Origin of the sequence: Cysteiniphilum litorale (assembly GCF_003428165.1) — a bacterium.
Taxonomy (GTDB): Bacteria; Pseudomonadota; Gammaproteobacteria; order Francisellales; family Francisellaceae; genus Caedibacter; species Caedibacter litoralis.
Genome location: NZ_QLIQ01000003.1, coordinates 57,672 through 115,342, shown reverse-complemented (window position 1 = coordinate 115,342; position 57,671 = coordinate 57,672). Strand labels below are relative to the sequence as shown.

Here is a 57,671-nt window from a genome sequence, read left to right as displayed (position 1 = left end):
GATTGCACGCCTAATCCTTGAAAATACATTAATCCAAGCTTAAATTGCGCTTCAGCATATCCTGTGGCAGCTGAGTACTGAATATAATCAACTGCTTTATCGATATTGTTACCACCTGATTTACTGATTTGTTTGCTGTACTCAACCCCTTTATCATAGGCAGCCTTTGGACTTAGTCGCGTGTAATTGATAGGCTCATTATCTGAGGTGTCTTTAGCTTTTGCGGGCTTATCATTACTAACGTTAGCTGTATTTTCTAATTTGCTGCTGATAATAGCATGTGCGTTATTATGATAAAGTGCTGTCGTCCCTAGAGTAATAGCCAATAGGGCAATGATGGCACCAACCCAAATTGAAAGATGATTTTTAATAAGCTTCATGTATGTTCGCTCCAAACTTCTCGCGAAACATTATGCCTTGCTATGTAAATACTCACAAGCGAATAACGTATTTTCTAGTAAAGTGGCAATGGTCATAGGTCCAACACCACCCGGGACTGGGGTGATAAAAGCGGCATTTTCCAAGGCACTGTCAAAATCAACGTCCCCAACAATACTGCCATCATCCAATCGATTGATACCAACATCAATGACCACAGCACCTTTTTTTAGCCAAGACCCGTTGATAAAGTGCGGTTTGCCAACGGCGGCAACTACAATATCAGCGCGTGATAAGTGCTCAGCTAGATCGTTGGTAAAACGGTGACATGTAGTGACCGTCGAACCCGCTAATAAAAGCTCCATTAACATCGGGCGCCCAACGATATTTGAAGCGCCAACGATAACTGCGTGTTTGCCTTTAAAGTTATCAATCACCGATTCAAGTAATGTCATCACCCCTTTGGGCGTGCAGGGGCGCAATAGTGGATTGCGTTGCATCAATTTACCAATATTATAAGGATGAAAACCATCGACATCCTTATCAGGGCGAATGGCTTCAAGTACTTTCTCAGCATTGATGTGCTGAGGCAGTGGCAATTGCACCAATATGCCATCAATCGTTGGATCGTTATTGAGTTTATTAATGAGGTTGAGTAGCTCATCATTGCTAACGTCTTCATTAAGATCATAGTTTAAAGATAAGAAGCCAACTTCTTCGCAGGCTTTACGTTTGTTGTTGACATAAATTTGCGAGGCAGGGTTATTGCCAACAATAATTACCGCAAGCCCTGGGATACGTTTGTTTTGCTCTTTTAGTTGATCAACTTGTGATTTGATTTTTAATCTGATTTCTTGCGCTTTTTTTTTGCCGTCAATAATTTGTGCCATAGCATAGGTTCCTGTTTTCTACTTTTTCTATTTTTCTATAGGCTTAAGTTGGTAGTACATGATAGACAATTCACGTGTTATTTTAAACAACATTTGTTAATGTTCTTGAATCGTACCAAAAGATCGTCTAGTTTAAGCAATAGTGCTTTATATCATTGGTTTTGATGGATGAAAAAACATATTATTTTTGGAATTATTACGGCAATCTTGTTATTGATGGTTATTTATTTTTTGTTTTTAGCAACTACTAAGAAAGAACTGAGCTTTCACGTTGAGCCAACAGGGGTAATGATGGCAATGGTTAATGAGCGCAATATTCCGCTATCTGCCAAAGGCACAGGTCTACTGGTTGCGCCAAATACGGTGACACTTAAAGCGCAGATTGCAGGGATTGTTAGCAGTATTGATTTTGTCAGTGGTCAATATGTCAAAGAAGGGCAGTTATTGATGACTTTGGATGACACCAAGCAAATGGCGGATGTAAGCTCTGCATTGGCTGATTTTACAAAGTCAGAAGCGCAATATAAACGTACAGACACCTTGTATAAGGAAAATAATGCTGTGTCACAAAGTGAACTAGATAATGCCAAGGCAAGCTATATGCAAACAAAAGCGCAATATGATGCGGCATTATACCAGCTATCAAACACCAAAATTGTCGCACCTTTTAGTGGGCATTTGACATTAACGACTTTAGCCAAAGGCAGTTATGTCTCAGCAGGAGACACCTTGGTATCCTTGGTGGATAAAGAGAATCTACAACTACAATATGCATTACCGGAATCCTATGCCAGTAGTATTAAGCTTGGGCAAACGGTTGATTTTAAAGTTGATGCATTTCCAGGGCAGGTTTTTCATGCCAAGGTGGATTATATCTCACCAGATGTTTCAGATGATAACTTAACCTTTACTGTGCGCGCTATATTTAAAAATACAGATAATCTGTTAAACCCTGGTATGAGTGTTTATGTCTCACAAATTATCAAAGAAAATAACATGGTATTGGCGGTGCCTGAGAGTGCGTTAAGTGCGCAAAGTGGTGGTTTTATCGTCTATGTGATTGTTGAGGGTAAAGCCAAAATGGTGCCTGTGCAAATTGGGCAAATCGATAAAGGTTATGTCAGTATTTTAGAGGGTTTAAGCAAAGGTCAAGAGGTGATCGTATCTGCCGAGGGTAATATTTCCGATGGTGTTGCCGTTAAGGTGGAGAAATAAATGAAGCTGCCTGAGATTTGTATTAAACGCCCCGTACTATCGTTTGTACTTAATGCAATATTGGTATTATGTGGTTTGTTAAGTTTTAGTTATGTTAAGTTGCAATTTGAACCTACGGTGTTTAAACCGGTATTAATGATTCAAACCAATTATCCAGGGGCAAGTGCCGATGTGGTGCAAAAAGATGTCACGCAACAGCTTGTTGCCGCAATTTCAGGGACGGAGAATCTAAGCTATATCGAAGCGACATCGATGCAAGATCAAAGTCAGATTAAGTTGAACTTTGGCAATATTGATCAAGAGAAATTCATTACCGCGCAATCTGAAGTCATGCGTGATATTGCAGGCGTTAATTTGCCGCAAAACGCGCAAACACCGCAGATTAAACAACGTGGTGATGGCTCGCAAGTGATGCTTATTGGTTTTCAAGATAGTAATCGCTCAACGGAAAGCTTAACATCCTATATCAATGATACGATTACCAAGCAGTTAGCACAGATTCCAGGCGTTGGTGATGTGCAAGTGTATTCTGAAGGCTCAGCACTACGTATCGAGCTTGATCCCAAGGCAATGGCGATTTTGAAAATCTCAGCGATTGATGTTGTTAATAAACTCGAGCAGCTTAATCGCAATGTCTCCGCCGGACAGCTTATTACCAATAACAATACCTATACGATTAATGTCGATAGCGCATTAGATAGTATTAGTAAGTTTGAAAATCTAATCATTGCGAAACATAATGGCAAGCTGATTTATTTGAAACAAATTGCCAAGGTATACTTGGGTAATTTATCACTTGCCAACGGCTCAATTAGTATTATTGACGGTAAGCCTGGTGTTGTGGTTAATGTCTCGCAAACCAGTGATGCTAACCCGATTGATGTTGCCAATGCTGTTGCAAAGGCCGTTCAACAAATGCAAGGTTCATTGCCGCCAGGTATGAAAGCCAGTGTACTCTTTAATGTAGCGACATCACTTAAAGCCTCTTTGTATGAAGTTATTAAGACGATTATTGAAGCCATTATCTTGGTATCATTGATCTCTTTATTGTTTTTAGGGCGCTTTAGGGCAGCTCTGGTGCCTATTGTTACCTTGCCAGTATGTTTAATTGGCGTGTTTGTGATTATCTGGCCACTAGGCTTTAGTATCAATATGATGACATTACTTGCCATTGTGCTAGCTGTGGGACTGGTGGTGGATGATGCGATTGTTGTGCTTGAGAACTGCTATCGCTATATGCAAAAGGGCTATAATGCGTTTGATGCCGCGATTTTAGGCAGTAAAGAAATTGGCTTTGCGATTATTGGCATGACCATTACATTGGTTGCCGTTTACATCCCCATTGCATTTATGAATGATAAATCAGCCGTTTTCTTTCGTGAATTTGCCTTTACCTTGGCTGCGAGTGTTTTAATATCAGGTTTTGTCGCGTTGACCTTATCACCGACCATGTGCGCACATACTTTGGGTAATGCAAAAGAAAATCGCTATGAGAAGTTTGTCACCAGAGTGTTTGCAAGCTGTGAAAAAGCATATAAAAAATCACTCTACTTCGTGTTGCAAGTCCGCTTTTGGATCATTGCTATCTTTGTGATTTTGATTATTGCAGGGATTGGTTTGTTTCGCTCGATGCCTACAGCACTGCAGCCTAATGATACCATTGGCGTGGTTGGTGTGAATATTGTCGGGCAAAGCAATGCAAGCTCAGATTTTATTATGCAAAAACTTGATGAGATTCAAAGCAAATTACCTAGCAAGGTATTTGATCATTCATTTGGCTTTGTTGATACACAAAGTGGGCAAACATCAGGTTTCTCAATGAATATTTTAAAAGAGGATCAAGTCACCAATGCCTACAAGGTGGCGCGTGAGTTAAATGGAATAATTAAAAACACCCAAGGCATACAAGGTAGCAGTTGGGTGTTTCCATTATCAGGACGCAATCAATCGGGTGATGGCGATATTCAAATGTATCTATTGAGTATGGATGATTATCAAACGCTGTATAAAAAAGCAGAGAGTCTAATTAATATACTGGAGAAGCTACCGAGCATTTCCTATGCAAGTATAGGTAGTGCTGCAGATAGCGGGCAGTTTGATATGAATATTAACTATATCAATGCTGCATTGCTAGATGTCGATCCGGCTAATATCCAAACGATCTTAAACATTATGTTTGGTGGGTGGCAGTTATCACGTGATTATGAAACCGGTGGTGAGAGTTTCCCTATTTATGTGCAGCTGCCGAAAAAAGATCTTAAAAGCTTTGGTGTGCTAAATCGTTTATATATCAAAACTGATTCAGGTGGCTGGGTGCAGCTAGGACGCTTAGTAAGCATCTCACCAGTGGTAAAAATTCCTTATTTGACGACGTATAATCAAATGCATGCAATGTCAATTAGTGTTAATTTACAGCCAAATGCTTCGATGGGACAAGTGGTCGAGCAAATCAAGGCAATTACCGAGCAGCTATTGCCTGGTACAAGTTTGGCATTTAAAGGGGATGCTAAAGATATGCTTGAAGGCAATAACAGCATGATTATTATTTTTATTGCTGGGCTTTTGTTTATTTATTTGGTGCTTGCTGCATTGTTTGAGAGTTTTATTGATCCATTTATTATTTTATTGACAGTTCCTTTATGTGTGATTGGTGCTTTGCTTGGGCTCAAACTTATCGGAGGGACACTAAATATCTATACAGATATTGGGTTAATCACCTTGATTGGGTTGGTATCAAAACATGGTGTGTTGATTGTACAGTTCTCTAATGAGCTGTTAGCTAAAGGTGCTTCCTTAAATGAAGCGGTGATCAAAGGAGCCGCAACACGTTTGCGCCCAATTTTGATGACATCAGCAACGATGATTTTAGGTGCTATTCCATTATTATTAAGCACAGGGGTCGGTGAGCATGCCCGCCAGCAAATCGGTATGGTTATTGTTGCAGGATTGTTATTAGGATCACTGTTCTCATTGTTTATTGTGCCGGTGGCATATCAATTATTAAAATCCATTAGGACAAATAAATCATCAAAAATCTCCTCAATAGCAAACACTGTACAATGATTTGAGATGGGTATATACCTCTCACAAACCATTTTACAATATTTCTGCCGTCGAATTTCCTGCACTTTTGAGTGATTGCATTTTGCCAATAGTCCTAGCTATTACCTGCAATACAATCACTCAAAACCATCAAAAACTTCTTTGACATTGAACACCGCAAAATGATTTACGAGCGGTATAAATGTGATTGAATTCATTTGTCTGCAACTTGCGCGCTTTTTCATTGTTTTTTAATGATTGATTGGGTACACTCCACTGCGTGTTAATTAATAGAAACCAATATGGAGAACAATATGAAACAAGCGTCAGCACGCCACATCCTCGTTCAAACAGAGGCAGAATGCGAAGCTTTAAAAAAAGAGATTGAAGCAGGTACAGACTTTGCAAAAGCAGCAGCAGAAAAATCACTATGTCCTTCAGGTAGAAATGGCGGTGATCTAGGTTCTTTTGGTCCAGGTCAAATGGTTCCTGAGTTTGATAAAGTGGTTTTTTCTGAAGAAGTTGGCAAAGTTCACGGACCAGTTAAAACACAATTTGGTTATCATTTAGTTGAAATCACATCACGTTCATAATCTTTATTTTTTATAATATTTATTCATTTCGCGCTCATATTTACTATTTTCGTCATACCCATCAAGAGAGCCCTTAAGACCGTAGTAGCGCATTTTTCTGATTTTATCAAATACAGTACGAAGTTCGTCTAGTTGCCTATTTTTTGGATCACGCAGTAGCTCTAAACATTTGTTTGCTAGTTGGCTAACGTTTGCTGTCTTAGTGCTAAGTTTGGGTGAGAAAAGACAACGTAGAAACTCTCTAATACTATTGGCATTCTCTAGTTTATCAATGGCTTCAACATCTTCATCTGTAATTCTCTGGTATCCTAAGGGTCCTTTATTATCAGAGTCAACAGATAATAACTTAGACTTTAGAAAATCTAGCGCAGTAGGAGGAAAAATGGCAACAATATTGTATTCAATTGAAGTTAGCCTCTCTGACCAATCATTATAATCTTTATTGCATGCATAAAAGACGATAGAAACGTCATAGGAGTAATACCTCTTAGCCAATTGGATCTTCTTCTGAATTTCTTTGATATTCATATTTTCATGATTTTTTATCTGAATAAAATGTAGATTTGCAACTCCCGAAAATGGGGCTGCTCGACAACCTGAGAAATACTCAAACTCATTGTTCGATTGTTGAATAGAAAATGAAAGCGTACCGTTTTTTATTGATATTTCTAGAGAGTTAGACATGGTGCTTAAAGGCTCATTTAAATTATATTTTTTGTAATTGCATTTAAGCATATCCCCCCCCACTTTTAAGCAGTTGTGTGTGAAGCTTATTATCAGTCTCTGCATACGTTATATTAACGAGTTGCTTTCCCTTATTTGTACCTAAAGGTAGGTAGTAATGTTTTATATACTCAATGATTGTCATTTCAATACGTTGTTTATTCCTTTGATTAAGAGAGTACATTTGTCGTGACTTCATTGAGTCAAATACATCATTATTATTACTACCACTATAATTGTTACGCTCTTTGCTAAGCAATTGAACGAAAATATCTACAGGGTTGTGAAAATAAGTGAAGCATTGTTTAAATTGTGCCTCTGAATTTCCAATCCATGTATTTCTATCAAAATGTAAGTGTTGATAATACTCCATATTTAAGAATATATGTCCGTAATAGAATTTATAATGTGGTAACTTGTCTTGTTCTTCACATTCCTTTTCAAGGATAGCTATGTGATCGTCAGTTATTTTTTTAAATTTTTTTGATACTTGCCTCATTCGAATATAATCACTTGTAAAATATAAATAGCTAATAACACGCTCTCTTATATTGTCATTCGGGAGTAGATCTTTACTGGATCCTATATCATGCGGGTTTAAATTAAGTTGACTTTGTTTGTTTTTTGATGAGATTTCGAATAAAAACATAAAAAATATCTTATTTCCTTCTATTGCTTTCCTTATTATATTTTGCCTATAGTCTCACTTGAATTTCTATTGCAAAAATGTAAATTAAATGATTGGGGATGTTTGTTATATAACCATATTGTTGTTGAATTGTAACTTGTAATGTTGGGCTATTGCATTGACTTGGAAATACATTCATTATGCGCTCCATCGATTTGAAGAGTTTGTTATGAGTCAATAAAAGACTTTAATTTGATCTTTATCGGTTATCTTTTGGAATAATAGGTAATGGAGAATAAATGTGAGTCAGGTTTTAACGCAATTAGTTGGATTAGTAAATGATAGTAATGCTGAGCAAATCAATGCATTAATGGCGCAATCTGGTGTCAATGAAATTGCGATAACGCGTAATATGGATTCCGCAGAGCAAGAGCTAAAAGAATTTTTGGTTTCGATGACAGCAGTGATGGCAGAAATGCAAGAGCCTGAGAATTTCTCCAAAGAAATTACAGCTCGTATTAAAGCTAAAATTGATGATGTAATTGATAAGCAGCTAAATGAAGTTATCAGTAATGAGGATTTTAAATATCTTGAGTCAATGTGGTTGTCTCTGAATGATGTTTTTGAGGAAGCAGGTGATCATGATGAGGTTGAGGTTGTACTGCACGAAGTATCAAAAGATGAGTTGATTGATGACTTTGAACTTAACAGTGCTGACTACACTGGATCAGATTTATTTAAGCGAGTGTATACCAGCGAATATGACCAATATGGTGGCGAGCCTTATTCCTTAGTTGTTGGGATGTTTGATATTGGGCGTCAGCATGAAGATTTATTGTTGCTTTCAAATATTGGTAAAGTCTGTGCGGCAGCTCATGCGCCGTTTATCACTAACATTGGTCCGCAGTTTTTTGGTTATGATAGCTTTGAATCATTTGATGAGGTGCGCGATCTTAATGGGCTGTTGAATAGCTCTAAATATGCTGCATGGAATCGCTTTAGGCAAACGGAAGAGGCTGCCTACGTTGGCTTAACATTCCCGCGCTATTTGTTGCGTCGACCTTATGCGGAAGATTCGCCTGAGCTTTATGCGAGCAATGCAAGACAAAACTATTCGGTGACTTTTTTTAAAGAGCGCCTACATAATTTGTTTGATAATAAATCCTACCTCTGGGGGGGTGCTTCAGTCCTGTTTGCAAAAAATGTGATTAAATCATTTAAGAAAACAGGCTGGAGCCAATATATTCGTGGACCATTGGGTGGTGGTTTGATAGATGACCTATCCAGTTATGAATTTAATATTTCAGGGTATACGCAAAAAACAGGTAGTGTTGAGTATTTTGTCTCAGATTCTCAAGAGTATGAGTTTTCAAGAGCAGGTTTTATTCCTTTTGTTGGTGATAAGCGTGCTGAAGGCGGGTGCTTTTTTAGTGCGCAATCAGCGCGTACAGTGCTTGAGGATGAAGATAATCCTGATTTGAGTGAAACTGCACAAGCTAACGCAAATTTAGCTTATACTTTATCGGTCTGTCGGATCGCGCATTATGTCAAGTCAATTGTTCGTGATCGTGTTGGATCAAACTATGATCATAACCATGTGCAAAAATTCTTAAGTGATTGGATTGGTAACTTCGTCACTATTGCGGCTAATCCAAGTGATGTCACCTTGGCTTATTATCCATTCAAAGAGGCCAATGTTGCTGTATTGCCACAAACAGGGCGTCTTGGATGGTATAAGTGTCAGATTGATTTAGTGCCGCACGTTCAGTTAGAGGGTATCGATGTCTCAATGCGCCTTGCCACAAAGTTACCAATTACCTTGGATGGCTCAGCTAATGAGGCGGAAAGTGATTCAGCAGAGGCTGAAAATGAGGGTGTTGCGGAATAAGGAGTTCTGCGGGGGAGTGTAAATAAAAAAAGAAAGATCAATTATAACTAAGGAGTTAATTTATGGGTACCAGTGCAAATAGTGTGTCAATAGAGAATAGTCATGTGGTAGTAGCAGTGGATAGCAGAGTATTTTTTGATGGACATTCTGGCAGTAATCATAATGCCCATGCCGCTAGAGCGTATATCAAAAGCATGAGCTTTGATGGTGAGTCAGTCTCAGAAAAATTAAAAGGCTATAACGGTGGAAGTGAATTAGGTAATACTGAAGAAGCTGCTATGGTCATTGATGATTTAGTGTTGCCGTTATATAAAATCCTTGCTTACGGTCAGGTTACGTTAAACGGTGTGATGACTTATGCTGAAGGTCAAAAACTGAGTAAAAAGAAAGGGAGTAGTACTAATAAGCCAATGATGTCATTTGAATTGTCTGAGTTTAATGATAAGCAGATTATCTTAGATGCTCAGGAGTTTGATTTTACCAATGGTTTAAGTTGCGATGGTGGAAGTATCAAGGTTACTGCTAAAAAAGAAGATATTAACATTGAACTGGATAACGAAGGTAAAAAAGCCTATGTGAGTATCAGAGGGTTCTATTCAACTGATTGTGCAACTACTTTGCATGTGCAGTATATGCAAAAAGATAATAAAGAGTCTTATGACATTAAAGATAAGTAGACTTGCTATCTGGAGTAGGTGATGAGTTATAAACAAAAAATACCCAGCTCTCGCGTCAATATCTCTTATGATATGGTTGGTGTGGATAAGAAAAAGGTCAAAAAAAATTTGCCACTTAAGGTATTAATGTTGGGTGATTTTTCTAATGGCTGTTCTAACGAATCGCAGAAGAATTACTATGACAGAAATATTATCAGTGGTAAGTCGGGTATTAACGCAGTGATGTCAAAACTTAATATGAGTAAAACGATTACAGTTGCAAATCATGTTAATCCATCACATGCAGCGACTTTGGATATTGACCTTAAAATGAATAAAATTGATTGTTTTTCACCAGTGGTTTTAGCGAATAAAATTCCTGAGTTAAGGCGCTTATTGCGCCTTAAGGAAATGATTAGTAATTTTGAATCACTGTTTGATAACAATCGTCATTTTCAGGAAAAGATTCGCGCCATCTTGGGGAGTTCTTCAACTAAAGAGGAGCTTAAAAGTCAATTGACTTGTCTTGGTGACTATCAGGAGCTGTTTAAAGTAAAATCCAAATAGCTTGGGTTAAAACTTAATCATCTTTTCTGCAATTAATATCGTAAGTACCTAAACAATAGTTTTTTGGTAACAATGGATATTCGGGTCAAGCCCGAATCTGACGATGCGTTGTCATTCTCGAACTTTATCCGAAGATCCAAAAAACACCCGATAATATTTGCATAAGCACTTAGCATTTAAAGGAGTATTAAATGAATCATCTAAACTATTGGAGTTTATGGCTTGACGTTATGCGTAAGTTAGATGAACTTCAACAGGAGTTTAAAAATCAACTGCAACCAGAGTTGATTATTACTAAACTTTCACAAGTGCGCGATGAAATGGTTGAAGCGATATCGCATCTAAGGAGATTGGTGGCGGAAACTTATCAGGATGACGTTGAGTTTTATGTCATATTTCCTTTGGCGTGTTATTGTGATGAACAAATTAATGTGAATCTAGAAAAATTACTGGATTCACATAAATGGCATAGTCTTCAAAATCACTATTATCAGCGTGTTGATGGTGGGGTTTATTTCTTTAGCATGATTGATGATGTTTTAAGTGGTGCAAAGAAAGTACCAGAATTTATTGTATTATCGATGATACTCTTATTAAAAGCAGGGTTTAAAGGAAAATATTATCTCACTAATCAGCATGGCACTAAATTTTATATCGATAAATTAAGTAAATATCTGAATGATAGTTGTATTTCGCGTAAGACCAATAGTTATCTTAAGTTACAAGACAAACTGCAAGATAATCCTTTGCGTGAGCAAGGTATATCGGGAAGGCTAAGGTATATGCACATTCTCAAGCATTTGAACTATCGCTTTGCATATGGCTTTTTAGGTGCGTCGTTGTTGACTTTGCTCACTACCTATGGATATCTCTGGTGGTGTTGATATGGCAGATAAAACGCGCAATAACATCGATGAGACATCGCCGCAGTTCAATGAAGTCTACTTATCGATTGCACCTCTGACAAAAAAAGGTCAAAAGGACATTGATAATCAGATTAAAATTAATGTCAACTACATTGACTGGATTGACTTAAGTTTGCATGCACATGGCTATAAAGGCAGTTTAAAACTGTCGTTATCTGCCTTAAACATATTCAATGATAAACTCAAGTTTCTACACGATGGTGCAGGTTTTATTATTGACTTAAAGCTTATTGCTAAGGATTTAAGGCACTGTGAAAATGATGATGATCTTAGCTATGAACAAACACAGATTGATTTGACTGCGTATAATTTTGGCGGTGCTGAGCAAGGTGCAATAAAACATACATTGACAGATCTATCTTTTCATGAGGTTAATCAAGAAATTGAACTTAACACATCGCGACAAACTTTAGAGCTTAGCTTTTATGATCCATTAACTGCTTATGCGCAATGTATTGCACCCATCTGCCTGTATCAACGTATGAGCTATGTTGATGTGTTAAAGCGTATATTATCGCCGATGGCATCAACAATAAACATTGAGTTTTCAGATCAGTGGAAGGCATTAAACGTTATAAAAGATGTGATTAATGTTAACTGTTATCAGCGCTATTTTTATGATTATCTTTTGGAAGTTATTGATCTGTATGGCGGCGTCATATTATTTGACTACCAAACAAAAAAATATTATGTGGAATCAGGTTTTGCTGAATATAGTCAAAATCATACACAGAAAGCTTTTCAGTTAGAAAAATATGATCTCGTACGAATGCAAAATGTCGTGATAGATAATATAAGACAGTTGCAAGGAGAAATGACAATGCTTAACACGCATTTTGTATTACCTCTTAAGCAAACAGCGCAAGCAAGTAATCGCTTGCAAATAAAAGAAGCTGTGCGTGTTAATTTATATCACTCAAGTATTGAGCAAGCCTCAACGGCAACGCAGCAGTTTATCGAGTCACAAGACTATAAGGCTCAGGCTGTCACTCAGCAGATGAAAATAAGCTTACATGGTTTGCCGACGAGATTATCAGCATTACCCAATACCGAGCTTGATTTATCAGGTAAAGTATTTGACAAAGTGAAGCCAAGTTCATTTAAAAGAGCCGTGGTTTCTACAACTAAAATCAGCCTAAAGTTACAAACTCCCGAGCAAAGAGTACCTAGATATGATGATCATGATCCATTGCAGTGGGAAATTGATAAAAAGCATATGCCACGCTTTGATAGTATAACGGAAATGATGCTTACAGATGCTGATGCACCTGTGAGCTATTGTTATGACTATAACTATAAGCCTCAGCAATATTATCGTGTTGACGCGAGGGTTGTTGCACAAAGTGATTCGTCAAAAAACACACATGCTTTAGCGTTATATCAAGGAGTTGACGAAAAAGGAGCATCCTATTTAGACGCAGCAAGCTCTAAAGACGATTATTATCAGTTGTCTCCAGTTACACAAGATACCCCCTCCTATCACGTCGAAATTTGTAATAAATCATTGGTTGCAGAGGGCTGTAAAAATCTTTTCCCTGTGTCAATACATTTGCATAGTCATTTTGATCAAGCTTATTTACCGCATCGCAATGGTGCTTATGTACAATTATGCTGTTATTCAGAACATCTTGAAATTGAGCATGTCAAGCGTTCACAAGTCAATCCCCGTGTGTTTGATGATTCTGTGTCAGGTCTTAACCTTGGTCAAAAAAATAACTACCATGTCTTATGTCATGATGCAAAAGAGAATGACTATCTGGAAATTAGTCATCGTGATGAGCAAACAGAAAGTATTATCAGTGTTTATCAGTCAAATTTAAGTTTTATCGTTCAGTCATAGTGAGAGAAAACATGCACTATATCCTTCAATTTATCAAAGCATATGCAGTTCATTTTATAATCTTAGCGATTGTGCTTGCTGTATTTATTTATCTAATCAAAAAGAAGCCATTTATATTTAAGTATATCTGGCGCTATATTAGTAACGCATGGCGTGCCCGTCTTAGTAGTATTTTAGTCAATAATGCATATTACCGTTTTTATAAATCATTTTCGGCGAATGCATCAGGAATAAATGCAATTAAACATATTAGTCAACAGCCTTATGTAGTGATTAATCTATGTCAAGATGATTTTGTCGAAGCAGAGACAGGCTTAGGTACGCTAATTTCAGGTGTTCAAGAGTTATCAGCGGATGGTGCTTATCGCTATAGCATAGCTGAGCAATTTTTTGTGCATGAATTATTGGATATTGATCGTTGTAATATCAATGAGCTTGGTCAGTTCTGGCGTTATATGCATAGGAAATATCAAAAGCCACCAGTAGTAGTCATTCACTTTGCTAAAGAGAATATCAGTCAAAAAATGGCGTCGTTGCTATCCTCTATCTTGACGGTAATAGGGAGTCATGCAGTAACTTATTCTTTAAGCACCAAGTCAGTAAGTCATTTTTCAGATTATATGGAGCTATCTTTAAAATCAGGCGCTCACCCATTAGACACACTACTGATAGATTCTGCTGAGCTTGTCCATAGTAGTCTTAAAAAACAAATACTTGAGCCACTGGCTAAAGATAGCAATATTTTATCGCGTGCCACGGATAATAGTTATCAAAAACTCAATGATATTATCATTTACTTGTCACAAGTAGAGATGAGTCTAGCAGATGTTGCAGGTTTTTGTTCACAGATTACTAATAACGTACGCCAACGAGATGATATTGTATCAATTTTTTATCTGGCACATTATAGAGCATCTCTGGATCAACATATTTTTATATTGAATTTAGAAAAATCACAGCTAAATAGTGAATATTCAAAAAAGGTATTGGCTGGATTATCCTTAGGTCTTGTTGGCTTTGCTATATCTGGGGCTGCTATTGCCGTAGCTGTTTCATATCAGACAAACCTTAAACAATTTTCTGCTGAAATAAGTTCTGATCCTGATTTAACAATAGCGCAAATAGGGGCGCGCTATCAAGCGTACATGGCGCAAAATACAGAGGCATTGGAGTTCTTGTTGCCAGAGCGTTATGAGATGGTTGGCTTAAGTGAAGTTAGTTCCAGATATTATCTTGACCAAGTGCTAGAGAGTATTAAGGCGCAAACTTCATTTAAAAATATTGTGCTGTTGTACTACTTCTTTAATAGCGATGATGGCGTGTCACGTAAGCTTATTGTTGATAATCTTGATCTTTTCTCATCTATGATAAAAGTAGATAAAAGCGTCTTAAAAACGTTGGCGTTATACCCCGTCAAGCTCAATGCATCAGAGCGTGGAATTTTAGCCAATTTATTGACACAAAACACAGAGCATGATGAAGCCACATCTACAAATACGGTATATTTTAATTATCTAATACATGCACATGCAGTGAGTTTAAATGATTGGAAGTCTTACATTGCCAAAGAGTTTTTGCCGATAGAAAAAGAAAATCTAATTGCCAAATTAGTACACTCAGATGGCAAAACAGCTCAAGCGATTGAAGAAATTACAGGTATTAGTTTTGATCATAAAAAGCAGCTGGCATTTTCTGAGTATCAAAGTTCATTGGAGAAGCTCTTTAAATCAGGTGATTTTAGTGATGTGTTTGCAACGCCAGACGAGATCTCTTTAGAGAGTATTACTCAAAGCCTATTGTCAACCGAAAAAGTTGCTGAAGTTTTGTTGAATACAGGGGATCAAAGCGACCATACAATCGGGATGAGTATTATTAAAGCAAAGCTAAATACACTCTCGAGCATGCTAGCACAGGCAAATAGTTATGCAGTAGTAGCTAAAGATGATCACCTTGGAGATATTACATTTGAAGGGATAAAAATTCCTGTGATTTATACTAAGGTCGGTGTTGATAATTATGTAACAAATTTAAACTCAGAGTATACGGCAGCGGTGACTAAGCTTAAAGATATTGCGAATATGAGTGTGTTTACCTCATGGCAAAATGAGGTGATGGCACACTATATTACTGCGTATCAGAACGTCTATAACCATACATTACAGACACTACTATCACCTGATTCCGCATTAGCAACGCTTGGGGGGTTGAAAATATATCTTAATCAAGTAGATAACATGCAGTATTGGCAGTTGATTAGTGAGTTCTTTAGCGAAAATACTAATGCTATTGATACAAAGAATTTGCCGCAATTACAGTTAATTAAATCAAACTTTAGTGGTCTTAATCAATTTATTGGCAATGTGGGGCAGTTACAGGCATATCTAGGTGTGATTAATGCGATGCGTCAGGATATTAGTAGTAATGATCAAAGTATCGTTAAGATTGCAGAGGATATTGTTCATAGTCGACCTGGATCATATAGAGTTTTGCTTGAGAATACACTTGTTAAGGCGAATCTTGATGAGAGCACGCGCCAGAAATTATCGTTACCCGTTAATGTTACATTAAATACCGGCTTACTTACATTAAAGCAAATGTTGGCAGATCAATGGCAGGACTTTGTTAGTAATGATCTCTTAAGCTTACAAAACAGTTTTCCGTTTGCAATACATGCAAGCTCAGTCATTAGCACTGCACAGCTATATAACCTTTTGATTAATCCATCAAGTAATTATCAGCAGTATATTAAAGCCTTAAGTGAGATTATGGCAGCAAAAGATGGGCAATTTAATTGTGATAACAGTAATGATTCAGTATGTGTTTTAAGTAAACAGCAGTTGTCAGCCACCAATCAACTGCAGAGCGTCATTGCATTATTATGGCAAAAAGGCAATTATCAGCCACTTCACCTTAATCTAAAGCTTGGCGATCACCCTGATGATATTGCTTCAGGAGGCAAGGTGAAGTTCTCATTTGTAGCATTAAATGATGTGTATAACTATGGTGTTAATGCTGATATTGGTTGGATTGATACGGTAGTACAGTGGTGGAAACCTGTTCGTTTTCAAATTGGTGTGATTCTAACAGATGGGCAGACGGTTAAATATGAGCATACCTATGATAATCTGTTTGCCTTATTATTGGATTATGTCCAAAACGCACAAAGCGGGGTTTGGCAAGTCAATATTCCTCATGCACATGTGCAAGTGGGGTTAAGTGTGGAAGTTAATAGCTTGCTTTCACAGTATCATGTCTAGGAGTAATGATGAAATTGATAAAAAAAGTCAAAAAAATAAAATATTTCCATGTGTTGGCAGTTGTTGTTTCACTGATGGCAATAAATTTATCAGGATGTGCATTTTTTCAAAATGCTGCACTGGTCAAGCCGCTTAAAATAAATGCTGATCAAGGAGCAAATAACGCTCAGAGCTTTTATATGGTCGTGAACCCAAATGAAACACTTGAGAATTATATGGCACAGACCAAGGAGAGCGTTTATCAGAAAATGATTGCGCAAACTTATAAGAGTTATCAGCTTTATCCTAATACAGCGGATAGCGTAGATATCGAGTATCCTGCAACAGCAAAATATATTGGCGTTTATTTTTTAGTCGATCAAGATGGTGATGCGTCAGCAACATGGTCTTTTTTACTGCCTGCTGATACAAAGAAAGCAATGCTTGACGTTGAAAATAATGCCGTGGAGCTGCAAAAGTGATTGAGGCTATCCCAGGTATTCACATGGTTGACTTGGCAAAATTTAAACAATTGTGCGCGCAAAGCAGTACTTTTGATGAGTTGCCATTTGCTAAGTCAACAACTGCATTTGATATGCCACTATATCAATATCTATTTCATGGTCAGAAATTAACTGAGGCGCTTGATAGTGGCAAACTTTATCATTGTCCAGATAGTCAGGTATTTTCAGCTGAGTATAAACATAAGCTATTGCAGATGCCTCCTAAAGAACGTCAAAATTCTGTGCAAGAGTCTATTAAGCAATCAAGTAAATTGCACGCATTGGCGCAGCGAATGCCTGTGGCATTTCATGCTCAAAAAATGCAGCAAGGGTTGAGTCAGTATATTTTATTAATTGGTGGGTTTGCAAAGGCGCCCGAAGTTGCGCCATCGATACAAAAAATGATGCAAAATAGCACATCACTCCATGGGCTTTGTCAGCAGTTTTTGCAAGAAAGAGGGCAAGTGAACCCAAAAGATGCCAACAAGTTTGAGAGCGATTATCTTGCTAAAATTCGTGCTATTCATAGTGATTCTGATCAGTCAGTCAGTAGCTTGCTTCAAGCTGAACATAAGGGGCAGTATACACAACAAGTTGCTAGCTTAAGACAGAATATGCGCTCATTAGATCGTATACATAACACGGGTGAAAAATCTGATTTACCATTACAAAAAAGTGAAAATACAGATGCACACACTAAGACAAACACACAGGGCGTAAATAATCAGCAAGAGATGGCTAATGGGCATGATCAGAAAGCCAATCAAAGTCATCAAGAGATATCAAATGAGCAGCAAGTATTATATTGTAAAACGATTGTAGGGTTACGTAATATAGCGAGTTTTAGTGGTAACTCAGCACTTATATCAGCACTTGATAAAGCAAAGCAAAATTCGCTAAACATGGCAAGTAAACCTTCAAAAACAACGCTACCTTGTCATATTTACAGCAATAGTAACCTTAGCTTACCACTGGCAAACAGTGCTGATTTTAGTGGGGTAGCAACATCTATTACTAAAGCATCAGCAGCAATGAGTAAGGTATGTGCCCAGATCAATTGCTGTCAGGATTTAAATAAATACAAGGTGCAGATGAATTTAGATCAGACTCAAGAGGCATTAAATCAGGCAACGACACAGTTGCAAGCCAGTGGAGTTAATAGAAGCAGTCAACTAGATACGCTTAATGCACAGGCTCAAGGCTTGCCTAATATGTTGTCAACACATTTAGATGATTCAAGTGCAGTATTGGGCTCTGGTTTAAATAATGTAACAACAATATCGAGTTTGAATACGCCACAAATGCCACAAATGACAACATTGCAGAGTCCCAGTACATCTGCGATGACTGGCAGCTTATCTAATGATGATATCATGAATTTGGCACAATCAATTGATAGTGCGGTTTGTGGTATTACGCTACCGCCAGTAATGTTTGCATTTACTGATTTACCGATGATTAATTACAATCTGGATTTATTTGATTTAAATTATCAATATGACTTAGATATCCCTCAGCTACCAACAGTTGGTTTGAATTCTCCAGATATGTTAGGAGCGTTAAAATCGCTTTACCAAAATATGCTTGATTTTTGGAATAAAGTGAAAGATTGTCAGCAAGTGGGCTTAGGTTATATGCAAGACTGCATGCAGTCTTTTAATGCGTTTAGCAATCAGCTGCCCTTAGGCGTTACCACTGAATTACCATCATTGACACCGATGTCATCCAGCATTCCTAGCTGGCAGATGCCAACGACACCAGATATGCCGCAAATGCAACTACAAAGCTTACATGGACTTTTATCTCAAGCATTAAATAGCAGTTTAACTAACTTAAATGTTAGTAATATAGACATGAGTATGGCGCTTGCCGGAAGCCTTGCTTGCCTAGATCAATCAACATTGTTGCAAGAGGCAGCGGGTGAGGAGGCAGCGCATGGTGTAGCAAATGGCGCCATACTGAAATGTCCTTATTCATTGCAGCCAATTACATTAATCAAATTGCCTAATGGTGTAGATTATGGTGTGACTAAAACCGTGGTGACACAACAAGATCAAAAACCTGTGGTAAACATATTGCCTAGTATTTCTTGTTTGCATCCGCAAAGGGTAGCAGAAAGCAATGGTATCTCGCCTACTTTGTGCCCCGCATTATTTGCACCATTTAATGCAACCAGTAATCGAGTGACTGTCTATGATCAAGAAGTCGTGACAGCCAATAGTAAGCTTAGTTGTTCCTCTTGTGAGGGAGTTGAGTTGGAAATTATTGATGCTAATCAGTCAACTTCAAAAATAAAGGGTTAATAGCGTGAGTCAAAATAAAGCTAAGAGCAAAATTAATCAAAGTGCCGATGAGATTATGATTGAGCTATTCCAAAATGGCGACAAGAGCGCTGCTGTAGGCAGCTATTATGATCTTAAAAAGGATAAAATAACACATAAGGCAGCAAGCATTGCACACGAGGCGACTAAGGGCATTAGTCAAACCATCACGAATGATAAGAAAATCTATTCATTTAGTCTGGATCAAACAGGTAAAGGGGTGCTAGAGTTAGAAAATTTTAAGATCAAAGCAGATGAAATTGAGTTTGCAGTTGGTGATAATCGCGTAATTTTAGATAAGAAATCTTTTGTGATAAACATCAATAATAAGAGTCATATTATTCTAGACGATAATGGTATTCAGATCAAAACCAAAGATGATTGTGAAATCTCAACCAATAAATATATTGTTGATGCAAATTTTATTGAGAACAAATAGAACATAATTGCCTATGCAAATATTATCAGGTATTTTTTGGATTCTCGGATCAAGTCCGAGAATGACCACGCATCGTCATATTCGGGCTTGACCCGAATATCCATTATTACCAAAAAACTATTGTTTAGGTACTTAGTGTGATAAAAAAGGAAGATGATTATGTTAATTGATCAATTAAAATCTATTGAATTTGAAAGTGGTAGTGTCGATGTTTTATTAAAATCACGAGCATCAGCAATGGTTGAAGCAGGAGAGTATGAAGCACTTGCGCATTTTTGTATGGAGTGTTTTGAATCAGAGCGCATACTTGACCCCATGCTTTGGTTTTATCTATTTTATAGTGAGATAGACACTGCAAAAAAAAATATAACCACAGTGCTTGAAGTGATTAAAACCTATGGTGAATATTTTGGGGAAAATGAACATTTGGCAGGCAATGACAATGCACTATTTTCAAAACAATTATTTGCGTCATTAAGATGGTTTTATAGCCAACTTAAGGAACTTGTTACTCGAGAGATAAAAAAACTATTAGAAAATGAAAAAGCACAGTTAGTTACAGTGCTTAGTGAACATGCGCAGATGTTTCATGCGCGATTGCCTGAAACACTCAAAACTAAGATAAACGAAGATTTGAGTCAATGCTTGGATAAAGTGGCAAAGATCAAAGTGATTGCAGAGAAAGAAAAGGCGGTAGCAATGCTAATGAAGGACGAGATTAGCCGTTCGTTAGTTATAGAATCTGAAGCCACGGAAGAAACCGTAAAGGATGCCTTAACCAATCAGCTGCAAGGCTTGCCATTTGATGTACATGGAAAGGTCAATAGTAAATGGTATCAACTGACTGAACGCATTAGTTTATTGGTCAAGTTACTTAAAAATGAAAAGATATTAGAATCTGCCGTTGTCTATGCCGATTTACAACAAAAGCTTGAGCAGTTTGATCCGATGGAATACTTCCCTGAATGCTTTGTTACATTGTATGAGCATCTTGATGGTGAGAAATTGCAGGAGATTAGTGATTGCATTGATCAATATCGAGATAGTACGCAATGGCAGGTATTGAATACGCGATTAAGACTTATTCCGCATAAGTTTGATCAATATAAGCTTGAGAAGATACAAAAACGAGAGATTTCTACACAAAATAACAATCGTTTTGATGGGGAGCATGATATGCAGCATAAGTTAGCAGATAGTGATCAGCATAGCTTTGATCAGTATGATAATTTTGAATCTGAAAATAGTCTTAGTCGCTATCGCTAGTAATAAAAGGAAAATAAATAATGCGTTTTATAAACCCTTATGCATTGATATATGACCTGAAAAATCATAAGCACATGGTTAATGAAGTTTGTATAAATAATGATTACCAGAATATTTGCTGCTTATCTGATACCTGTCATGTGAATCAAGAGTTAAAGAAAATACCAGGTTTAGATCAATCAATAGCGGTTGAACTTGAACAATTACTAGATAAATATTATTCATATAGGATAACTCAATGTTCTTGGGAGAGATTTATTAATCCACAAGAGGATGCTAAAGAATATTTTAAATTAGTGAATGAAAGGTATGAAAAATATGTGATACCCTTACAGAAACGATTTGTTGATCCACAAGATGATGCCAAAGAAGATTGTAAATTAGTGAATGAATTGTATATAAATCATATGATGTCTTCACATTTGCCGCAAAAAATGTTTAATATTCGTCGAGAATATAGAACAGTTGATAATCAAGAAATACAGAAAGATTTAATGGCAGGTAATGACCTTATCTTGGCGCGTGGCGTCCTATGCTCATGTGTGTCATATTACAACAACGATACTAATGAGACCTGTGGTGGGTTGGGAACGAGAGGAATGCAACCAATCCTAACGTTTTTAAGTGATATTGCTAATAAACTTAACCCTCTTAACAACTATTCATGCGCTATTATTTCAGGCAGTAGACTTGACAACCGGAAAAGCTCAGAGAAATATAATAATGCAGTAAACTGTTGTTTGCAGGCAGTGAGTTCATTTAATTTGAGCAATAATGTTTTTCGAGCCTATGCAGTTAACCAGGAATATGCATTTAGCGAATGCACCGTTTTAAAACTTGGGCAAAATGTATATAAGCCATTTTTTGTTGTTATTTTAAATCCTCAATATTTGGCACTGCAGGATCCTTATAAATACGCAAGAGAAAGAAGAATATCAGATCAAAAGAGATCTAAAAGCTCATTCACAGCATTTAAAAAATAAGGGATTAGATATGACAGACTATGAATTTAATATGTGGTTCACCTATATGCTTGAGCAATTTATAAAAATGCTTATGGAATATAAACCAAGCAGCAAACGAAGTGAAAATCTGTATCAATGTAAAATGTCATATGCTCTTGCCTTAAAAGATAAGCTTAATAATGTCAAGGGTGATAGGGATGGCGAGTATAGCATTAGTCATTTATTAGAGCTGGTGGATTTTTTACGAGTCAACATAAATAATGAGGCATTAGCAAATTCAAATACTATTGCTAATTACTTGGGATATTCTAGTAATCTCAATAAATTGCACAATGAAATTAAGCATGTAATCATTCCGTATATTTCTCGCGAATTAATGCTAAATAATGATAGTTTGCAAATAGCTTTGAATAGAGCATTTCTATCGACATCAGACACTATGGTTTTTAGCAAAGCGACTATGCATGCTGGTGCAATAAGGGTATTAATTAGTTATTTTACAATCAATAATTATGGTGAATTTAGAAAATTATGCAAAGGAACTTTTTATAAATTACCTTATTTACTAAGTGTTAAAGATAAATATATTGGTTTTTTTGCAACTCACAGATATTCGTGTTATTTTGCTAATAGGTTTGTTCCTGTTGCACATGGATTTAGCATGCGCCATGATGGCAAGTTTATAGGGCACCACTGGAATAAAATCTTTATTTTTTCATTAAGCAGGAAAGGATATATTTCTTTAGAAAAGACAATAGAAATTCCTGAAGTTACCAGTGTTCAACATATGAAACAGGCTGTTTGGGGTGATCGATTTATTATGATTGGCAATACAAATGGGCGATCTAAAATTTTCAGTTTGGAGCAAAATGGGAGAGTCATAATAATTGGTAGATTGACAAATGATTTATCGTATGATGCATTTTTACCCATTACAAACAATATGCTCGTTGTAACAACCAATACTCATCAGGTTGGTGTTGTCACTATAATTAATAATCAGAAAGAGATGCGGCTTGGTGAGCCGCTTAATAGTATGATTATGGAGATTGCGCGACTAGATGTTGAAAGAATAGTATTTAGTCTTCTTGATGATGCTAATTTATATCTTTGCAGACTTGATGATCTTAATAATCCTATCTCAATAGGTTATATAGAAGATCAGGAGTACCCTACTGCAATTTGTGTGTTAAGAAATGGCAATATAGTCATTGGCAGCGATAAGGGGACGATAAGTTTGTGGAAACCATCATCGAATAAAGAGGATAGGGTTGATAAGATACAAAGCGTAGAATCACATGTGAGGAAAATAATTGAACTACCTAATGGCAGAATTGTAGCTCAGTACGCGTGGACAAAAATCAAAATTTTGTCACTCAGCAATAAAGATGACTGGATGTATCTTTGTAGTGACTGTTTTGAGCTTATTGTTTCTCCGGTTGGTGATATTATCGTATGTACTAATGATGGCGTATTTAAAGTATGGTTATTATCCCTAAAGCATGGGGGAGCTATATGAATCAATATGCATTTACTTTTTTTTATGAAAGCTTTAGTGATCTTGTGTCTTGTCTGACTACCTTACACAATGATCTTAAGAGCATATTCGATAACATAAACTTGAAAGATAAATCTGGTTCAATTGCGGATGATTTATCAAGGTCTGGAGAAATTATTACTTGTTTAAATGCCATTAAGAGTAAGGATAAAAATTTTTGGGGTTATCCAGAGGTTAAGCAAATGATAGAACTATTGCATGTCTATCCTTATTACTTTATAGACAGGGTTACTACTGGGTATGCACATTTGAAGGATAATGCTCGCACGATTAAAAAGCGTATGAGTGAAGAATATGTTTCACTAAAGTTTTTAATTATAAGGAACTTCTCAAGTAACGCTTCAAGTAACACTATCTATAGCTATCAAGATTATTGCAAAACGATACCAATTAATAGATTAGAGCTAGGTAAGATTAGTGGTGATGCTAATATAGTGCGTGAGTATTTACTTCCATATATGAACTTGGAAGATTATCAAAATCTACGTCATTTAAATAGAAAGAGCTATTTTGAGTCAATTCCTTACATACCAATGGTGAAAAATACTAAAATACATGTAAGTCACTCGTATCGAGAATTCATTCCTGAACATGAGATTGCCATATATCTAAACTATGTCGTAGGTATAGGAGATAAGAACTCTAATATATGTAATTACAGACCTTATTCTGAGAACTTATCTAACATAGGCTCGTGTAGAGAGATTTTTTTGGAGAAAAAAATTTTAGATAAAGCTCGTATTTCACATATAAAGCAAGGTGTAGTTGATGGGGAGATTAGGCTGATTGCCTTGTTGAGCATTGATAATGATCTAGGGTTTTCTTATCTTGTTAGCATAGATCCGCGAGAGCAAAAATCAGATATTAAGTTATTATGTGCTCTACAGAATCAATTCGTTTGTGATATTTTGCCTATGGCAGATCGCTGTGTTTTGATGATTCTAGATAGGGGACGTATTGGATTATGGAAGGAAGGCGAGTTTAGTGTCTTGGAAATAAATATAGCCAGACTTTATCCATATATTACGCGTATTAATGAACATACATTTGCTATTGTTGATCGAAATAAGCGCTGTATATCGGTTTATAATCTAGAAAAGCCAAAAGAGCGTATCGGGCTATATCCAATAGGGGCTCCTCAACAATACTATATTGTTGTTACTGCATCAGATAGTGGTGATTTGATTGCCATAACCAGTCAAGGTAGTGTTGATTTGTGGTGTCGCGAGCGTAGTAATAAATATACTTGCAGCTGTATCTATAAAATCAATCCTCCAACAAAAAATGTACAGATCAGTATTGATTGGATAACACCTAGCTGTGTTGCTTGGTGCTATGAGGATGGTAATTGTTTGAATATTTTAAACTTTTCAAATCGCCAAAAGCCTTTGCTTCAAAAGCACTATTATGAGGAAAAATCCATATGTAGTAGGGTTTCTATAGCAATAACTTCATCTGGCTATATTGTGATTAGCGGATTTCGTAAGTATTCAGAAATGGCATATGATCAAGATAGTGATGAGGAAGATAGTAATTTTCCTACAGCTTTTATTAGAGTATGGAAAGTTTTATTTAGTGAAAGTATAGACTCTTATCATGCTGACTAAATGTAAAAAATGGTTTAAATATCGAGGCGTAAGAGTATAAATATGACAGATAATGAGTTTGATGTTTATTGGGCAAACATGCTTGAGGCATTGGTGAGAATGCTTGAAGCTTATCAGCCATCGTTTAAATTTCTAGATAAAGAGTACTATAAAGCTAAGGAGAAACATGCTTTAGAACTTAGAATTTCGCTGGCTAGCCTTCGTGATAATTTCGATCAACCAGATCATTTTGTGCAGTTGCTAGAATTGATAGACTGGTTGCGTGTCCATGCAAATGATAACACGCTTCAATATCCATGGTATAAGCCAGAGTGGTTAAGCTCATCCAATAGTCTTAATGATATTCATGGTAAAATTAAAACCTTGATAGTGCGTTATTATCTAAGTCGACCGATGGTAAAAAGTATTGGATGTTATGATAATCAACTTTTACAAAACGCATCAATATCTAGAATGAATTTTCAACAAATTCAGCTAAAGGGTATTAGTATGCATCCAAGCTTTTTACGGATATTGATAGATTATTTGACTACAGATGATTGGTTGGAATTCAAACTGTCATGTCAAGCAACATACCGAGCTTTGCCTCATATAATGTTGAATAAAGATTTAACTCACATTTATAGTGATCATCCACAAGTAACAAGAGAATATAGATCTTTTGAAAGTCTTGCAATTTGTGCTAATGGTCAGTTGATGACAAGTAATTCAAATAAGATTGATTTTTGGTTGTTAAAGGATAGTAGGTGTACCTTTCAGGACAGCATAATTTTAACGTCTGATCCTGAAGATGTTCATGACCCCTTTAATCTAGGGCTTGGTGAGATAGTCGAAGGTGTGTGGAGTAATCACCGAGCGATTATCGGAACCAATACCCTAGGAGAGATTATCTTTGTGTTAAATCAAGCAAATGATACTTTTAAGATAATAAATTTAGTTGAGTATGATACTTTATGCACAATCTTTTTGCCGGTAGCAAATAATACCGTACTACTCGAAACATGTGACAATCGAATTACCGTTCTTCGCGACGATAAATTGACGATCTCAGTAGAACAATTAACATCAAGTATTGTAGAGTTTGTACGTCTAAATAATGGAAGTGTAGCTTTTGTTACAGAAGAGGAACCTAGTTTATTTATTGTTGATCTTAGCAATCTTGATGAGATTAATAGTACAGATGACCAAGGACTAGTAGGTTATACAGCAATATGTCAATTGCATGATGGCTCAATTATTGCCGGTAATAAGTATGGCAAGATATTTTTATGGTCTGAAAACAATCATTTTCAGGGTGTCAATAATCGATTCACAAAAAGACGTCAAATATATGACATAGGTGATTATAGAGTAGATATGTTAAAACTATTACCTGATGGACGTATTGTCATTCTATATGGCAATAAAAACTTAGGGATTTTAAAGATTAATAAAAATAAAAATGAAAATGAAAATGTTGTTTTAACAAAGCTATACCAACTGCAATGTAGTCGGAAGCTAAAAGTTATTATTTCGCCACTTGGTGATATTGTGGCTTGTGACGCACTTGGCAACTTCTATGTTTGGTCATCAACACTTAAGTTAAGGGAGTATGATGAAAATTAAATGGCATAATGGTCTTATTCTTTCAGATGAGTTATTTATTGAGCAGGATAAGATCGCACAAAACATCCGTACAGAAGCATTGAGTTTGATATATGCTGAATCAGTGCCGTGTATTGTATCAATTGATTTTGATCAGCAGTATTGGGCTGAAGCAAAGCTTAAATTAACGCATATCAGTTTTATTGATGCAGAAGGTAATATTCAATATTATAGCGATATGCACAATCGACTGAATCTACTGGATTTAAATCACTATGACAGTGAGTCAGATTTAGCAGTGCATGTTAACTTTAAGCATATTGAACAAACACTGGGAAAAGATGCACCATTTCAGGTGATGCAACTGATGCCTGAGCTCGGTACTTTCGCATGTCCAGATGCTGCGCTGTCAATAAAGTTAATTGAGCTTAAGCGTAATGATCAGCGTATATGGCAGTTAACAGCAAATTATTTAGCAAATACGTATTTTGTTGATAAATTTTTGCAGCGAATTTTGCTTAAAAAGCTAAATGAATTATGTGATGAAATATTACAGTTTATCAATAGTGAGATAAGTTATTTGCCGGTGTCGCAAAGTCATATTTATTTACAGTTATTAACGATTAAAAAACTCACTTTTCAACTCGCAACATTACTTGCCAAGATCAAAAGTGGTCAAATGAAAGTTACGCTGTCTGCCTTATATGACACCCTCTATCAGCTATATATTGATAGTTGGCTCATTAAAAACGCTGAAGAACCAAGTGTTATTTTGTTGGATAAACATAATATTGCGGTATCTTTTGGCACTTTGATTGATCATATTCAAGGACTGTTCTCTTTAAAGCTTACGGGCAATGCGTATACACGAATGTTACCACGCTCGGATTATGCAATGATTTATGAGTGTGGTTTATCAGCTGAAACACAATATGCCGAGGCGATTTATTTAATCATTCGTAAACAGGATGCTAGCACTTATTTCAAATCAGAGGAGATTTTTGTTGCTCCCTCTAGTAGTATCAAGCGCATGATGCAGTTGTATCTGCCTGGAATAAAGCTTAAAAAATATCATGGAAAAATTGCTGACCAAAGCTTTAATAAACTCAACTGTGAGATTTATCAGTTAGAGCCAGATCATGATTGGCAGACTGCAATAAATGAAGAAAAACTAAGTGTTTTTATCAATAGCCCGCATCACAATTTGGCTGATTATTATCTCTATATCGATATTCCAAGAAAGTTTGCTAAAAAACAGCAAAATGTAGCAAGTCAGGCGAGTATGTAATATGGGGTTAGCTAGAAATAATGAAATAAAGCGCTTATCCAGCGAGCTTGATGAGCATGTGCTTGAGCTGGTTAAAGCACTCTCAGGAATGCTTGACGATATGGAATCTAAGCTACACAAGAGTTTTAGTCAGCAGTTGCAACAACAGCAAGAGGCGCGTTTGCTTGCATCATATCCATGGTTTTTCAAGCATCGTCCATTGCGTATTTTAACAAAAATCATGCCAGCTATGGGGGTGAAAGAAACGCTACCTCTTAATAAAACGGATGGTTTTAGTTTAAAGCATAAGGAAAAAACTATACAACTTCATCCAATAGGCGATATTGAGATTCATAGCTTTGTGCTAGATAAAGTGGCGATTGAACGCAATGAGCTGGTATTGGTATTCAAAAGCCCGCATCTAGCTGATATTCCTAAGTATTTAGCATTAGATATTACTGATTTGCAACAAATCGATGAGAATCTTAAGTATTCAGCGCATGCTGCTAATATCAATGAGTTTATGCGCTTGAATCACCCTTATGTATCAATTGCCGAATTAAAGCAAACTTATATAGCACAAGTATATGATGCTGAATTTACAAATTTGCATCAATATGAAGCAGTAAGAATATGTTTTGAACGACCAATGTGGCTTAATCGGCTTAATATTTCTATGGTTAAAGATGGTGAAGATACTAAATCCTGTCAGCAATTTAGCTTACATTTCCCCAACGCCAGTATGTTGCTAGATCAAGTACCAATCAATCAGTTAACTAGATTAATACATACTAATATCGCTGTATTGGAGAACAAATATAATGAGTATTTACCAAGCTTTGCAGTGGATTGTAATCGTGTTGATTATCCTTTATCACAAACCACAAAGCGTAGCAGCTACATTAATCAAGTGCTCAATATCTTTGATAGTGAGGGAAGTCCTGTGCTACAAAGCTATTATGATCTGCATTTTAACGATGGCTCAGATTATATTCTCAAACTTAAAGGAGAATATATTTTAGCAATGGGCGAGGAAAGTATTAATGAACAAGCACGTTGGCAAGCTTTGGTTAATTACTCAGATGATATTGAGATTGAGTTAAAACACTATCCGCATATCTTAATTATTAGTCAAAGTATTGATGCTAATGCATTAGCGATTGAATTGATGCAACATACTGAATTTAATGCTTTTACTAAAAAGGAAATTGCATTATTAGAAGCGTTGATAAGTTTAATAGATAAACCGATAACGATTGCCGAGATCATGATATTGTTAAAGCATTTTTACGCTTCGGTCTATATTGAATATTGTGTTCTTGAGCTTGGCAAACTGCCGAGTGAGTTAGGATGGCTAGAGTTAATCAAAAATCTTGATAGCTATAGTAAAAAGATACAGTTTCCAGTGCTTTTTAGGCAGACAATGATGCTGTTTCATCAGTTTATTTGCGCATTTAAACCGTTACTTCAAGGGTGATTTATGCCGAAGCATTCAAATAAGATACAAAATATCAAGCAGTTTTTGATATTTAACCATCAGACGTCAGGACGTATTCATCCTGCACTTATTTTTGAGGCAGCGGCTAAACTTAAGTTTATACCCAAAGAGATCGCTTTTAATCGTCAAATAGCGACATCAGATCTAGTAGGTGATGAAAGTATGCGCGATTTAATATTGGGATATCTACCACCAATATGCCCTAAAGCGTTATATGAAACTATCGATGGGTTAGCGCGGTTGTATCCGGCGATGGAGACTTTTTTAAAGTACTGGCTTGCAGATTTGCATGATTTGCTAGTGCGTTTTATTCATCCGGTGCTTCATGTAAAGTTGAGCAAAGTGTCATTACCAAAACTAGCACCACAGTACATAAACAGCTTACAACTAAAATCGATGATTTTAAAGGCGCTGTCTGTACCTGCAGATATTGTGATATTGCCACAGATGGTTTCGACTCAGCAGCGTGTTAGCAAGTACAGATGCTCATCCACGAGTATATCAAAAACACAGGTGACAAACGCATATCTTTGTCAGCTTAAAGTATATCTTATTGATTGTCATGAGATCATAAGGCTGAAGCAGGAGGTTGATGCATTAAGAAAAATGTGCCATGAACATTTGAAAGTATGTTGTATATGGCAAGTAAAATTTGCTATTGCGGGGGTAAATAGCAAATTAAGTAGTATAAAGCTAGGGCAGCGTCATTTAGGTAAAAACCAATGGCAATGTCTTGGAGAGTTTGTTTAAAAAATTAAATTATGGGGAATAATATGATGGAAAATCAACGATATGGAGGGAGTTGTGAAAAATGTTCAGGGGTTGCAAGAGTAGAAGAACTTAAAGATATAATGGCTGATAATCATTTTGAGCGTATGCAGTCCCACTTAGGTGGTTGGCAATTTGCTAGATGGAGTAGTCGACTTACCGCGATAAAGCACTTTGCAAAGCATGTTTTAGATTCATGTATATGTGGCAGAAAATACATGGGTTGTGATAATATTTTAACTGAATATCGAAGTAATAATAATCATTGGAATCATTTTGGTAGATATGTTCGAGATGCGTATGAATTGAAGAATAATGGTTACTATCTCAATATAAATAACGATAATTTTGAGTACGTACGCACGAGTATGGTTCATACTGATAGATGTCATGGAAATCATGAAGGATTTAGTACATATTATAATCGGATTTCAGGTAGATTAGTTGGAGTAAATAAAAAAGGTGATATTACGACGTATTATAGAAAACGTTCCGATACTCCCTCTGTGAAGCAATATCAAACTAAAAAAAATTGGGAAATGTGTTTGAATAATGTAAAGAATAATACCCATATCTGGAAACCGAAGGAACACACACATAGCTTGGGCATATATCTATCTGCTTATGATCTCGATGTGTTAGGGTAGTTGTCGCCTGTAGTTAATTTCTAATCAGGGCGATAATTGTTGGAGAAATTATGATGATAACCTAAGCAAAATTAGTGCTTAGTGGAAAAAGTTGGGCGACAACTAGCTTGACACTTACCCTGTCTAAACAAATGCGCAACGATGCCAAATAAAAAACACAAAAACACAAAAACACAAAAACACAACGAACCTTCAAGGTAACTTAGTATGAAAAAAAAATTAGAAATATGCTCCTCTTGTAATCACCAGAACTGTAAAAAGTGCACAAAGAAGTCTACTAGAGATAGCGGTCAGTCAGATGGCATCAAACGTTTCAATCAAAATTCTAGCGACAACGGCAAATCAGACGAGTCTAACGCCAAGCAATTAGATGGGATCAAATCAGTACCTTACAAGAACGCATTTCCTAGAAATCGATATGAAGATATCATACGTAGTAAACTAAAACCCTCTCTAAAAAGGAAACGTGGCGATAAAAATTCTAGCGACAACTGCAAACAAAAAGATATTGAAGTACGCTTCAACACAGCTTTCTATCAAACACATGCAATCACTCCGATGCATGATCCTATTTTCCCATCATTTGAAGAAGAGTCGAAGACGGTGACTGGAGGTTATATAAGGAGTTCCAATCAAGGCAATATATACAACTATAGAACCGCCCCTCTTTATTCGGGGATTCGGAATTCAAAGGTTATAGGCTCAAGACCAAATAACGTGACGTGTTGTGGGCTGGACTTTACTCATGAAGGCTTAAGTCTAACGCCTGCTCAACAGAATGATATCTTAAGAGAAAAATGGCTAGGAAGTAAGGCTAAAAAAAATCGATCTTCACAGATTGCTTTTCAATTAGTTGGAGATGCATATGTGAAAAAAAGAAGCACGGTTACAGACAAGGCTCAAGAACAATTATTTATACAATCCTCTAGAGAAATCCTCAAGGGCGCTAAGATTTCCTCCAGAGGTTTTACCCCACAAGACACGAAAAAGAGCAAAGAAACTTTAACAGATACGAAAGAGAGCAAAAAATCTTTAACAGACACGAGATTATTGCACAGCATAGCATCTTGTACTCGTATAGCTGTGGGCACTAGAACATTGAAATACTTGAAAGTCTTTCATCTAAATAAATACCCTTGCTTGGGTGTTCTATTTGCCACACCCCTTGGCGTTCAAAATTTGCAGCAAAGTAAGTCTGATTTTACAACAGAAAATTGGATGATTTTAATGCTATGCCTGCTCTTAGGTGTTAGTGATCATAAGTATGAAAAGGAAAGTGACTATCAACTTAAAATATTATATAAAACAAGTTTTGGGCATCTTGAAACAACTGTTTCAGATTGTGGTGAGGTTATGCGAATTAATGTAGGCTATCTAACTATGACTACAGAAGAGAACCTTATAAATTTGCTTACGGAATTTGATCAGTTATTAGGGAAACTATTTAATAATATAGAGCCAAAGGAAATTAATATAGGGCCAAAGGAAATTAATATAGAGCCAAAGAAAATTAATATAAAATGGGTAGTAGAAACTTCGATTAATACCAACTTATTTACCAGATCTGAGAATAAAAAAAACTCTTCACATATAGCCAGATCTATTAAAAAACCAGAGAAATTTTATATTTACGCATCGATGATGAGAGAATGCTTTGAAGGTGATGATCCCATAGGAGCGGTATTAGCAGCTTTTGAGCAGGGGCAGGAGCAGAAGGAGAAGCAGCTTGTTAAAAAACATTACCAATATACACCTCCTCTAAAATCTAACTCAGGCTATTTAACAGAGATAGAGAACTTATACGGCATAAAAAGTAATGGCAATACAGATGATGTTTGTTATCCCCAAGTAATATCAACCGTAAGGAAGTATGTAGGCGCAACCATTTATAATAAGTACATTGCTGATAAGAGTGAACTTGAGGAAGATGGCTACGGGAGTAACAGTGAAGCCGAGGAGTCCTACCCTGAAAGTCTTAGTCAACGTAGCGATAGGTCTACTTCTAAGATGACACAAATTTATGCTCAAAAAATTATTCTACCATATGGTATGAGGGCATCAGCAATTGCTATGTATTTAGCACAATGTTTAGATGAAAAGGATCTTGCATTTGATACTAGAAAAATGTATTACGAGACCAGTAAGATAGAACAACAATACTATTCTTTTTCCAAGACCTCCGAACAAAACTCTGAAAAACAGAAAGTTACCATAGTTGATGCCAACTATTTTCCAAATAGTTATTTTGACTATAAATACGCTAATTTATATGACAATGAAAAACCTAGCAATACATTAATAAATGCTAAGATCATTGATATAACTTCATCTACAAGTCGCAGTATAGCTGAAATAGTCTACGCAAAACTCATCGATAATGCCGATGATAAAGATAAATACGTAATATTAGTATCAAGTTTAACAAAAAATGAATTTGGAGGATTTGACACCATTGGCTGTGGAGCACTGAGACTATTTTACCGTATAGATACAAATGATGACAAAATTAAAATTAATCAAATATTATCTCAAATGAAACAACTAAAACTAGAGAAAAGCACCCAAAAAAATGTGACAGAGGTTATTGGGACGCCAACTTCAGGTTTTATTAATATGATGAGAAGAGGCTACAAAGAGGAGTATGGTATGACTCAAAACAAGACAATCCTGAATGAAATCAATGAGCTTTTAAAACGTGTAGAAGGTTGAAATGCTCAATCCTATCTGACCAAAATCACGTTTGAAAAATAGCCAACTGTCAGGTCGGGTCTAAACATCTATACCTAAAGGTGCAAGGTAAAGTCCTTTTAGGGCGTCATCTAAATAAGCTTCCAGCTCTGCTGGAAGTCATTTAACTATGGAAATATTTTCTAGCTTGGACTCCACCATAGATTTTTTAGCTGATACGTCCAAGCTTGCAAGCTTTCCCTCAAGCCAATCCCGACACCTACCGTCGGTAACGTGACACAGTTTTATGAATACGCTCATCAAACATAACTACCCACTTCTCCTGGTGTGTATCTAGATATTTATATATATACCTGTTATCTACCCTCATTCCAAAAACCAAGGCTCTATAGTACCCGCTATTAGAAGTTCTTCCGCCATATTGAAAATCATATTGATGTCTAGGAGGTGAAACCAATAAACGTCGAGTATTATGATCACGCGGCCCGGTAATATTTTCTTCAATTGCATCAGAATCAATACTATGCGCAATATGCAAAACTGACGTTGGGGTAATACTAAAACGGCATCCTGTCATAGTCGTTGTCATGAAAAAAAGATTACGATTTGAACACTCAAACTCATCCCGCATTGCTTCTGTAACGCTATGATTTTTCCATGGTAACCAGTATACTTCGGCAACATCTGGTCCATAATTTAATGTACTCCTCAAATCATATCCCTCCGCGTGGTTAAGAGGCGTAGCAGACACTAATATCCTCCCTTGATTATTTTGTCTATACTCCCCAAGCTCGCTTTGTAGAAAGTCGCAAGTTAATCCAATTTTACCGATAGTGTTAGGACCACTCGTTATATTTCTTAATTTCTTCCAGAATGTCGACATTGTCTTTTTTACCTTTAATTGTTCATAAAATATTTATACATTAATCTTTTATCGCACGAAAGCCACATTTAGGCAATTAATAATTTGTATGAAAATTGTAAATATGACCAGTGTTAACCTGAATATTTCATTAGACTTACCGCTTATAATTTTGCTATGTGACATTGCCAGCGTATCAGCTTCAATAGATCCTGATGGGTAACTGCTATTATGATTTAATGAGTTATTTTTTGCACAGATCAATTTTTAGTTCGGTAACTTTTAATTTGATCCAATTTGTATGAAATATTCTGGATATTATTTAATTGAAAACACACCAATGTCTGACTATTATTTGATGTGTCTGAAATATAAAAAGAGCAGAAAAATGCAAGTCAGAAAAATATTAGTCATTGATGATAATGTCAAGCTTAATGAGCTTATCACACACTTCCTAGCGGATAACGGCTTTACTGTCCGCTCGGCATATAATGGCGAGGATGGGATTTTTTTTGCTAAAAGCTTTGCGCCTGATTTGATTATTTTGGATGTTGAAATGCCTGATTTGTCAGGTTATGAAGTGTGTCAGTTATTACGCGTAGAATATCAAGGCGTCATTTTGTTCTTAACCTGTCATACCGATCCTGATGATGAGTTAAAAGGATTGCAACTCGGTGCGGATGATTACCTTAAGAAGCCTGTATTGCCAGAGGTTTTACTGATGCGTGTTAATAAAATTCTGGATGCGACTTTCAAATCATATGAAAACGCTACAAAAATTATCTTTGGAGCGCTTGAGGTCGATTTAAATAACTATACAGTAAGTTATGCAAATAAGCAGTTGGAATTAAGTGCTAAGGAGTTTGAGTTGATCAAAATTTTTGTACTCAATCCCAATAAGCTCTTGAAGAGAGAGCATCTTTATTTAATGCTAAAAGGTGTTGAGTATGATGGTGTAGATCGTTTTGTTGATGTGATGGTGTCAAGATTGCGTCAGTATGTGGAGGATGATGCTAAAAACCCTAGTAAGATAAAGACTGTTTGGGGTAAAGGTTATATTTTCTGCACGGATGCATGGGAGTAGAGAGCTCATGTTGAAATTTATTTTGCGGCAATTATTGGTATATCTGTCTGTGATGATAGTGATGACCATTTTTGTGGTTGCATCAAGTACCTATATTGGCTTTAGAATTAATCAGCAAAATGCAAAGATGAACGCAGCAGGTGTCTTTAGAGCATTAGAGGCTCAATTTAGCAAAGTACCTGAAAATCAATGGGCAGAGATTATTGATAAACTAAAAAGTCAATACACGCGACCACTGTATTTACGCCACTTTGATCAACTACCAGAGGATATACAAGCACAAAAAGAAGCTTTGTACTCAGGTGAAATGCTGTTTGATTATAATAACCATGACTATACCAATAGTTTTGATATGTTTAAGCCAAGCATGATTTATCAGCGCGTGCTTAATAGTGATTTGTTTTTTGCATTAGAAAAACGCGCACCCGAGATCATAGAGTATCAGAAAAATAATGCATGGATTCACCAGCTGGCGTATAGCAGATTTAAAAATACGCCAGAAGGTCAGTGGAATAAAGTGATTGAATATATTAAAAAAGAATATCAAGTTGGCGTGGTGGTGAGAGACTTGTCAAATTATACCGATAAAGAACAGCAAGATATTAGAAAATGGGGATATTTCCCAACGGAGCCTTTTCATGGTGTACAAGGATATATTCAGTTTCTATCACCCAATCCGAATAAAGTAATTATTATTGGCCCTTATCGTGATAACTGGATTAAGCTGCATCCACATGTTTACGCAGTAATTATTGATGCGATTTTGTTGGTGTTTTTGACACTTATTATTGCTTACCCACTTTATCGAGATTTGATTAAATTAAAATCTCTAGCACAAAGCTACGGCAAGAATGACTTTGATAGCGATATTCGATTGTCAACTAAGTCTGTACTATGGTCAGTCTATCAGACACTTAAGGGAATGGGTGAAAGCATACAATCTTTGATAAAAAAACAAACGGTTTTTGCCAATATGGTTGCGCATGAAGTTAAAACACCTCTTGCTCAGGTGCATTTTACGCTAAGACTATTAGAAAATGCTAAAAGCGATGAGGAAAGAGCAAAGCATATCTTGTCGATCAAAGAAGACATTATGCAAATCGATCATTTAGTGAATCGACAGCTTGATTACTCCAAGTATAGCTATGTGAAATTACCATTAAACCTAGAGAAGATACCACTGTCTTTATTCGTCGAGGAAATTGTTGTGGCATATAGCAATAGTTATATAAGTAAGATATGGCATTTTAGCTCTGAGTATCCGAATATAATGGTTTTATTAGATAAGTCTGCGATGCACAAAGTGCTAAATAACCTTTTGATCAATGCGTATAAATATGGTGGCGATGTGATCGATGTATCCGTTGCTATATGTGATAACGATGCAGTGATTAAAATTACCGATAATGGTCAGGGGGTTGCTTTTAATATTGAAAGCGCTTTAAATCAGCCATTTACACCTGAATCAAAGCAAAGTAGCGGTTTGGGTTTGGCTATTGTTTGGCGTATTATTGAAGCGCATCATGGTCGTATTGCGCTTAGTAATATCCCTCACGCAGTGACATTTGAAATCAGATTGCCCATAGCAAAGTGATCATGCCAATTTCAATCTTTATTTGAAAATATATAAATACTTTCTACACTTAAGAATGAAAAGGAACCGAAGTAAACGGATGTCTTCTTATCAGCTAAAGTAGAGGTACAGGCTATGAAAAAAATAAATTTGACACTTTATATATCACTGTTTGGTTTTCTTTGTATGCCAGTATTTTCGCAAGGTGATCAGGTAAAGCAAGTCAATCAAGTTGGACAAAATCCAGAAACACAAAAACACATTGATAAATTATCACGCAGCATTGGTTTGGTAAAACAAGCTTATGTAGATGAGTTAAGTGATGAGGAAATTCTTGAAGGGGCGATTGATGGCATGTTGCAGTCGTTGGATCCGCATTCACGATTTTTAGATGATGATGATTTTGAAGATTTGCAAATGTCAGTGCATGGCGAGTTTGCTGGTCTTGGTATGCATGTTAGTGCTGAAAATGAGCGCATCAAGGTCATCTCACCGATTGATGACACGCCAGCACAGCGCGCTGGTGTCAAGGCGGGGGATTATATTATTAAAATCAACGATGTCAGTGTTGCCGGCTTAACCTTGGATGAGGCGGTGAAGAAAATGCGTGGACAACCAGGAACTGAAGTTTCAATCACATTGCTACGCCCTAAAGCACCTAAGCCAATTAAACTGTCATTGATACGTGAAAATATCAAGCTAGATTCGGTTAAGTCTGAGATTGTGGCGGAAGATTATGGTTATTTAAGAATTAGTCAATTTCAGGGTAATACTGCTGAGGAGTTGAAGAAAAATATCGACAAATTGGTTAAAGAAAATGCGCATTTAAAAGGCTATGTATTGGATTTACGCAATAATCCTGGTGGACTGTTGGATGCGGCTGTAGCGGTCAGTGATACCTTTTTGCAAGTAACACCTGCAAACCCCAAAAAGATTGTTTTTACCAAATCACGCAATCCATTGGAATCAATCACAAGTTATGCCGTGAGTGATGATTATACCCATGGTTTACCGATGGTTGTATTGGTTAATATGGGCTCTGCATCAGCGTCGGAAATTGTTGCAGGGGCATTACAAGACCACCAAAGGGCGGTCATTGTAGGCGTTAAAACATTTGGCAAGGGATCTGTACAAACAGTTATCCCTATTTCAGAAACCAATGCCGTGAAATTGACAACAGCACGATACTACACACCTAATGGGGTTGCCATTCAATCAAGAGGGGTTATTCCTGATGTCATTATTGAGGAAGAAGAAATTGGTTTATTGGTAGATAATACTAAAAGGGATAAAAACGGTAGCGATAATCTAGATTTGGTCTTTGATGAAAGTAGTTTCGAGCATGCGATTGTCTCAAATAATGATATTCAAAAGGATAAAGCAACAAAAGAAGCATTGGCAAACTATAAGAAAGACTATAAAAATGCGCAAAGTCTACTGCATAAAGATAAGCAGTTAGCGCAAGCCATTAGTATATTGAAAGTCCTAAATGCGATGAATAAAGTGCCGTCAAATAATGCACTAGCGAATGCATAAATCAAAGAGTCTAAAAGAATTCAAATGAATTAAGAATAAATAATGTCGATCAGTCATTCTAAAGTCCAACAACTATCGTTAAACTATCTTCAGTTAATAACTGAAGTTACGCGCTTTAGAAAAACTATGACTTTATAAACACCCCGTCAGCCTACGGCTGCCACCCCTCTTGCAAAGAGGGGAATTAGGCAACAGTAATTTTATATTCCCCTCTTTGCAAGAGGGGTGCCAAGCTTGCGAGGCGGGGTGTTGATATAGAAATAGTGCGTAACGCCAATTAATAAGGGCATATACATAATTGTTATTGAAAATGACAGAAGATAATAAAAAGAATAAAAAGAACAATCTAGATAATAGTCATCACGATATCGTGATCGTCGGTGGTGGTGCTGTTGGCATGTTGATGGCATTGAGCTTAGCAAAGCAAGATAAGCAAATCACACTCATTGAAAAACTCGCCAATACTGAGTTAAGTAAAAGTGACAACAGATCGATCGCCTTGTCGTATAGCTCGGTTTGTGTGCTAAATACTTTAGGTATTTGGCAGAAGATCAAAGACCATGTTGAATATATCAAGCAGGTGAATGTGTCAGACAAAGGGCAATATGCGCAGACCAATCTGTATGCTAAAGATGAGGGCTTAGCATTTTTGGGTATTGTCGTTAAGATGAAGTACTTATTACCAGCGCTCTATCAAGCGCTCATGAATGAAAATCATATAGCACTCTATCAAGACTGTCAGGTGCTTGATCTGTTGGAGCAGGACGAGTGTTTTAGTTTAGTAATTGAAAAAGATGACAATGCTTACGAAATAACGGCAGATTTAATTATTGCCGCGGATGGTGCAGAGTCTAAACTACGTGAAAAAGCGGGTATTTCAGCTTACAAACATGACTATCAGCAAAGTGCGCTAGTATTTGATCTTGACCTGCAAAGAGCTCATAACAATGTTGCTTATGAACGTTTTATTAATAATGGCGTATTAGCACTCTTACCGATTGATGATCGGCAAATGGCGTGCGTGTGGAGTGTTGATCACGATAAAGTTGACTATTGGAAGGCTCAATCAAAACAAGCTGTTTTAAAAGAAATCCAGCGCCTTGTTGGCTATCGTTTGGGGCGTTTTATTGATGTGAGCGAGCTTAAAAGTTTCCCTTTGTCTCTTATTCGCGCGCAAACGCTCTATCGCAAAAATGTATTATTATTTGGCAATGCCTCGCATTTCTTGCATCCGATTTCAGGGCAAGGCTTAAATCTCAGCATTCGTGATATTGGTATAGTCTATGATTTACTTGCAGGTGATGACACCGCGTTTACAATACAAAATATTGCCGATATGTTAGCACAATATCAAGAGATCAGAGTGTTTGATCATAAGCGCACAGCGCTATTGACACATTCTATGATTAATGTTTTTAGTCAGGATGCTCTACCCATTAAACTTGCGAGGGGTTTTGCCCTTTATTGCTTGGAGCGTGATCAACATTTGAAGAAATCTTTTAGCAAATTAATGATGGGTAAATATAATCACGGTTCAAGCTTAATGCGCTCAAAGCATGGAAAAAGTATCTTATGAAATATGATGTAATAATTGTCGGTGGTGGCATGGCTGGTTTGTCTTTAAGTTTAGGCTTAGTGCAAAACGGCTTTAAAGTTGCTGTGGTTGAAGTAGCACATATTGTAAAGTCGTTTGATAATACGACAGCACCAAAACGCGTCAGTGCGATTAATGCCGCCTCCCAAGGCTTATTAAATGAGCTTGGTGTTTGGCGTGACATTGTCAATCTGCGAATAAACCCCTATGTTGCCATGGAGGTTTGGGATCAAAACTCAAGTGCACAATTAAGCCTTAAAGCCGAAGAGTGTTCGCTACAGAGTTTAGGGGCGATTGTTGAGAATGATTTAATCGTTGCGCAATTATATCAAGCACTCAAAAAGCAAGATGTTGCTATTTTTGAGCACTCAAAAATTGCAACTCTGACGTCGCATACGTCACATATTGCGATAACACTTGATGATGGCAAAGAGCTTGAGGCAACACTGATTGTTGGTGCTGATGGTGCGAATTCCTTTATTCGCCAGCAATATGACTTTGATTGTAGCGTTAAGCCTTATCAGCAACATGCAATCGTTGCTAATGTTAAAACGATAAAGCCGCATCAAGATATTGCTTATCAGCGCTTTTTGAAGAAGGGCGTGCTAGCACTTTTGCCGCTTTGCGATCCTTATTTATGCTCTATTGTTTTTTCAGTCGCCAGTGATGAGCTTACAAAATTTAATGCAATGGATGATAAGAGCTTTAATGAATATCTCAGCATGACTGCAGAAGGTAAATTAGGTGAGCTGAAATTACAGAGTAAGCGCATGAGCTTTGAATTGATTGAACGCCATGTTGATGGTTACTATAAACACGGTGTGGTGCTGATTGCCGATGCCGCACATACGATTCATCCGTTAGCAGGGCAGGGCATTAACTTAGGCTTTGCTGATGTACGCGCGTTGATTGAGGTATTAACTGAAGCAAAGCATCTGCGACGCAATATTGCCGATATCAGTACATTGGCAAAATATGCGCGTAAACGCCAATTTGATAATCAGTTGATGATTCATGCAATGCAAGGGCTAAAACAGCTTTTTTGTAATGATCACCCGCTTATAAAGCCTTTAAGAGCCTTGGGTGTTAATGCGGTAAATAACAGTAAGATATTAAAACGATTTTTTATCGAGCAAGCCGCAGGTGGCTGATTATGCCATATACATGCCGCCATTGACATGTATTGTTTGTCCGGTGATATAGCGCGCACCTTCAGATGCTAAGAAAGTAACCGCATGGGCGATATCCTCGGGTTGTCCCAAGGTTTGTGCTGGCACTTGTGTGATAATGGCTTGTTTTTGCTCATCTGTTAATTTATCGGTCATATCTGTTTGGATAAAGCCAGGTGCGACCACATTAACGGTGATATTGCGTGAGGCAATTTCTTGTGCCAATGACTTAGAAAAACCAATAACACCGGCTTTACTTGCGCAGTAGTTTGCTTGTCCTGGGTTACCTGATGTACCAACCACTGAACCAATTGTAATGATGCGACCCCAGCGTTTTTTCATCATATGACGAATAGCTGCTTTAGAAATATTAAAAACAGAATCCAAGTTGGTGTGAATAACACTTAGCCAGTCTTCTTCGCTTAAGCGCATCATTAGATTATCTTTAGTGATCCCAGCATTGTTAACGATAATATCTGGATAGCCTGTGTTATCTTTCATCCAAGCGAAAGCTGCTTCGATACTTGGCGCTTCAGTCACATCAAGCTTGATGCCATGACCTTTGCCATAGCCTTGTAATGTTTGAGTGATTTTCTCAGCCCCTGCTTCAGAGGTGGCCGTACCAATGACGGTTGCACCTTTTTCAACGAAATCTTTAGCAATAGCGGCACCAATGCCACGGCTTGCACCCGTTACAAAAACTACTTTATTCTCAAAATTCATTTTCTATCCTTTATATCTATATATTACTCATTAAAATTACGCAATTTATTATTTTAACACCCCGCCTCGCAAGCTTGGCACCCCTCTTGAAAAGAGGGGAATATTACAAAAGACACCTATCAATTCCCCTCTTTTCAAGAGGGGTGTCAGCCGAAGGCTGACGAGGTGTTTTAAAATTAGGGCTTTTTTCTAATGGTGTATAACTCCAACTTCTTTCTATGCTTTAACTTGTTCAAGCAGTTTATCCATCGCCTCAACGCTTGCAGTATCTTGATAATTAAGTTCTTTAACAATGCGCTTATTTAGACCTGTTAATACCTTATTCGCACCACACTCGATAACGTTAGTAATGCCAAGCTCAGCCATTTTTTCAATGGTTTGTGTCCATTTGACAGGCGAGTAAAGCTGTTGAATCAAAGCGGTTTTAATATCACTGATTTCAGTATGTGATTGGACGTCATAGTTGTGAATCACTTGAATGGCGGGCACTTTGATCGTGATTTTATCTAAAGCCGTGGCAAATTTCTCAGCCGCCTCTTTCATTAGTGAGCAATGCGATGGCACGCTAACAGGGAGTAGTTGCGCGCGTTTTGCCCCCATTTCTTTGGCAATTTCATTGGCTTTCTCAACGGCTTTTAACTCGCCTGAGATCACAACTTGCCCATGTGAGTTAAAATTAGCAGGTTCAACAATACCAGCTGATCTTGCTGCATCACAGCACTTGATCACATCTTCATTGCTTAATGCCAAAATAGCACTCATGGCACATGCTTTGTCAGTAATCGCTGATTGCATCAGTTGCCCGCGTAAACGCACCAAGCGTAGCGCATCAGCAAAATCAATGCTACCTGCGGCGCAAAGTGCTGAATACTCACCAAGACTGTGTCCTGCAAGTATTTCAGGGGTGATATTGCTGTGATTGTTAAGCACGCGCCAAATGGCAATGCTTGCAGCTAATAACGCGGGTTGTGTATATTCTGTTTGGTTAAGCTTGTCTTCATTTTCTTGAATGATCTGCCAAAGATCAAAACCTAAAGCATCATTGGCTTCAGTGAAGGTTTGTTTAACCTCATTAAAACGTGTGTAATAATCACTGAGCATCCCAAGCTTTTGTGAGCCTTGTCCTGGAAAAACGATGGCTGTTTTCGTCATATCAATATTCCTGATTTCCTAATACTGTAATCATCGCATAATATTGCTTACAAACAGCAGCAAATAATTAGCGATAGATATGGGGTTATTAAAGCTGGCACTATCCTAGTGAATTTTGTGCCAATCTTCAAAAGGTTTGTTATTGATTAAGGTAAATTATTGCAGAGATTGAGAAGTTTTTTGAAGAGTTTGAGTACCTATGCAAATATTATCAAGTGTTTTTTTAGATTCTCAGATCAAGTTCGAGAATGATCGCTAGTTGTCATATTCTGGCTTGACCAGAATATCCATTATTACCAAGGAACTATTGTTTAGGTATTTATGCTTTAAGCTTAGTAACAAGCACATCCTGTTTAGCGTGGTGAAGTACCGCATTGGCAGTTGATCCTAGGAAGAAGCGACCAAAGGCGCCACGTTGATGGCTACCAATGACGATAAGACCATAGCCGTGTGAGTTAGCCGTTTCAGTAATCTCATCTGCAGCACTGCCTGCTTGGAGATAACGGTGACCTTTAAATTGATATTTGTTTGACCAATCATTAAGTTTTTGCTGCATATCTTCGGTAAGTTGCGATTGTACTTCAGGTACGATGCCATAAATACCGGTAACAACCGTTGGATCGCCTTGAACACAAATCGTTGAAACCGATGAGTCAAAAGTATGTGCGATCTCTTTTGCAAGACTAGCAACTTGGGCGCTGTCATCTTCAAGATCGGTAGCCAGTAGAATCTTGCCATAATTCATGACTTGATTGGGGTTGTTCTCACGAATACGTACGGTTAGGACATCACATTTGGCTTTATGCAAGACACTATTGGCTGTAGAACCTAATAGCAGGTTTAAGCCATGACGCGCATGTGAGCCGATGATAATAAGATCACAATCATGGGCTTCAGCATAATGTGTGATTTCATAGTTTGGATTGCCTTGAGCAATATGAAACTCGGCATTAATGCCATCAAATTGTGGCTTGATCTCTTTTAATTTTTGCTTGGCATTCTCTTGTAAGCTTTTTTGAAAATCCATTGCCGCAGGCACAAATTCAGCGGCATTATCAATAACCGTCATGACATCAAGTTTAAGTTTTAGCTTGTGAGCAATCGCTTTAGCTGATGCGATAACGTGTTCTGTGTCTTCATAAATATTGACGGCAACAAGTGCTTTTTTGTATGTCATGGTGAGCTCCCTTATAAATGTTAACCATGGGTAAATGTTCCTTGAACCTAGTTTATACCCATCACAAGCCATTTTACAGAATTTTTTGCTTTGTATTTTGCGTGCTTTTGGCGAACCGCTAGAAGGTTTACGGTTATTCGTTTTGTTAATGGAGGTATAAGTTTATATGATTTTTGTTTAGAAATGGTACACGCTAGAATGCCTGTAGTGAAAATGATCAATGAGAGTAAATAATGAAAACAGTAATGGCTTTAGTGATTGCGATGGTGAGTATTGCTGGTGTTTTGGCTTTGGCATCACTTAAGACTGAGGCGCTGTTGCAACAAAAGTATATTGAGCGCGTTGTTTTCCAGAGTGATTTTGTGTGATGAAGAAGATAACTATTCAGGAGTAGAGAAAGCATCCGGCTTTTCAGAACCTTCGCCAAATAAGAATTTTTCCATTTCAGTCATTAAGAATTTTTTAGCTTCAGGCTCTAATAGATTAAGGCGATATTCATTGATTAAAATCGTCTGATGATCAAGCCATTTGCTCCAAGCTTCTTGCGAGATCGATTTGAAAATGCGCTGTCCAAGCTCTCCTGGGATTGGCGCGTACTGCATGGCAGTGCCTTGTTGTTTCAGTTTTTCACAAAAAATATCAGTCATGATTTATCTCTTTTCTTGTTTAGTTTATATTTAGTTCCAGTTGCGCACTTAATATTAAAGTTATGCACTTTATCTTATTTCAACACCCCGCCTAGCAAGCTTGGCACCCCTCTTGAAAAGAGGGGAATATAAAAAAATCAACCTTCGCCCAATTCCCCTCTTTTCAAGAGGGGTGGCAGCCGTAGGCTGACGGGATGTTTTAAAATATTATAATTTTTCTACAGCTTGTAATTCTAGTTAATAAGAAACGCAGTTATTGCCGCGAAATGTGGTGTTAACAATTTTTCTTGTTTTGTTGTCAAAAACAATCCACGTTGTACAGGATAATGAATAAGTCTGACCACCCACAATCGTGCCAGGTGTCGAGATTACCGTCGTGTTATTGCCATTTTGCACGGTGGTAATGTTTGTTGGCATTTGCGTGATTGGGGTGCTGACGATTTGGCGATCACTATAGACATAAGCGGTTTGGTTATTATCAAGCTTCAATGTTTTATTCGGATATCCCCACATCTGCACAAAATTATCAATTATTTGACCGTGCCATTGATCTAAAATCGCACGGTACTTTGCAGTGGTCGCACATGCGCTCATCACAAGGCTTAATACGATAAAAAGCAATGTTTTAAGTAAAGGAGATGTTTTGCTTAGTTTCATCAAAGATCCTTATTAGTCATTGATATTATTTTGTTTCTTGAGAAAGCCTAACTTCTTCATATAAATAGTCAATAAGGAAATAGCTGCAGGTGTAACCCCTTGGATGCGGGAGGCCTCGCCCAAGCTTGAGGGGCGTTGTGTCATAAGCTTTTGACGGACCTCATTAGAAAGCCCTGAAACCTTGCTGTAGTCAAAATCTTGAGGGATTTGCGCATTTTCAAGGGTCTGATTGGCAAGAATTTCTTCATTCTGACGCTCGATATACCCTGCATATTTGGCAGAGATTTCAATTTGCTCAATCGCTTGGGTGTGATCGATAAATTCACCAAGCTCGGCGATATCAGCAAGGCTTTGATAATCAACCTCAGGGCGTTTTAATAAGTCAAATAGATTACTTTCTTTACTCATGGCTTTACCAAGCAATGATTCTAACTTATCGGCTTTAACGCTTTTGGGTGCAACCCACGTAGATTTTAAACGTGAGGTTTCATTTGATATCAATGCTGCCTTAGCAAGATATGCCTCTTTGTCTTTATTGTTTAATAATCCTAGCTCAATAGCCTTTGGGCATAGACGTGCATCGGCATTATCTTCTCTTAAAATCAATCGATATTCGGCGCGTGAAGTAAACATGCGATAAGGCTCTTGTGTGCCTTTGGTGATTAAATCATCGATGAGTACACCGATATACGCTTCATTACGCTTAGGTGACCAAGTCGGTTTATCTTGTGCTTTTAATGCTGCATTTAATCCGGCAATAAGACCCTGAGCACCGGCTTCTTCGTAGCCTGTTGTACCATTGATTTGTCCAGCAAAGAATAGATTCTCAATATGCTTGGTTTCCAAGCTTGGATATAAACCACGCGGATCAAAGAAATCATATTCAATCGCATAACCAGGACGGGTGATATAGGCATTTTCAAAACCTTCGATACTGCGAATAAACTGCAGTTGCACATCAAATGGCAAAGAAGTCGACATACCATTAGGGTAAAGTTCAATACTATCTAAGCCTTCAGGTTCAACAAAAATTTGATGGCGATCTTTATCGGCAAAGCGCACGATTTTATCCTCAATGGATGGGCAATAACGTGGTCCAATGCCATCGATCATGCCACCATACATCGCTGAGCGATCAAGGTTTTTAAGAATAATCTCATGGGTTTTAAGATTGGTGTAGGTGATGTGGCATGGCACTTGCAATGGATGCTCATGTGCTTCAGTGAAAAATGAAAAACAAGGTGTCGGATCATCACCGGGTTGGACACCCATCGCGGCGAAGTTAACCGTACGCTTGTCAATGCGTGGGGGTGTACCTGTTTTTAAACGCGCGACATCAAAAGGAAGTGCACGCAGTTTCTGTGCTAAGGCATTAGCTGGCTGATCACCGGCACGCCCACCTTGGTAATTATTAAAGCCGATATGAATTTTGCCGGCAAGAAACGTGCCAACTGTTAAAACAACTGTTTTGGCACGAAAGCTTAGTCCCATTTGCGTGACAACACCAGTGACGCGATCATTTTCGATCAACAGGTCATCAACCCCTTGTTGGAAAATCGATAAGTTTTCTTGATTCTCTAGTGCGTGGCGTACAGCGATTTTGTAAAGTGTGCGATCAGCTTGTGCGCGTGTCGCGCGTACCGCAGGTCCTTTTCTGGCATTAAGTGTGCGAAATTGAATACCTGCCTTATCAATCGCTTTTGCCATAATGCCGCCTAGGGCATCAATTTCTTTAACCAAGTGACCTTTGCCAATGCCGCCTATAGCAGGATTACAAGACATCTGTCCCAAAGTGTCGATATTGTGCGTTAAGAGTAGGGTGTTGGCACCCATACGTGCAGCTGCCGCTGCGGCTTCTGTTCCAGCATGACCACCGCCAACAACGATAACATCAAACTCTTGAGGATAAAACATCATAATAATAGATCTACTTGTTAATTTATGGTTATTATAACCAGTTTAGTTCATTTAAAACCGATTAATTAGGCTGCAAAATTTCATTAATTTTACTAACTTTACTGATGCGCATCATATAAAAAAAACAAGGGTATGTCTATGAACTTTGAGTTGTGTCCTTAAGCCTTTGTGTGTGATGATTTTCCCACTTTTAAGTTATTTGAGACTTACGCATTGAAAGGGGCGTAGGTAAATAGCTGTGCAAATATTATCAGGTATTTTTTGGATTCTCGGGTCAAGCCCTAGAATGACTGGGAGTCGTCATATTCGGGCTTGATCCGAATATCCATGATTACCAATAAACCATTGCTTAGGTACTTATTTAGCAACCTTATGATATTGCGCTGTTTCTAGCAGTGCACTTATTTGTTACACTAAGCGGCAGTAATGATTTGACTAAGAGTTAAGATCTGTATGAAAAATATGACAAGTAATTGCAGCACTGATTTATGTGCTCAAGAGTTGATGTTATGCGTTTAAGCAAAGAAAATATATCAATCATAAAATCATGCGTTCATCAGGTGTTTGGTGACGATATGCGAGTGTTTTTATTTGGTAGTCGCACAGATTGCTCGAAGCGTGGAGGGGATATAGATCTATATCTTTTACCCAAAAAAGATGAGGTAATCGTCAATGGGTTTAACAAAAAAATTGAGTTACTGGTGGCATTAGAAAAAGCCATTGGTGAGCAAAAAATTGATGTTGTGCTTGCAAAAACTGGTGCTGATAAAAGATTAATAGATAATGTAGCGTTAAAAGAGGGGATAGAGTTATGACACCTTTAGAGGATAAGCTGGTCAAAATTTTATATGAATGTAATCAGCATAAAAAAAGGATAGATTATGCGTATAACAATATGAAACATAGGCTTCCCTTTGATGCAGAAAATTATGAACAATTTCAAGATGAGGAAATTGAGCATATTGATCAATTCTTATTTCGTTTTTCTAAATTACAGGATGTGATGGGGGAAAAACTATTCCCAACGATACTTAGTCTTCTGGCAGAGGATGTTAAGCGCAAATCATTTATTGACATCTTAAACCGCTTAGAGGCGTTAGAGCTATTAGAGACGGATAATTGGTTGCGATTAAGGAAAATCAGAGATAGTGTTGCGCATGAATATGGATTTAATGTGGTTGATATGGTGGAAAGTTTGAATGCTATTTATCAATCATGTGCCAATTTGCTCGATATCTATGATGTGATCTACGCATTTTGTTTGCGGCGTTTTGGTGGATTTATTACAGATTATTCATAGGTCATAATGATCTGAGCGACATTTTCAAGATAGTATGAAATCCGAAAATCAAAAGTGTCTTAAATTAATGGGATAGATCACTGTATCACCATGCTTTCTTATCGGACACCGGTAAAAAAACTTGAATATAAAAGCCTATATGATTAGGATGTCTAGCAGATTGTGGGCTTATTAAAATAATCTCTTTTTAAAGTGTGCTCATATAACCTAATCATCATAAGTTAAGAAAGTAATATGACAGAACAAAAACATAAGCTGGTGGCAACACATTTGGGCAAAGCATATCGCTCGCGTTGGGTTGTGGTCGATGTGTCTATGGAGGTCAATACTGGTGAAATTGTCGGGCTTTTGGGACCAAATGGCGCGGGTAAAACAACATCCTTTTATATGATTGTCGGATTGGTGCGCCCAAATCGTGGTACGGTTTTTTTGGATGGTCAGGATATTACGAAGTTACCGATCCATTGGCGTGCACGTCAGGGTATTGGCTATTTGCCACAAGAGGCTTCGGTTTTTAGGAAGTTAAGCGTTGAGAAAAATATCATGGCGATTCTGGAAACCAGAAAAGAGCTTTCCAAAGAGCAGCGCCAAGATGAACTTGAATCATTGTTAGATGAGTTTAGTATCCAACATATTCGCAATAGTCTAGGGATGAGTTTATCCGGTGGTGAGCGTCGTCGTGTTGAGATTGCACGTGCTTTGGCGATGTCGCCACGCTTTATCTTGCTAGATGAACCCTTTGCTGGTGTTGATCCAATTTCAGTGATTGATATTAAGAAGATTATTACCCACCTGAAAAACCGTGGTATTGGTGTGTTGATTACCGATCACAATGTGCGTGAAACCTTGGATATTTGTGAGCGTGCTTATATTGTTAATGCCGGTAAGATGATTGCCTCAGGCAAACCACGTGAGATTTTAAGTAATGAACAGGTGCGTAAAGTCTATCTTGGCGAGCAATTTAGAATGTAAATGGAAACAAATTAATGCACTATTCCGTATTACTTAATGAATCGATTGCCGCACTTGCGATTAAGGCGGATGGTATCTATGTTGATGGCACATTCGGTCGCGGTGGACATTCACGTCAAATTTTAGCAGGCTTAACAACTGGTAAATTAATTGCATTTGATCGCGATCTTGAGGCAATAGAGTATGCCAAAGTGCATTTTAAAGCTGAGATTGAGAGTGGTAAACTGATTCTTGTGCATGCCCCATTTTCAACCATGGCTCATGCGTTAACTGAGCTTGGATTTGCAGGCAAAGTCGATGGTGTGCTGTTGGACTTAGGCGTGTCATCACCGCAATTAGATGTGGCAGAACGTGGCTTTAGCTTTATGAAAGATGGTCCGCTAGATATGCGCATGGATCAAACCAAAGGACTTTCGGCAGAGGATATTCTGATAAATTATGATGCTGAAGAATTAGCCCATATTTTTCGTGAATATGGTGAGGAAAAGCATGCTTGGCGCATCGCTCAAGCGATAAAAGCGGCACTTGCGAAAGGAGATATTCTTGATCGCACTTTAAAGCTCGCCTCATTGATTGAGAAAACAATTGGTAAAAAGGAAAAAAAACATCCTGCGACACGTTGTTTTCAGGCACTTAGAATCTGTGTTAATGCGGAGCTTGATGAAGTAAGCACAACATTGAATGACGCTTTTGAAGTGCTTAAACCATCAGGGCATTTAGCCGTGATTAGCTTTCATTCATTAGAAGATAGAATTGTGAAGCAGTTTATGACCAAATTGGTCAAGGGTGAGGATAAAAAATTGCCGCGAGGTATGCCAATCTTGGAAGAGTTTGTGCCCAAAGCGAAGTGGTGCGTCAAGCAAGGTAAAGCTTCTAGCAAAGAGCTTGAAGAAAACGTGCGCTCACGTAGTGCGATATTGCGTGCTGTTGAGAGGTTGTGATATGACACGCTCTGAAGTGCGCAGCAAACTATTTACATCTTTTGTCAAAAGTACGTTTAATGCGCGAGTGCTCATTGCTTTTTTGCTGTGTGTGACGCTTATTATCTCGGCATTTATGGTGGTAATCGTGAAATATCATTATAAAGTGGCATTGGATAAAGAGCAGAAGCTTATGTACCAGCAAGAGGATTTACGTGATCAATGGACGCAGATTTTGATTGAGCATAGTACCTTGGCATCGCCCTCACATGTCGAGGAAGTTGCTAAGAAAAATGATATGCGCCTACCCAGTGTCAAAGAAACAAAAGTGATTCAAAGTAATGCGTAAGATCAAACTAAGTTGGCGCTACTATTTTATTTTGTTGGTGATCGTGTGTGTGTTGGGGTTGCTTGTTTATAAGCTCACCCATATGCAAACGGTAGAATATGCCAAGCTTAAAAAAGAAGGCGATAATCGCTCGGAGCGTACCTTAACAACAACTGCTTATCGCGGCATGATCAGCGATCGCAATGGTAAACCGCTGGCGATTAGTACACCTGTAGATTCGATTTGGGTCAATCCGTTTTATATTACAAGTGATGATCCGGGGTTGCGTAAAATTCTTAATCTGTTGGAATTGGATAAAGCGCAACAAGATGCAATCATTGCGCGCATTAAAGCGCGTGAAGGGCGCCATGGTTTTGTTTATCTTAAACGTCAGGTCTCACCATTTATCGCGCAGAAAATCAAAACATTGGATGTGAAAGGGGTTAAAATCGAGCGCGAATTCAAGCGTTTTTATCCTGATACTGAGGTGATGGCGCATGTCGTTGGATTTACTAATATCGATGATCAAGGGCAAGAAGGCATTGAGCTGGAATACAATAAATATCTCACGGGTAAAGACGGCACCCGTTCAATTCATAAAGATTTGAAAGGTGGTGTTGCACGTAAAAACGATGATGATACTGAAGTCAAACATGGGGCTGATATTAGTTTAAGTATTGATCGCAAGCTGCAGTATATCGCTTATAAGTATATAAAAGAGGGTGTTATCAATAATCATGCGGAAGCCGGATCTGCAATAGTGATGGATGTTAAAACTGGTGAAGTTTTAGCAATGGTTAACTACCCTTCATATAATCCTAATAATATGCAAGATGCGACACCTGAGAAACGTCGCAATCGCGTATTAACAGATGTCTATGAGCCTGGATCTGTGATTAAACCATTTGCCGCTATTGCTGGGATGGAATCAGGGCAATACGATGTTGATACGATCGTGGATACCTCGCCTGGATTTTACAAGCTTAATGGGCGCACGGTCAGGGATTTTCGTAATTATGGCGAGATGGATTTGCGTCACATCTTAATGAAATCATCAAACGTAGGTATTTCGCGTATTATCTTGTCAATTGATGCTAATGCCTTGGGTGATACCTTGCGCAAATTTGGTTTTGGACAAGTCACTAAAATTGGCTTTCCTGGTGAGCGCTCAGGCTATGTGCCTAGTCCGCGCAAGTGGGGTGAATTTCCATTGGCAACCTTATCATTTGGCTATGGTATGAATGCGACAGCTTTACAGATTGCGACAGCTTATAGCGCCATTGCTAATGGTGGTAAGTTAATTCCACCAACTTTGTTAAAACGTAATAAAAAAGAAGATGTTGAAGCTTTTCAGATTATTAATAGTGAGATTGCCGAAAAAGTGGTTGATATGTTAACTTCTGTGGTTGAAGGGCTGGGTGGGACGGCTTCTAAAGCGCGCGTGCCACGCTATCATGTGGCTGGCAAAACGGGCACGGTGCGTAAAGCAATAGCAGGAGGCTATGCATCCGATAGTTATATGGCAACATTTGTCGGTATTGCACCATCATCGAATCCACGCATTGTTACTGTGGTGGTGATTGATGACCCGAAAGGGGAAGCGTATGGTGGAGGCTCGGCAGCAGCGCCAATTTTTGCGCAAATTACCGAGCATATTTTAAGAGTGATGGGTGTGCCTGCAGATAAACTCAAAAAAGCGTGATTATTCAGTTTGCTGTAAAATTTATTCAAAATTGCTAGTTAATGTTTGGTTTTTGCTGCCTCGCTTGTTATATTTCGCCTGAATTATTTTTAGATGCTGTAAAAGCGGCTGCAAAACTAAAAACTGAAAAAAACTGAAAAAACTGAAAAAACTGAAAAGATTAAAAACGAGCAAAACTAAAAAATAATCGTGGAGGAAATAGCCAATGATCGTCGGAATCCCTAAAGAGATTAAAAATCATGAATACCGTGTTGGTCTAACACCAGGTAATGTTGCTGAATTTGTCCATCATGGGCATACAGTGCTTGTTGAACATCACGCAGGGGAAGCGATTGGTTTTACCAATGAAGATTATGTTGAAGCAGGTGCAAAAATTATTCAAACACCCGCAGAGATTTTTTCTAAAGCGGATATGATTATTAAAGTCAAAGAGCCACAACCAAATGAGTGCAAGATGTTGCGCCAAGGGCAGTTGCTATTTACTTATTTGCATTTGGCACCAGACCCATTACAAACTCAGCTACTTTTAGAGTCTAAGTGTACAGCGATTGCTTATGAGATGGTAACCGATAGAAATGGGCGTTTGCCATTGTTGACACCGATGAGTGAGGTGGCAGGTCGTCTATCAGTGCAAGCTGGTGCGCATTGCCTAGAGAAAGCGCAAGGCGGTAGTGGATTATTACTTGGTGGTGTGCCAGGTGTTCCTGCAGCAAATGTTGTTGTTATTGGCGGCGGGGTTGTTGGTTTAAATGCGATTCGTATGGCGATTGGTATGGAGGCGCATGTCACGGTACTTGATAAGTCTTTAGATCGTTTGCGTGAACTAGATGATTATTTTGGACCTAAGCTAAACTGTATTTATGCAACTAAAGATAATTTGCAAAAATATGTACAGGAAGCTGATTTAGTCATCGGTGCGGTGCTCGTGCCAGGGGCTGCGGCACCTAAGCTTGTGACTAAAGAGATGATTAAGTCGATGAAAAAAGGCTCAGTTGTTGTTGATGTCGCGATTGATCAGGGAGGATGCTTTGAAACCTCTAAGCCAACGACACATCAAGATCCAACATATGTCGTTGATGGTGTGGTGCATTATTGTGTCGCAAATATGCCAGGAGCGGTTGCGAGAACCTCAACCGTGGCATTAAATAATGCGACATTAACCTTCGCTTTAGAGCTAGCAAATAAAGGCTATCAAAAAGCAGTTACTGATAATATTCATCTTGAGAATGGACTAAGTGTACATAATGGTATGCTTACTTCACTACCAGTGGCTGAAGCGCTTAACATCTCATATGTTGCGCCAAAAGAAGCGCTAGCTAAGGGTGCTCACGCAGTTACGGCATAAGCCTGTTATCTCAATGGTATGAGCGGCAATCTGAAAGCCGCTTTTTTGTGTCAATTCTTCTAAAGTTTTATCAAGTAACTCATGATGGAGCTCAGTTTTCTGACCGCACGTAGTGCAAATCAAAAGCTGGCACATTTTTTTCTCAGGATGACAGCATAAACTGTAGCGATTACTGGTATGCAGTTTATGGATGAGTGCCGATTGTTGCAGGAAGTCCAAGACGCGATAAATCGACATAATGTTATAGTGCTTGCTCGCTTTTTCTTCTGTCGCCGTTTTTTCAATTGTCTGTGCTTTGTTTATGAGATCAAGTAGTTCATAGGCGCTAATCGGTGATGCCTGCTCAATAAAAAGAGTAAGCACTTCTTTGCGTAAGCGCGTAAGCTTAATATTATGCTTTAGGCAGAAACTTTCGATTGTCGCTAAAGAGTTTTTGCTTGAGCTCATGATTATCTCACCATTAACTGTTTGATAAGACCAATGGCATAAACTGCGCAAATAATCATGGTAATACAGAAGCTTGCCGGTAAGTTGGCATAAAATGCAAGACAAAGCGCACCCCAAACACTGCCAAGAGAAATAATAATGCTCAGCAGCATGCCCTGATAAAAACCATCACTCCATTGAAATGCACAAGCAGCAGGACCTATGAGTAATGCAAACACCAATAGCACCCCAACAATTTGGCATGCCATGGTTACGGTTAATGCCAGAATGATAAAGAAGATAACAGAAAGAAGTTTATTAGGGATGTTTTTAGCGCGCGCCAGAAGGGGGTCAATCGAGGTGAAAAATAGTGCTCTTGAGATAAAGAGTAATATGGCAATAATAATAAGCGCCATGATGATCAGTGTGATGATTTGCTCCATTGACACCGTTAAGATATTGCCAAACAAGATCGACATAATCGAGCCTGAGTAACCGGTTTGATAGAGATACAGGAAATAAGCACCAAGACCTAAGAAGAAGGTGAGTACAATACCAACAGCAAGATCATTTTTTTTGATCTTATCACCCATAGCACCCATGATGCTTGCGGCAATAATGTTAGCAATCAATTGTCCGTTCATCGCTGAGATGCCAATTAATACAGCGCCTGCAGCACCGGTGAGACTAATGTGCCCCAAACCATGTGCGGCAAAGGCAGCTTTGCGTAGTACAACAAAGAAGCTCACGATACCACAGATGATGGCAATTAAGGTGCCCGCGATAAAAGCGTTTTGCATAAAGCTATAAGATAACACTGCGATCCTCCTTTAAGCATGGCAGTTTTTGGCAAAGATGCACGTGTTGGTTTTTGAAGTGAATAAAGTTATCCAACTCATGCGCAATCTCATGCATATCATGTGAGATGATCAAAAGGGTTATGTTTTGTTGGGCGTGAATGGTTTTAAGTGCTTGGATAAAGTCTTGCTTGGCTTGAGGATCAAGATCAGATAGAGGCTCATCAAGTAGTAATAATTTAGGATTATTAATTAAGGCTTGCGCAAGATAAATGCGTTTTTTTTGCCCACCTGAAAGGGTTTCAAAGGGCTTCTTCGCATAGTGTAGAGCACCAACAAGTTCTAAAATATCATGTGCTTTTTGCTTAACCCCTTTACCAAAAGCAGGTAATCCAAGTCTGTTAGCATTAAAACTAGACTTGATTAACGTTAAAGCTGAAATATTTGGGTTAAGGTTAAGCTCACGCTCTTGTGGGATATAGCTAATCAATTGATTATTTTTGCCTATTGCCTGCGAGAAAAGTGTTAGGCTACCGGCAATAGGTGATTCAAAACCTAGAATGGTTTTAAGGAAAGTGGATTTGCCTGTACCATTCTCACCAACGATACCTAACCATTGGTTTTGATAAATCGTTAGATTGAAAGGCTTGCATAAAGGCGCTTGAGCTGAGTGACCAATAACAAGATCACTGCATTGGATGATGATTGTGTCACGCATATTATTGCTGAAGATTTGTCAAAGGGTTGTCTTCTTTAACTGTTTCTTTAGCTTCTTTGGCGCTTGCCTTTGTTGTATCTCTACTTACTTGAGGCATTGCTTTCACAGTAGGTGTTTTGCTGTTGTTATGTTCTGTGGCAGTTGCTTGCTCCAATGCTTTTTGTGTATCACTAAGATTGGCTTTAAGCCAAGTGATCACATTATCATTTTGCGGCATGGTTTCACTAACGCCAACGTAAGGAATATTATTGTCTTTGGCGAGATTTAGAATGTTCTCAGTGACATTGTCATGTACTTGCTGGTTATAAAAAAGTACTTTGACGGTGCGCTTTTTAAATAGGTTTTGATAGTCAGCGAGCATTTTTGGTGAAGCTTCAGCGTCGTTCATTACTGTCCATTGGAATTTTTGTCCAAGCATGGTTAGTCCTAGTGCGTCTGCCATATAGCCAAAGACGGGCTCTGTGGCAGTTACCTTGGTGCCGGCAAAGCGTGATTTGATATCATTGATTTGGCTGTAAACAGTTTGATAGCGTTTATCAAAGGTTTGATAGTTTAAGTCAAAGGTTTTCTTGTGCTCGGGTTCGATTTGGCTAAAGACTTCAGTAAGCTTTTTAGCAAGTGTTGGGAAGGTATCCGGGTTGTACCATAGGTGTGGATTGTCACCACTTTTGGCATTCATTAAAGTTGCCACATCAATAATAGCCACTTTGTTATTGCTTGATTGTGCGTTTAATAACTGCTTCATCCAAGGATCATAGTCGGCACCGTTGTAAATAATGACTTGCGCATCATTTATAGCGACAGCCGTACTGGCAGAGGTGGTAAATAAATGCGGATCGGCATCAGGATTGTTGATGATGCTGTTGGTTTTTACATAGTCACCGCCAATTAAGCTTGCGACATTGGCATAGAAGTTTTCAGCAGCCACGACTTTGATATCAGCGTGTGAGCTGCTGATAAGTGTAAGAAATCCTGTCGCAATTAATATGATTTTTTTGCTATTTCTGTAGAGGGTAGACATACAATAGTTCCTTAAGATGATCAGTGTGTCAGTATTAATGTTATCCTGCAAAACGATATAATATATCATTTTTTATTTTTGGCAATGCTTAAGTTTTTATCTGGCAGAGATCATTGATTTGTGCTAGAATCCGCCTCGCATTTTGTCAGTAATATCTGTTTGCAATCACTTTTGCTTTTAGTTTTGGCTTAATGCTTATGTAAAACAATAAGAAACCACACGTTGCTCGACACGCTTTTAGGGTGCCTTTTAAAAGGGTTTAAAAGTGGGAGTAATGGCGGAATAACCCATTAATTGGAGAAAAATATGTCTTTAATGAAAGAAATGTTACAAGCTGGTGTTCACTACGGTCACCAAA

Annotated in this window: 51 protein-coding genes (2 of these 51 cut by a window edge); 36 read left to right on the top strand and 15 right to left on the bottom strand. The window is 37.8% G+C overall.

Annotated elements, in window-relative coordinates; genetic code table 11:
* Together DNJ75_RS02700 and folD are read right to left on the bottom strand one after the other, a co-directional pair.
* On the bottom strand, window positions 1-380 hold the 5' portion of the coding sequence (locus DNJ75_RS02700; RefSeq protein WP_117001636.1) for a tetratricopeptide repeat protein. It extends 193 nt beyond the left edge of the window; the window shows 380 of its 573 coding nt (coding positions 1-380); its start codon is at window positions 378-380; its stop codon lies off the left edge, out of view.
* A 30-nt stretch (window positions 381-410) separates the two neighbouring features.
* Complete coding sequence (folD, locus tag DNJ75_RS02695) at window positions 411-1,268, bottom strand: bifunctional methylenetetrahydrofolate dehydrogenase/methenyltetrahydrofolate cyclohydrolase FolD (protein WP_117001635.1); 858 nt, start codon at window positions 1,266-1,268, stop codon at window positions 411-413.
* Window positions 1,269-1,436: 168 nt separating this feature from the next.
* On the opposite strand from folD, the gene DNJ75_RS02690 reads away from it, so the two are divergent.
* From DNJ75_RS02690 to DNJ75_RS02680, 3 genes are all read left to right on the top strand, one after another.
* Complete coding sequence (locus DNJ75_RS02690) at window positions 1,437-2,483, top strand: efflux RND transporter periplasmic adaptor subunit (RefSeq protein ID WP_117001634.1); 1,047 nt, start codon at window positions 1,437-1,439, stop codon at window positions 2,481-2,483.
* The gene (locus DNJ75_RS02685; RefSeq protein ID WP_117001633.1) at window positions 2,484-5,546 is read left to right on the top strand and encodes an efflux RND transporter permease subunit; all 3,063 of its coding nucleotides are present in this window, start codon (window positions 2,484-2,486) and stop codon (window positions 5,544-5,546) included.
* Between the two features lie 293 nt (window positions 5,547-5,839).
* Window positions 5,840-6,118 (top strand): peptidylprolyl isomerase, encoded by a 279-nt coding sequence (locus DNJ75_RS02680; RefSeq protein WP_117001632.1) that lies wholly within the window; start codon window positions 5,840-5,842, stop codon window positions 6,116-6,118.
* A 3-nt stretch (window positions 6,119-6,121) separates the two neighbouring features.
* Here DNJ75_RS02680 and DNJ75_RS02675 read toward each other — a convergent pair whose 3' ends face one another.
* Together DNJ75_RS02675 and DNJ75_RS02670 are read right to left on the bottom strand one after the other, a co-directional pair.
* Complete coding sequence (locus DNJ75_RS02675) at window positions 6,122-6,853, bottom strand: hypothetical protein (RefSeq protein WP_117001631.1); 732 nt, start codon at window positions 6,851-6,853, stop codon at window positions 6,122-6,124.
* Window positions 6,846-7,490, bottom strand: a complete 645-nt coding sequence (locus tag DNJ75_RS02670) for a hypothetical protein (protein WP_117001630.1) — start codon at window positions 7,488-7,490, stop codon at window positions 6,846-6,848. Before DNJ75_RS02670 ends, DNJ75_RS02675 begins: the two co-directional genes overlap by 8 nt.
* Before the next feature lie 280 nt (window positions 7,491-7,770).
* Between DNJ75_RS02670 and tssC the strand changes: the two genes are divergently transcribed.
* The 19 genes from tssC (at window position 7,771) to DNJ75_RS02575 (ending at window position 33,714) form a co-directional block, all read left to right on the top strand.
* On the top strand, window positions 7,771-9,357 hold the full coding sequence (tssC, locus tag DNJ75_RS02665; RefSeq protein ID WP_117001629.1) for a type VI secretion system contractile sheath large subunit: 1,587 nt from the start codon (window positions 7,771-7,773) through the stop codon (window positions 9,355-9,357).
* Window positions 9,358-9,419: 62 nt separating this feature from the next.
* Entirely contained in the window at window positions 9,420-10,034 is a 615-nt protein-coding gene (locus tag DNJ75_RS02660; RefSeq protein WP_117001628.1) for a hypothetical protein, read from the top strand.
* A 21-nt stretch (window positions 10,035-10,055) separates the two neighbouring features.
* Window positions 10,056-10,580 carry a type VI secretion system contractile sheath small subunit gene (gene tssB / locus DNJ75_RS02655; RefSeq protein WP_117001627.1) on the top strand — a complete coding sequence of 175 codons (525 nt, stop codon included), beginning with the start codon at window positions 10,056-10,058 and terminating at the stop codon, window positions 10,578-10,580.
* Between the two features lie 191 nt (window positions 10,581-10,771).
* Window positions 10,772-11,464, top strand: a complete 693-nt coding sequence (locus tag DNJ75_RS02650) for a DotU family type IV/VI secretion system protein (protein WP_117001626.1) — start codon at window positions 10,772-10,774, stop codon at window positions 11,462-11,464.
* Window position 11,465: 1 nt separating this feature from the next.
* Complete coding sequence (locus DNJ75_RS02645; protein ID WP_150468984.1) at window positions 11,466-13,346, top strand: hypothetical protein; 1,881 nt, start codon at window positions 11,466-11,468, stop codon at window positions 13,344-13,346.
* A gap of 11 nt (window positions 13,347-13,357) precedes the next feature.
* The gene (locus tag DNJ75_RS02640) at window positions 13,358-16,603 is read left to right on the top strand and encodes a hypothetical protein (protein WP_117001624.1); all 3,246 of its coding nucleotides are present in this window, start codon (window positions 13,358-13,360) and stop codon (window positions 16,601-16,603) included.
* A gap of 8 nt (window positions 16,604-16,611) precedes the next feature.
* On the top strand, window positions 16,612-17,064 hold the full coding sequence (locus tag DNJ75_RS02635) for a hypothetical protein (RefSeq protein WP_117001623.1): 453 nt from the start codon (window positions 16,612-16,614) through the stop codon (window positions 17,062-17,064).
* Window positions 17,061-19,388, top strand: coding sequence for a PAAR-like protein (locus tag DNJ75_RS02630; RefSeq protein ID WP_117001622.1), 2,328 nt, complete (start codon window positions 17,061-17,063; stop codon window positions 19,386-19,388). The genes DNJ75_RS02635 and DNJ75_RS02630 overlap by 4 nt, the downstream gene beginning before the upstream one ends.
* Window positions 19,389-19,392: 4 nt before the next feature.
* Window positions 19,393-19,845, top strand: a complete 453-nt coding sequence (locus DNJ75_RS02625) for a hypothetical protein (protein ID WP_117001621.1) — start codon at window positions 19,393-19,395, stop codon at window positions 19,843-19,845.
* Window positions 19,846-20,004: 159 nt separating this feature from the next.
* Entirely contained in the window at window positions 20,005-21,111 is a 1,107-nt protein-coding gene (locus DNJ75_RS02620) for a type VI secretion system protein IglI family protein (protein ID WP_117001620.1), read from the top strand.
* 20 nt (window positions 21,112-21,131) lie between these two features.
* The gene (locus DNJ75_RS02615) at window positions 21,132-22,094 is read left to right on the top strand and encodes a hypothetical protein (RefSeq protein ID WP_117001619.1); all 963 of its coding nucleotides are present in this window, start codon (window positions 21,132-21,134) and stop codon (window positions 22,092-22,094) included.
* A gap of 10 nt (window positions 22,095-22,104) precedes the next feature.
* Window positions 22,105-23,595: a hypothetical protein gene (locus DNJ75_RS02610; protein ID WP_117001618.1), complete on the top strand. Its 1,491-nt coding sequence runs from the start codon at window positions 22,105-22,107 to the stop codon at window positions 23,593-23,595.
* Window positions 23,592-25,241 (top strand): hypothetical protein, encoded by a 1,650-nt coding sequence (locus tag DNJ75_RS02605; protein ID WP_117001617.1) that lies wholly within the window; start codon window positions 23,592-23,594, stop codon window positions 25,239-25,241. Before DNJ75_RS02610 ends, DNJ75_RS02605 begins: the two co-directional genes overlap by 4 nt.
* A gap of 42 nt (window positions 25,242-25,283) precedes the next feature.
* Window positions 25,284-26,846: a hypothetical protein gene (locus DNJ75_RS02600; RefSeq protein ID WP_117001616.1), complete on the top strand. Its 1,563-nt coding sequence runs from the start codon at window positions 25,284-25,286 to the stop codon at window positions 26,844-26,846.
* Entirely contained in the window at window positions 26,833-28,113 is a 1,281-nt protein-coding gene (tssK, locus tag DNJ75_RS02595; protein WP_117001615.1) for a type VI secretion system baseplate subunit TssK, read from the top strand. The genes DNJ75_RS02600 and tssK overlap by 14 nt, the downstream gene beginning before the upstream one ends.
* Window position 28,114: 1 nt before the next feature.
* Window positions 28,115-29,569 (top strand): type VI secretion system baseplate subunit TssF/IglH, encoded by a 1,455-nt coding sequence (gene iglH / locus DNJ75_RS02590; protein ID WP_117001614.1) that lies wholly within the window; start codon window positions 28,115-28,117, stop codon window positions 29,567-29,569.
* Window positions 29,570-29,572: 3 nt separating this feature from the next.
* Window positions 29,573-30,340, top strand: a complete 768-nt coding sequence (locus tag DNJ75_RS02585; RefSeq protein WP_117001613.1) for a hypothetical protein — start codon at window positions 29,573-29,575, stop codon at window positions 30,338-30,340.
* Window positions 30,341-30,363: 23 nt separating this feature from the next.
* Window positions 30,364-31,005, top strand: a complete 642-nt coding sequence (locus DNJ75_RS02580; RefSeq protein WP_117001612.1) for a hypothetical protein — start codon at window positions 30,364-30,366, stop codon at window positions 31,003-31,005.
* A 207-nt stretch (window positions 31,006-31,212) separates the two neighbouring features.
* Complete coding sequence (locus DNJ75_RS02575) at window positions 31,213-33,714, top strand: hypothetical protein (RefSeq protein ID WP_117001611.1); 2,502 nt, start codon at window positions 31,213-31,215, stop codon at window positions 33,712-33,714.
* A gap of 238 nt (window positions 33,715-33,952) precedes the next feature.
* Here DNJ75_RS02575 and DNJ75_RS02570 read toward each other — a convergent pair whose 3' ends face one another.
* Complete coding sequence (locus tag DNJ75_RS02570; protein WP_117001610.1) at window positions 33,953-34,576, bottom strand: BLF1 family deaminating toxin; 624 nt, start codon at window positions 34,574-34,576, stop codon at window positions 33,953-33,955.
* 367 nt (window positions 34,577-34,943) lie between these two features.
* Between DNJ75_RS02570 and DNJ75_RS02565 the strand changes: the two genes are divergently transcribed.
* From DNJ75_RS02565 to DNJ75_RS02545, 5 genes are all read left to right on the top strand, one after another.
* Window positions 34,944-35,639: a response regulator transcription factor gene (locus tag DNJ75_RS02565; RefSeq protein ID WP_170137172.1), complete on the top strand. Its 696-nt coding sequence runs from the start codon at window positions 34,944-34,946 to the stop codon at window positions 35,637-35,639.
* Window positions 35,640-35,646: 7 nt separating this feature from the next.
* Window positions 35,647-37,233: a sensor histidine kinase gene (locus DNJ75_RS02560; protein WP_170137171.1), complete on the top strand. Its 1,587-nt coding sequence runs from the start codon at window positions 35,647-35,649 to the stop codon at window positions 37,231-37,233.
* A 114-nt stretch (window positions 37,234-37,347) separates the two neighbouring features.
* Window positions 37,348-38,748, top strand: coding sequence for a S41 family peptidase (locus DNJ75_RS02555; protein ID WP_117001607.1), 1,401 nt, complete (start codon window positions 37,348-37,350; stop codon window positions 38,746-38,748).
* Between the two features lie 310 nt (window positions 38,749-39,058).
* Window positions 39,059-40,324 (top strand): FAD-dependent monooxygenase, encoded by a 1,266-nt coding sequence (locus DNJ75_RS02550; protein ID WP_117001606.1) that lies wholly within the window; start codon window positions 39,059-39,061, stop codon window positions 40,322-40,324.
* Window positions 40,321-41,493 (top strand): UbiH/UbiF/VisC/COQ6 family ubiquinone biosynthesis hydroxylase, encoded by a 1,173-nt coding sequence (locus tag DNJ75_RS02545; protein WP_117001605.1) that lies wholly within the window; start codon window positions 40,321-40,323, stop codon window positions 41,491-41,493. The genes DNJ75_RS02550 and DNJ75_RS02545 overlap by 4 nt, the downstream gene beginning before the upstream one ends.
* Here the strand turns inward: DNJ75_RS02545 and fabG are convergent, their stop codons facing one another.
* The 3 genes from fabG to DNJ75_RS02530 all read right to left on the bottom strand — a co-directional run bounded on the left by fabG (window position 41,494) and on the right by DNJ75_RS02530 (window position 44,563).
* The gene (gene fabG / locus DNJ75_RS02540) at window positions 41,494-42,234 is read right to left on the bottom strand and encodes a 3-oxoacyl-ACP reductase FabG (RefSeq protein WP_117001604.1); all 741 of its coding nucleotides are present in this window, start codon (window positions 42,232-42,234) and stop codon (window positions 41,494-41,496) included. It abuts the gene before it with no gap.
* Between the two features lie 216 nt (window positions 42,235-42,450).
* Complete coding sequence (gene fabD / locus DNJ75_RS02535; protein ID WP_117001603.1) at window positions 42,451-43,386, bottom strand: ACP S-malonyltransferase; 936 nt, start codon at window positions 43,384-43,386, stop codon at window positions 42,451-42,453.
* Between the two features lie 319 nt (window positions 43,387-43,705).
* Complete coding sequence (locus DNJ75_RS02530; RefSeq protein ID WP_170137170.1) at window positions 43,706-44,563, bottom strand: universal stress protein; 858 nt, start codon at window positions 44,561-44,563, stop codon at window positions 43,706-43,708.
* Window positions 44,564-44,796: 233 nt separating this feature from the next.
* Between DNJ75_RS02530 and DNJ75_RS15705 the strand changes: the two genes are divergently transcribed.
* A complete protein-coding gene (locus DNJ75_RS15705) occupies window positions 44,797-44,931 on the top strand; it encodes a hypothetical protein (protein WP_263479618.1) in 135 nt (44 codons plus the stop codon).
* A gap of 12 nt (window positions 44,932-44,943) precedes the next feature.
* On the opposite strand, the gene DNJ75_RS02525 is transcribed toward DNJ75_RS15705, so the two are convergent.
* From DNJ75_RS02525 to mnmG, 3 genes are all read right to left on the bottom strand, one after another.
* Entirely contained in the window at window positions 44,944-45,210 is a 267-nt protein-coding gene (locus DNJ75_RS02525) for an oxidative damage protection protein (RefSeq protein ID WP_117001601.1), read from the bottom strand.
* 237 nt (window positions 45,211-45,447) lie between these two features.
* Window positions 45,448-45,867, bottom strand: a complete 420-nt coding sequence (locus DNJ75_RS02520) for a hypothetical protein (protein WP_117001600.1) — start codon at window positions 45,865-45,867, stop codon at window positions 45,448-45,450.
* Window positions 45,868-45,879: 12 nt separating this feature from the next.
* Window positions 45,880-47,781: a tRNA uridine-5-carboxymethylaminomethyl(34) synthesis enzyme MnmG gene (gene mnmG / locus DNJ75_RS02515; protein WP_117001647.1), complete on the bottom strand. Its 1,902-nt coding sequence runs from the start codon at window positions 47,779-47,781 to the stop codon at window positions 45,880-45,882.
* Window positions 47,782-48,272: 491 nt separating this feature from the next.
* On the opposite strand from mnmG, the gene DNJ75_RS02510 reads away from it, so the two are divergent.
* The 7 genes from DNJ75_RS02510 to ald all read left to right on the top strand — a co-directional run bounded on the left by DNJ75_RS02510 (window position 48,273) and on the right by ald (window position 54,351).
* On the top strand, window positions 48,273-48,599 hold the full coding sequence (locus tag DNJ75_RS02510) for a nucleotidyltransferase family protein (protein ID WP_206609082.1): 327 nt from the start codon (window positions 48,273-48,275) through the stop codon (window positions 48,597-48,599).
* Window positions 48,596-49,084 carry a hypothetical protein gene (locus DNJ75_RS02505; protein ID WP_117001599.1) on the top strand — a complete coding sequence of 163 codons (489 nt, stop codon included), beginning with the start codon at window positions 48,596-48,598 and terminating at the stop codon, window positions 49,082-49,084. The genes DNJ75_RS02510 and DNJ75_RS02505 overlap by 4 nt, the downstream gene beginning before the upstream one ends.
* 234 nt (window positions 49,085-49,318) lie before the next feature.
* A complete protein-coding gene (lptB, locus tag DNJ75_RS02500) occupies window positions 49,319-50,056 on the top strand; it encodes an LPS export ABC transporter ATP-binding protein (protein ID WP_117001598.1) in 738 nt (245 codons plus the stop codon).
* A gap of 14 nt (window positions 50,057-50,070) precedes the next feature.
* Window positions 50,071-50,997 carry a 16S rRNA (cytosine(1402)-N(4))-methyltransferase RsmH gene (rsmH, locus tag DNJ75_RS02495; protein ID WP_117001597.1) on the top strand — a complete coding sequence of 309 codons (927 nt, stop codon included), beginning with the start codon at window positions 50,071-50,073 and terminating at the stop codon, window positions 50,995-50,997.
* A gap of 1 nt (window position 50,998) precedes the next feature.
* Window positions 50,999-51,325, top strand: a complete 327-nt coding sequence (ftsL, locus tag DNJ75_RS02490; RefSeq protein WP_117001596.1) for a cell division protein FtsL — start codon at window positions 50,999-51,001, stop codon at window positions 51,323-51,325.
* Window positions 51,318-53,006, top strand: a complete 1,689-nt coding sequence (locus DNJ75_RS02485) for a peptidoglycan D,D-transpeptidase FtsI family protein (protein WP_224742325.1) — start codon at window positions 51,318-51,320, stop codon at window positions 53,004-53,006. The genes ftsL and DNJ75_RS02485 overlap by 8 nt, the downstream gene beginning before the upstream one ends.
* A 205-nt stretch (window positions 53,007-53,211) precedes the next feature.
* On the top strand, window positions 53,212-54,351 hold the full coding sequence (gene ald, locus DNJ75_RS02480) for an alanine dehydrogenase (RefSeq protein ID WP_117001595.1): 1,140 nt from the start codon (window positions 53,212-53,214) through the stop codon (window positions 54,349-54,351).
* Here ald and DNJ75_RS02475 read toward each other — a convergent pair.
* The 4 genes from DNJ75_RS02475 to DNJ75_RS02460 are packed head-to-tail and all read right to left on the bottom strand — an operon-like array spanning window position 54,319 to window position 57,313.
* Complete coding sequence (locus DNJ75_RS02475; protein WP_117001594.1) at window positions 54,319-54,798, bottom strand: Fur family transcriptional regulator; 480 nt, start codon at window positions 54,796-54,798, stop codon at window positions 54,319-54,321. The genes ald and DNJ75_RS02475 overlap by 33 nt on opposite strands.
* A gap of 2 nt (window positions 54,799-54,800) precedes the next feature.
* Window positions 54,801-55,577, bottom strand: a complete 777-nt coding sequence (locus tag DNJ75_RS02470) for a metal ABC transporter permease (protein WP_117001644.1) — start codon at window positions 55,575-55,577, stop codon at window positions 54,801-54,803.
* Between the two features lie 4 nt (window positions 55,578-55,581).
* Entirely contained in the window at window positions 55,582-56,277 is a 696-nt protein-coding gene (locus tag DNJ75_RS02465; protein WP_170137175.1) for a metal ABC transporter ATP-binding protein, read from the bottom strand.
* A gap of 16 nt (window positions 56,278-56,293) precedes the next feature.
* Window positions 56,294-57,313, bottom strand: coding sequence for a metal ABC transporter solute-binding protein, Zn/Mn family (locus DNJ75_RS02460; RefSeq protein WP_117001592.1), 1,020 nt, complete (start codon window positions 57,311-57,313; stop codon window positions 56,294-56,296).
* Between the two features lie 306 nt (window positions 57,314-57,619).
* On the opposite strand from DNJ75_RS02460, the gene rpsB reads away from it, so the two are divergent.
* Window positions 57,620-57,671, top strand: the start of a protein-coding gene (rpsB, locus tag DNJ75_RS02455; protein WP_117001591.1) for a 30S ribosomal protein S2. The gene runs 674 nt beyond the window's last position; 52 of the gene's 726 nt are visible here — the first part of the coding sequence; its start codon is at window positions 57,620-57,622; its stop codon lies beyond the right edge, outside the window.

Coding starts and splice junctions, on each gene's coding strand:
- DNJ75_RS02545 (WP_117001605.1), top strand. CDS start 40,321: ATGAAATATGATGTAATAATTGTCGGTGGTGGCATGGCTGGTTTGTCT.
- DNJ75_RS02520 (WP_117001600.1), bottom strand. CDS start 45,867: ATGAAACTAAGCAAAACATCTCCTTTACTTAAAACATTGCTTTTTATC.
- DNJ75_RS02460 (WP_117001592.1), bottom strand. CDS start 57,313: ATGTCTACCCTCTACAGAAATAGCAAAAAAATCATATTAATTGCGACA.
- DNJ75_RS02620 (WP_117001620.1), top strand. CDS start 20,005: ATGTTAATTGATCAATTAAAATCTATTGAATTTGAAAGTGGTAGTGTC.
- tssK (WP_117001615.1), top strand. CDS start 26,833: ATGATGAAAATTAAATGGCATAATGGTCTTATTCTTTCAGATGAGTTA.
- ftsL (WP_117001596.1), top strand. CDS start 50,999: ATGACACGCTCTGAAGTGCGCAGCAAACTATTTACATCTTTTGTCAAA.
- ald (WP_117001595.1), top strand. CDS start 53,212: ATGATCGTCGGAATCCCTAAAGAGATTAAAAATCATGAATACCGTGTT.
- rsmH (WP_117001597.1), top strand. CDS start 50,071: ATGCACTATTCCGTATTACTTAATGAATCGATTGCCGCACTTGCGATT.
- DNJ75_RS02475 (WP_117001594.1), bottom strand. CDS start 54,798: ATGAGCTCAAGCAAAAACTCTTTAGCGACAATCGAAAGTTTCTGCCTA.
- lptB (WP_117001598.1), top strand. CDS start 49,319: ATGACAGAACAAAAACATAAGCTGGTGGCAACACATTTGGGCAAAGCA.
- DNJ75_RS02645 (WP_150468984.1), top strand. CDS start 11,466: ATGGCAGATAAAACGCGCAATAACATCGATGAGACATCGCCGCAGTTC.
- DNJ75_RS02505 (WP_117001599.1), top strand. CDS start 48,596: ATGACACCTTTAGAGGATAAGCTGGTCAAAATTTTATATGAATGTAAT.
- tssB (WP_117001627.1), top strand. CDS start 10,056: ATGAGTTATAAACAAAAAATACCCAGCTCTCGCGTCAATATCTCTTAT.
- DNJ75_RS02650 (WP_117001626.1), top strand. CDS start 10,772: ATGAATCATCTAAACTATTGGAGTTTATGGCTTGACGTTATGCGTAAG.
- DNJ75_RS02530 (WP_170137170.1), bottom strand. CDS start 44,563: ATGACATACAAAAAAGCACTTGTTGCCGTCAATATTTATGAAGACACA.
- DNJ75_RS02565 (WP_170137172.1), top strand. CDS start 34,944: ATGCAAGTCAGAAAAATATTAGTCATTGATGATAATGTCAAGCTTAAT.
- folD (WP_117001635.1), bottom strand. CDS start 1,268: ATGGCACAAATTATTGACGGCAAAAAAAAAGCGCAAGAAATCAGATTA.
- DNJ75_RS02670 (WP_117001630.1), bottom strand. CDS start 7,490: ATGTTTTTATTCGAAATCTCATCAAAAAACAAACAAAGTCAACTTAAT.
- DNJ75_RS02575 (WP_117001611.1), top strand. CDS start 31,213: ATGAAAAAAAAATTAGAAATATGCTCCTCTTGTAATCACCAGAACTGT.
- DNJ75_RS15705 (WP_263479618.1), top strand. CDS start 44,797: ATGAAAACAGTAATGGCTTTAGTGATTGCGATGGTGAGTATTGCTGGT.
- iglH (WP_117001614.1), top strand. CDS start 28,115: ATGGGGTTAGCTAGAAATAATGAAATAAAGCGCTTATCCAGCGAGCTT.
- DNJ75_RS02510 (WP_206609082.1), top strand. CDS start 48,273: ATGTGCTCAAGAGTTGATGTTATGCGTTTAAGCAAAGAAAATATATCA.
- DNJ75_RS02485 (WP_224742325.1), top strand. CDS start 51,318: ATGCGTAAGATCAAACTAAGTTGGCGCTACTATTTTATTTTGTTGGTG.
- DNJ75_RS02685 (WP_117001633.1), top strand. CDS start 2,484: ATGAAGCTGCCTGAGATTTGTATTAAACGCCCCGTACTATCGTTTGTA.
- DNJ75_RS02635 (WP_117001623.1), top strand. CDS start 16,612: ATGAAATTGATAAAAAAAGTCAAAAAAATAAAATATTTCCATGTGTTG.
- DNJ75_RS02570 (WP_117001610.1), bottom strand. CDS start 34,576: ATGTCGACATTCTGGAAGAAATTAAGAAATATAACGAGTGGTCCTAAC.
- DNJ75_RS02690 (WP_117001634.1), top strand. CDS start 1,437: ATGAAAAAACATATTATTTTTGGAATTATTACGGCAATCTTGTTATTG.
- fabD (WP_117001603.1), bottom strand. CDS start 43,386: ATGACGAAAACAGCCATCGTTTTTCCAGGACAAGGCTCACAAAAGCTT.
- DNJ75_RS02680 (WP_117001632.1), top strand. CDS start 5,840: ATGAAACAAGCGTCAGCACGCCACATCCTCGTTCAAACAGAGGCAGAA.
- DNJ75_RS02600 (WP_117001616.1), top strand. CDS start 25,284: ATGACAGATAATGAGTTTGATGTTTATTGGGCAAACATGCTTGAGGCA.
- DNJ75_RS02660 (WP_117001628.1), top strand. CDS start 9,420: ATGGGTACCAGTGCAAATAGTGTGTCAATAGAGAATAGTCATGTGGTA.
- DNJ75_RS02470 (WP_117001644.1), bottom strand. CDS start 55,577: ATGCAAAACGCTTTTATCGCGGGCACCTTAATTGCCATCATCTGTGGT.
- DNJ75_RS02610 (WP_117001618.1), top strand. CDS start 22,105: ATGACAGACTATGAATTTAATATGTGGTTCACCTATATGCTTGAGCAA.
- DNJ75_RS02525 (WP_117001601.1), bottom strand. CDS start 45,210: ATGACTGATATTTTTTGTGAAAAACTGAAACAACAAGGCACTGCCATG.
- DNJ75_RS02560 (WP_170137171.1), top strand. CDS start 35,647: ATGTTGAAATTTATTTTGCGGCAATTATTGGTATATCTGTCTGTGATG.
- DNJ75_RS02580 (WP_117001612.1), top strand. CDS start 30,364: ATGATGGAAAATCAACGATATGGAGGGAGTTGTGAAAAATGTTCAGGG.
- DNJ75_RS02555 (WP_117001607.1), top strand. CDS start 37,348: ATGAAAAAAATAAATTTGACACTTTATATATCACTGTTTGGTTTTCTT.
- DNJ75_RS02550 (WP_117001606.1), top strand. CDS start 39,059: ATGACAGAAGATAATAAAAAGAATAAAAAGAACAATCTAGATAATAGT.
- DNJ75_RS02585 (WP_117001613.1), top strand. CDS start 29,573: ATGCCGAAGCATTCAAATAAGATACAAAATATCAAGCAGTTTTTGATA.
- mnmG (WP_117001647.1), bottom strand. CDS start 47,781: ATGTTTTATCCTCAAGAGTTTGATGTTATCGTTGTTGGCGGTGGTCAT.
- fabG (WP_117001604.1), bottom strand. CDS start 42,234: ATGAATTTTGAGAATAAAGTAGTTTTTGTAACGGGTGCAAGCCGTGGC.
- DNJ75_RS02615 (WP_117001619.1), top strand. CDS start 21,132: ATGCGTTTTATAAACCCTTATGCATTGATATATGACCTGAAAAATCAT.
- DNJ75_RS02675 (WP_117001631.1), bottom strand. CDS start 6,853: ATGCTTAAATGCAATTACAAAAAATATAATTTAAATGAGCCTTTAAGC.
- DNJ75_RS02640 (WP_117001624.1), top strand. CDS start 13,358: ATGCACTATATCCTTCAATTTATCAAAGCATATGCAGTTCATTTTATA.
- DNJ75_RS02605 (WP_117001617.1), top strand. CDS start 23,592: ATGAATCAATATGCATTTACTTTTTTTTATGAAAGCTTTAGTGATCTT.